The organism is Streptomyces sp. A1277 (assembly GCF_004795015.1).
Taxonomy (GTDB): Bacteria; Actinomycetota; Actinomycetes; order Streptomycetales; family Streptomycetaceae; genus Streptomyces.
In genome coordinates this window covers 115344-173014 of the sequence record NZ_SSBI01000002.1, presented here as the reverse complement: position 1 = coordinate 173014, position 57671 = coordinate 115344, and the positions used below count along the sequence as shown (strand labels likewise).

The window sequence follows — 57671 nt, the reverse complement described above, 5'->3', positions numbered from 1 at the left end:
GCCCCGGCCGCTGGGTCGGGGAGCCGAGCTGGCCGTCCCCGCACATCGATGAGGTGGTCCATCCGCTGCGGGACCACCGCATCGTGTGCGGCGCCGGCGAGCAGGCGGAAGCCGGGGGAGGGCAGGCGGCGGAACGCGTCCACACCGTCCAGTCGCCCCTGTCCGTCGGGCAGTTCGCCGGGAAGTGGGCGTCGTACAACGCCCCGCCGGACCTGCCCTACGACCAGCGGGAGGAGGACGGCGGTTCGCTCGTCTTCGAGACCGAGCCGCTCGCGGACCGCGTGGAGATCCTCGGCGCGCCCTCCGTGGACCTGCTGGTGTCCGCGTCCAGGGAGTCCGCCCAGGTCGCCGTGCGGCTGTCCGACGTGGCGCCCGACGGCCGCGCCACCCGGGTCACCTACGGGGTGCTCAACCTCGCCCACCGCTCGGGCACCGGCCGGCCCGAGCCGCTGGAGCCCGGCGAGAAGTACCGCGTCCGGGTCCCCCTCAACGGCGTCGCCCAGGTCTTCCCGGCGGGCCACCGCATCCGCCTGTCGCTCTCCACCTCGTACTGGCCGCTGGTCTGGCCGGTCGCCGCACCGGCCTGCTTGAGCGTCCACGAGAGCGGCAGCGGCCTCACGCTGCCGATCCGCCCGGCCGAGGCCCCCGACGAGATGCCGCGGGTGCCCTTCGGTGAGCCCGAGGGGTGCGAGCCCCCCGAGGTCACCCAGCTGACCGAACCCGAACAGGCGTGGACCGTGTCGAGGAACCTCGTCGACTACCACTCCGCGCTCGACATCGTGAAGGACCGGGGACTCCAGCGGTTCGAGGAGAACGGCATCGAGGTGGGGCTGCGCGCCTGCGAGAAGTACACGTCCGTCGCGGACGACTTCGGGTCGGTGCGCGGCGAGTCCGCCTGGACCATGCGGTTCCGGCGCCCGGACTGGGACGTACGCGTGGAGACCCGCACCATCCTGACCTCGGACGACACCGCCTTCCACGTGGACGCCACCCTGGACGGTTACGAGAACGGCCGCCGGGTCTTCTCCCGCACCTGGAACGAGAGCGTGCCGCGCTGCGGAGTCTGAGCGCTAACCGGCCGGGGGAGTCTGACGTCGTTCCAGCATCAGGATGGTGGCGTCGTCGCTCAGCCTGTCGTGCTGGGACTCCCGGATGGTGTGGATGAGCTGCCGGAGGGCTTCCGAGGCGGGCTCTCCGGCAGCGGTGGCCCGGATGACGGAGGCCGTGAAGCGGTTCGGCCCGAACTGGATGCCGTCCGCCATGCGGGCCTCGGTCACACCGTCCGTGTAGAGCAGGATGCGGTCGCCCGGCTGCAAGGGCACCTCGTGCACGACCCGCTCCGTCCGGGAGATCGTGCCGGGGGTGCCCATGGGGGGGTTCGCTGGGGCGGTCGAGGGCGTTGTCCAGTACGCGCTGGTCCCGGATCAGCAGGGGCGGCGGGTGGCCGCAGTTGACCCAGCTCAGGATTCCGCTGGACACGTCCAGTTGCAGCGCGATGCCGGTGCGGAACTGGTCGGGCAGCCACTCGGACAGGACGTCGTCGACGGTCTTGACGAGCTCCCGCAGCCCCGACCCGTTGCGGCGGGCACTGCGGCAGCCGGCCATGGCGATGGCGCTGGTCATCCCCGAGGCGAGATTGTGGCCCATCGCGTCGAGGATCACGGCGTGCAGCGTGGACTCCGTCAGCGAGTGGTCGAAGGCGTCCCCGCCGAGCTCGTAGGCCGGTTCCAGAACCGCCGTGGACAGCGCGCGGTCCTCGCCCGCCGCACGCGGCGGTAAGGGCCCGCAGCATTTCCGCGGGCAGCGTCATGGCCTCGGTGCGGGCCCGCTGCACGAAGCGGTCACTGAACGCGCGTTTCGACGTGATGGCCATCGCGAGGATGGACGCGAGACTGTTGCACCGCTCCAGCCGCGTCTTGTCCAGCGCTTCCATCTGGACACCGATGACGCCCAGCCGCTCCACCCCGTCCACGAGCGGAAGCCATGCGATGAGCGTGTCGGTGTCGGTGGTCTCGATGCGCAGTGCCGGGGAGCGGAGTCAGGCGTTGCTGCTGGAGGTCGACGAGGTAGACCACGACCCGCCGCAGCCCCAGCAGCGCGGCGTACCCGTTGACCAGCACGGGCAGATTGGTCGGCGCGGTGGCGTGCACCTGAGCCAGGAAGCCGTGCAGAAGCTGCTCGCCGTCACTGGTGGGGGAGCGCGTCGTGGGGCACCACCCGTCCGGCGGAGGTGTGCGCGCTGCGACAAGCCAACCGCCCGAGGGTCTGTCGGTGCCAGTTCGGGCCGCCATTCGGATGATCCGGCCTTGTGCGGTCGTGCGAGCGCGGGGAGTGCCCGCGCATGCCGGTGCGATTGCCGGGCAGACGGGGCGAGAAAAGTGTTCCGTCTTGTGAGGAGGACCGCCGTGCTGTTGGCTCATCCCGTAGTGCTGTGGGGGCTGGTCAGGGAATACGAGGCGCTGAAACTGCTGCACGGCGAGGACGGCAGCGCGGTGGCCCGCCGGCGGATGGACGACGTGGCGTACTCGCTGTGCCTCTCGACGGGCACCCAGGATGTCGACGCCGCACTCATAGCGGCCCGTTACCAGTTGCCGGGGGCACGCATCGAGGACGACTCCGTCCTGGCCGAGTGAACGCACGACACGTGAAAAGGAGGGGTCGGCCGGGAATTCCCGGCCGACCCCTCCTTTTCACGTGCGGGCTCTTGCGTACGAAATGATCAGACGCGGCGGTGGCCGTGGTAGTAGCCGCCGATCTGCTCGTGATATCCCGGGTCGTCGGTGTGCTTTTCCTTGTCGAATTCGGGCGAATTCTTGATCTGGTCCTTGGTGAGGTCGACGAAAATCTTGCGCTCGTCCGGGTCGACGCTGCGCACGGTGCCGGCCGGCAGCAGGACGTGCTTGCCGAAGATCCAGACACCGGTGTCCACCACCAGGTACGAGGAGTCGACTTCGTCCGAGTGCTTGTCGACCTTGCCGATGCTCCCGTCGGCGGCCTCGACCTTGAATCCGATCAGGTCGGCTCCCGCGGTGTGGCCTGCGGTCGGCTGGTAGCCCCAGATGTTGTCACTCATGAAACGGCTCCTTCGTCGAGACTTCGTTTTTCTCGTAACTCCGCGTGCCCGGCGTGCCGGGCGCTACACACAAAAGCGAGAAAATGAATGGGGCTGGGTCACGACGTGCACGTCGTGACCCAGCCCCAATTATGTGAAGCTGTGGAACTCAATTACCAGCGATACCAGCGGCCGCGCTTTCCGCCGCCGCTCGTCGGGCGTACGACGAAGCCGAGCAGCCACACCACGAGGACAGCAATGGCTATCCACCACAGAGCCTTCAGGGCAAAGCCGGCCCCGAAGAGAATGAGAGCGAGCAGAAGAACCAGAATGATGGGAACCATGGGTATCAACCTCCGAAGCTTCACATGCCCCGGCCTCCGGTCTGTATTCCCGGAGAGTTCATGACTTTCTTGCGGAAGGCCGGGAAGGTGATCTCACCGCCCTGTTGTGGCGGGCGGACAGCACGTGGAACACCCATAGTGGAAAAGGACCCCCACGCCGAAGGAGACCCACCATGACCCGAGCACTCGCGCTCGTCTGCACCCTCTCGCCGTCCCCGAAGCCGTCGAGCAGCCAGCTCCTGGCCGACCAGATCCTGGCCGAGCTCTCCGACCTGGGTGTGCGGGGGGAAACCGTGCGGATCGCCGACCACGACGTCCGGCCGGGCGTCGCCCCGGACATGGGGGACGGGGACGAGTGGCCCCAGCTGCGCGAGAAGGTGCTGGCGGCGGACATCCTGCTGATCGCCACCCCGATCTGGCTCGGGCATCCGTCGAGCCTGTGCCAGCGCGTACTGGAGCGGCTGGACGCCGACATCTCCGAAACCGATGACGGGGGACGCCAGTTGCCCTATGGCAAGGTCGGCATGGTCGCTGTCGTCGGCAACGAGGACGGGGCGCACAAGGTGAGCGCCGACGTCTTCCAGGGCCTCAACGACCTGGGCTTCACCCTGGCCCCCGGAGCGGTGAGCTACTGGGTCGGAGAGGCCCAGCACGGGACCGACTACCAGGACCTGGAGGAGACACCGGAGGCCGTCAGGTCCACCACCCACCAGATGGCCGTCAACGCCGCCCACCTCGCCCGGGTCCTCGGCGACGCGCCCTACCCGCCGCGCTGACAGGACCCCCCGTTTCCCCTCTCTCCCCGCCGCCGCTGCCGTGTCAGAGACCGGCGGCGGCACGGCATTTGTCCGCAGGGGGTGTGGAACGCATGGCTCCGGGTAGTCGCAGCTTCGCGCAGGCGAAGCAGGCGCTGTCCGACGGAAGGGGAATGATCGCGATGTCGATATCCGTATCTGTGCAGGTACCGGGGACCACAACAGGTGCGCCGGCGGAACTCCCGGAGATCGCTGATCCACTGAAGGTGGCGCCCAAGGACGCCCGCGCCCTCAGCAAACTGTTCTTCGACCGGCTGCAGATTCTCGAAGAAGGCACGGCGGAGTACCAGTACGCCCGCAACACCCTGATCGAGATGAACCTCACCCTGGTCCATTTCGCGGCCGCCCGGTACCGCAACCGCGGCAACGGCCAGATGGAAGACATCATCCAGGTGGGAACCATCGGGCTGATCAAGGCCATCGACCGCTTCGAGCTCACCCGGGAAGTCGAGTTCACCTCGTTCGCGATCCCCTACATCGTGGGGGAGATCAAGCGTTTCTTCCGGGACACGACATGGTCCGTCCACGTACCGAGGCGTCTCCAGGAACTGAGGGTCACCCTCGCCAAGGCCAAGGAGGAACTGGCCACCACACAGGGCCGGGAAGCCACCGTCGCCGAGCTCGCCGAACGGCTCGGCATCAGCGACGAGGAGGTCATCGAGGGCCTCGTCGCCTCCAACGGCTACACCGCGCACTCGCTGGACGTGCCCCTCGACGGAGCGGAGACCGACAGCCCCAGCGGGGTGAGCCGCACCCACGCGGACATCACCGGCGAGTGCGACCCGGGCATCGAACTGGTCGAAAACCTGCACGCCCTGGCGCCCCTGCTCGGGACACTGGACGACAGGGAGCGCGCCATCGTCGAGATGCGCTTCGGGCAGGAGATGACGCAGTCCCAGATAGGTGAACGGCTGGGCTTGTCCCAGATGCACGTCTCACGTCTCATCGCCCGCATACTCGGAAGGCTCCGCGAAGGCATTCTCACCGAGGACTAGGGCCTCGGGCCTGGTTCCAAGCCAGGCCCCGGCACCCACCCCACGGTCTCATCGGACGCGCGAGGTGCGTTCGGACGACCCGTCTTCGTCCTCGTCGTCGTCCGAACCGGGCACGTGGACGTCCGTGACGGTGATGTTGGTCTCGACGACTTCGAGACCGGTCATCGTCTCGACCGCGTCCGTGACGTGCGTACGGATGTTGCGGGCGACCTCCAGGATGGGGATGCCGTAGTCGACGACGATGTCGACATCGACGGCGGTCTGCTTCTCGCCGACCTCCACCTTGACGCCCCGCCCCGGGTCGTCGGAGCCGGAGACCTTGTCCTTGACGGCACCCAGTGCGCGCGAAGGGACCTTGCCGACGGAATGGACACCGTCCGTCTCCCTCACCGCGATGCCGGCGATGGTGGAGACCACGTTGTCCGCGATCGTGGTCGTCCCTCGGGCAGAAGTGCCGCTTTCCAGCCGGGAGCCGCTGACGCTTTCGCTGGTCGCCATGAGTTCCTCACACGGAGCTTGTCGGGGGGGGAGAGGGGAGAGAGGGGGCCTGTCCGGGCGGAACACCTTCCGCCCCGTTCCGCCCTCTCTCCCACTGTCCTCCGGCTCCCGGCCACCCGCCATTCGGGTGGCCGGCGCCAGGAGGGGCCCCGGCGGCTCCGCATCGCTCCGGCTGCGCGAGTCCACCCTCCCGCTGTTCGCGCACCTGGCCGAACTCGTCGGCCGCGACCGGGACGAGAACGCGGAACGCGGGACCGGCACCTCGTACGAGGCCGCTCCGCCACCGGCCGTCCCCGCGGAGGTGACGCGTTCGGTGCCGGTGATGGCGTCGATGGCGCTCCTGCTCGTCACCTGGGCAGGGATGTTCGGCGCGCTGTTCGTGGCCACGTTCTTCCTGCAGCGGCGGCTCGGCCCCGACCCGCTCACCACCGGTCTGCGCGTCCTCCCGCTGACCGCGCTCATGATCATCGGAGCGCCGGCCGCCGCGGCCGGGGTCCGCAGATTCGGGCCGCGCCGCACCGCCGTCGCGGGACAGGCGGGCGTCGTCCTCGCCGTCGTCGGCCTCTCCCGGCTGTCTCCGGCCAGTTCCTGGCCGGAGACCGGCGCGCTCTTCGCGGTGCTGGGCGCCGGTTTCGCCGCCGCGCTGGTCACCTCCACCGGCACCGTCGTCGGCGACGCGCCACGCGGGTACGCCGGTGTCATCGGCGGACTCAAACAGACGGCCATGAACGTGGGTCCGACCCTTGGGATCGCCGTCGTCGCCGGCCTGATGCCCCTTGCCTCCTCCGCCGGCGCGGCCCCGGCGGAAGCCGCCCGGGCCATGTCGGGCTCCGCCATGGGCCAGGCGCTGGCGGTGGCGGCCCTCGCCGCGCTCGGCCTGGTCCCGGCCTCGGCGCTGCCCCGCCGGTGACGTCGCCCGAACGCGCGGTGTCCGGGGCGGGGCCGCGGGCCCGCCGGGCCCGTACCCCGCCCGCGCGGGACCGGCATCGCGCGGACGGACCCGCCGCGCCCCGCGAAACGCTCGCGTCGTCGGCAGGGACGTGCGCCAGTACGCTGCCAGAAGATCGCGGCCCGTGGACGAGGAGCAGCCGATGGACCTCCGCTTGAGGACGATCAGCCGGGACGAACACACGGCGTTCATCGACGGCCTGCCGTCGGCGAGCCATATGCAGGTTCCGTCCTGGGGCGGGGTGAAACCCGACTGGCGGGCGGAGAGCCTCGGATGGGTCGACGGCGAGGACCGCGTCATCGGCGCGGCTCTGGTGCTGTACCGCCCGCTGCCGAAGCTCAGGCGCTACCTCGCCTACCTGCCCGAGGGCCCGGTCATCGACTGGTACGACGACGAGCTGGGCCGGTGGCTGAAACCGCTGCTGGGCCACCTCAAGGCGCAGGGCGTGTTCAGCGTCAGGATGGGGCCGCCCGTCGTCGCACGGCGCTGGGACGCGGCCACGGTGAAGGACGCGATCGCCGACCCCCGGGCCCACCGGCTGGGCGAGGTCGAACCCACCACCCAAAACCCCCGCGCCTTCGCCCTCGTGGACCGCTTGCGCTCCCTGGGCTGGCAGCAGTCCGGCGGCGACAGCGAGGACGGATTCGCCGCCGGACAGCCGCGCTACGTCTTCCAGCTCTCCCTCGCCGACCGCTCCCTGGACGACATCCAGCGCGGATTCAACCAGCTGTGGCGCCGCAACGTCAGGAAGGCCGAGAAGGCCGGCGTCAAGGTCGTCCAGGGCGACTACGCCGACCTCGACACCTTCTACGCGCTCTACACCGAGACCGCCGCCCGGGACCGGTTCACCCCCCGCCCGCCGGAGTACTTCCAGCGCATGTGGAAGGCCCTGACCGCCGAGAACCCCGACCGCATGCGGCTCTACCTCGCCGAGCACGACGGGGAGGTACTGGCCGCCGCCACCATGCTCACCGTCGGGCAGCACGTCTGGTACTCCTACGGCGCCTCCACCAGCCGAAAGCGCGAGGTCCAGCCCAACAACGCCATCCAGTGGCAGATGATCCGCGACGCCCACGCCATGGGCGCGCGCGTCTACGACTTCCGCGGCACGACCGACACGCTGGACGAGAGCAACCACCTGCTCGGTCTGCTCCGCTTCAAGGTCGGCACCGGCGGGGAGGCGGCCGAGTACGTGGGGGAGTGGGACTACCCGCTCAACAAGGTCCTGCACAAGGCGTTCAACCTCTACATGGCGCGGCGCTGAGACCTGGGGCCCCCGGGGCGCGGCGTCAGGAGCGCCGCTCCTGCTCGTCGTCCTCGACGGGGCCCATCGCCTCCAAGGGCCGGACCGCCGGGCCTTGGAGGACCGTGCCGTCGACGGCGAAGCGCGAGCCGTGGCACGGGCACTCCCACGCGGTCTCCGCCTCGTTGAAGGCCACCAGACAACCCAGGTGGGTGCAGCGCGCGGACACCGCCCGCACCGTGCCGTCCGGATCGCGGTAGACAGCGCAACGACGCCCCTTCACCCGCACCACCGCGCCCGTACCCGGCGGGACCTGGCCGACCGAGTCCAGGTGGGTCACGCGCAGCCGGTCGCCGACGAAGTGCTTCGCCACCTCCGCCTGCGCGCTCAGCAGCGACGGCGCCTCACGCAGCGCACTCGCCAGGCGCCGCGGGTCGTAGAGGCCGGCCCACGGCAGCGCGGGACCGGACTTCGTGATCAGCGAGGTCAGGAGGCGGCCGGCGAGGACGCCGGCGGTCATGCCCCAGCCGCCGAAGCCGGTGGCCACATAGGTGTGACGGGCGCCGGCGTGGAACGGCCCGATGAGAGGGACCGTGTCGCTGGGGTCGTTGTCCTGCGCCGCCCACCGGTAGGCGGTCGGGCCCACCGCGAACCGCTCGTGCATCCACGCATCCAGCCGCCGGAACCCCTCCCCGGCATCCCCGGTGCCCGGCGTGAAACTCTCCCCGGTCACGATCAGCAGCCGCCGACCGTCGTCGAGCGGAGTGGAGCGCACTGAACGCTTCCCCTCGTCCTCCGTGATGTACATGCCTTTCGGCGCCAGGTCCGACGGGATCGGCGCGGCGACGACCAGCTCCCGACGGGGCGAGAGCCGGGCGAACAGCATCGCGCGGTCGAAGACCGGGTAATGCGTGGCGACGACCACGTCCCGCGCCGTCACCGTCCGCCCGGCCTCGGTCGTCACCCGGCACGGCGTGCCCTCCGACAGACCGGTGACCCGGCTGCGCTCGAAGACGCGGCCACCTCGCGCCAGCAGGTCCCCGGCCAGCGCCAGCAGGTATTTGCGCGGGTGGAACTGCGCCTGGCCGGTCACCCGGACCGCCCCGCCGACCGCGAACGGCAGCTCCGTCTCCGTGACGTACGCGGCATCGAGTCCCGCCTCGGCGGCGGCGCGCGCCTCCGCCTCGACCGCGTGGCGCGACGACGCCCCGGCCGCGTAGGTGTAAGCGCTCACCCGCTCCAGGTCGCACGCGATCCGCAGCTCCTCGACGATCGCCGCCACCCTGTCCACCGCGTCCTGCTGCGACGCCGCGTACAGCCTGGCCGCCTCCGCACCCCTGGTCCCCCGCAGCCTGTCGTAGACCAGGGACTGGAGCGCGGACACCTTGGCCGTGGTGTAGCCGGTGACCCCGGAGGCGATGCGGTCGGCCTCCAGCACGGCGACGCTGCGCCCGGCCCGGGCCAGCTCCCACGCGGTGCTGAGGCCGGCGATGCCACCGCCGACCACGGCGACGTCCACCTCGATGTCCTCGGTCAACGGCGTGTGCTCCGGCGCGTCGGTGCTCTCCATCCAGAAGGACTCGTCCTGCCCGGGAAGGGGGCGCGGATCACTCATGATGTGCTCTCCCAGTCGTTCCGGGCCGATGGGCCCGCTGCTTCTTCGTGCTCCGGCCTTCGACGGCCGCGTGCCTTCCTGGCGGCACCCCATGACGCACACCACGGACCGAACGTGCCCTGCGTCATACGGGCACCGCGCGGCGGCGCAGTAGTCTGCACGGCGATCCAGCACCCGAGGGGACGCGCCGATGCCCGCAGACCTTGCCCCGCTCATCTCCGCCACCACCCAGTGGCTGACCCGCGCGTTCCCCGCGGGCGGCGGCGCGCTCACCGCGGCCCTGGCCGAGGCGCAGGCCCGCCAGGCCGTCACCGTCGCCACGTGGCTGCGCTACCCCACGGACCTGGACGCCGCCCTGGTGGCCCTGGTCGGCCCCGGTGGCTCGGCACGCCTCGACGCGCTCACAGGGGCCCGCGGCCACGTGGCGGCCGATCCGCAGGACCTGGCCTGGCGGAGCTGGGTGGACGAGGTCGTCGCCAGCTGGGCCGCCCACCTGCTCACCGCGCCCGACGCGGCCGAAGAGGCGGTCCGGGCTCTCGAAATGAGCGAGCACACCTGCGCCGGCCCCGCCGAGTTCCGCCGGCTGACCGAACCGAGCCCCCACGACCTGGCGGCCACGGCACTGCTGCGCCACCCCGACCTGCTGGAGCCGATAGCCCGCCTCCACCACGCCGGCCTGCTGGACCGGCTGCGCCTCGGCCCGGCCCGCGCCTGCTGACCGCCGTGTGCGGCCACGGGGAAGGTCAGCCCTTGCCGCGGCCGGTCAGAAGATCGCGGGCCCGGTCGACCAGCCCGGCACCGGGGCCGAGGATCTTGTTGCCGGGCGGGGTGTCGGGTGCGGAGGGGTGCGGACGGGTCGGGGCGGTCTTCTTCGCCGCACGGACCTTCTCCCCCAGCTCGTCCAGCGCCTCGGGAGAGCAGGCCGCCGCGAGCAGCGGGAACAGCCGGCCCTCCTCGTCGCGCACGTGCTCGCTGACCTCCAGCTTCAGCTTCGCCACCAGGTGGTCGAACTGTGGGTCGTCCGCTGGCAGACCCTCCAGGTCCTTGAGGTGCTGCTCCACCTGCGCGTGGTCGGCCAGCTCCTTGTCCGCCATGTCGTCGCCGTCGTCCACGAACCTGCGCACGGCCGGGTAGAGGTGCATCTCCTCCGCCACGGAATGGCGGACCAGCTCGATGGTCAGCTCGTCGGCCAGCTTCCTGCGCTGCTCGTCGCCGACCGGCTGCGCCTCGATCTTGGCGAACAGTTCGTCGACCTCGCGGTGGTCGGTGGTGAGCTCCGCGATCACGTTTCCGCCGTGTCCCATCGAAAGAATCCTCTCCGCTTGTGTGGTGTACATGTGTGGTGCGAGCCGAAGTCAGCTCACCGTTCCACAGGGGTACCCGCGAACCCCTCCAACACACGGAGCCACGCCTGACGCTGCGCAGCCTGGCGTAACCGCACCCGCGCCCGGGTCGCGTACGTGAGAAAACCGGCGCAACGGGTACACAGCACCCCATGGCTCACATCAAACCCCTGGCAGTGGTCACCGGCGCTTCGAGTGGCATCGGCTTCGAACTGGCCCGACAACTGGCCGAGCGCGGTTTCGACCTCGTCGTCAACGCCGAGGACCACGACCGCCTGCACGCCGCCGCCCAACAGCTGCGCGAGGCGGGCGCCGAGGTCGAAACCGTCCGGGCGGACCTGCGCGACCATGAGGAAGTCGAACGTTTCTACGCGGCGGTCGCGGCGACACGGCGGCCGGTCGCCGTGGCGGCGCTGAACGCGGGCGTCGGCCGGGGCGGGGCGTTCCTCGACACCGATCTGGCCGACGAACTGGAGATCGTGGACCTCAACGTGCGGGCCACCGTCCACCTGGCCAAACGGGTGCTGCGCGACATGGCCTCGCTCGACGCGGGCTACCTGCTCATCACCTCCTCCATCGCCTCGACGATGCCCGGTTCCTTCCAGGCCGTGTACAACGCGTCCAAGTCCTTTCTGCAGTCCTTCGCGCAGGCCCTGCAGAACGAGCTCAAGGACACCGGGATCTCGGTCACCGCACTGATGCCGGGCCCCACCGAGACGGACTTCTTCCACCGCGCGGACATGGACGACACGAAGATCGGCCGGGAGTCGAAGGACGACCCGGAGGAGGTGGCCAGGCAGGGCCTGGACGCCCTTTTCGCGGGCAAGGGCAAGGTCGTCGCCGGCTCGGTGAAGACGAAGCTCCAGGAGCTGGCCACCAAGGCCCTCCCGGACGCCGCCAAGGCCGAGGCCCACCGCAAGATGGCGGAACCGGGCTCCGTTGAGGACGGCCCCACCGGCTAGGGTCTGTCGTCGCGCGGCAGACGGGAATTCGACGACAGGGCCTAGGAACGCGGGGCGGCGCCTGTGCGGTGGATCAGTGCCGGGCTTCGGCGTCCGCAGCCATGGCCTGCCTCAGTTCCGTGGTGACGGTCCGGAGACAGGACGGGAAGTCGCTCCGCCCCCGGGCGTCGATCCACCGGCTGAACGCGCCCTGGAAGGCGACCGTGGCGATCTGGGCCACCAGTTCGGCCCTGCCGGGTTGTGCGCCGCGCCGGGCCAACGCGTCGCGGATCGCCGTGGTGACGGCGGCGAGCTTGGTGCGCTCGCGTTCCTGCAGCTCCGGACTGCCGTCGATCACGGCGCGGCGCTCCGCGGCCTGATCGACGTGGGCGACGAGCTGGGTGCCGACCCGGGAGAGGGCGCCGAGGGCCGCGGACAGCGGGGAGGCCCCCTCGTCGGCGTCGAGCAGCGCATCCGCTACCGCTACGGGCAGCTGTTCGGAGCCCGCGAACAGGACTTCACGCTTGTCGGGGAAGTAGCGAAAGTACGACCGCCGGGTGATCCCGGCGCGTTCGGCGATCTGGGTCACCGTCACGCCCTCATAACCGTGCTCCTGGAAAAGCTCCAGCGCGGCCTTCGTGAGGCGCTCCTGTGTGCCGGGGTCCCATCTCGCCATGGCCCGACCCTATCAAGTGATGTCTCGGTGTGTCATCGGTGCTAGCCTGGGTGATGACACAGTGAGACATCATTTGGTTCGGGGCACGTGTCGCCCGGACCGGCGTAAGGAGTACGCATGACACCGGACACGAGGACCGATGAGGTGTGGATTCTGGGAGCCACGGGCCGGATCGGCCGCGCGGTCGCCTCCCGACTGGCCGCCAGGGGCATCGATCCGGTCCTGGTCGGGCGGGACCGCGAGCGCCTGCGCGAAGCCGCGGCGGCACTCGGCCGGGACGGCGAGCCGAGGACCGTGCAGGCCGACACGGCGCAGCGCATCGCCGCCCGGATCAGCGAGGAGCGGCCCAAGGTGGTCGTCAACACCATCGGCGACTACGCCGCGACGGCCGCACCGATCGCCCGCGCCTGCATGCCGGGAGGCCACTACGTGGATCTGGCCGCCGACCTGGCTGCCGTCCCCCGGCTGCTCGGCCTGCACCAGGACGCGACGGCCGCCGGCAGCACACTGGTGACCGGTGCGGGTTTCGGCGTCCTGGCGACCGAGGCCGTGGTGGTGAAACTGTGCGAGGGCCGGCCCGCCCCGCGTGAGGTGAGGGTCGACGCGCTCGCCTCGGTCGCCATGGAAGCCGGAGTCGTCGGTGCGGCCTTCGCGGCCACCTCCGTCGACGTGCTGACCACCGGCGGACGCCGCTACCGCGACGGCCGGCTGGTGAGGACCCGGCTCGACGCGGGCCCGCTCACCCACACCCTCCCGGACGGGCAGACGGCGAGGTCGGCCGGCCTCCCCTCGGGCGAGCTGCTGGCCGCCCGACGGGCCAGCGGGGCGCCTTCCGTCAACGCGACCTCCGCCCTCGCCCCCACTGCGCCCGCCGTGCGGGCCGCGCTTCCCGTGCTCGGGGCCCTCCTGTCCGTCCCCGGCCTGCGGCGTCTCGCCGTCAGCCGGATGGCCGGAATGCGCATGAAGGCCGCCCCGATGCCCCGGCGGCACTCCTGGGGGCACGCCGTCATCACCTGGCCAGACGGCACCAGCCGCGAGGGCTGGCTGCGCGCCGGTGACGGCATGGACTACACGGCCGATGTCGCCACCGAGGCCGCCGTGCGGCTGGCGCGGGGGGAAGGCCGGCCCGGTGCGTACACGCCGGCCGCCGCGTTCGGCCCGGACCTCGCCACTGCTGCCGGCGGCGACCTCATTCTCGACTGAAACCTCAGCCGAAGGTGAAGCCGAGGTGGAGGATGAGGTGTGCTCGCGGCCGTCCGGCCGGCGGCGGGGCATGACCTGCGTGCCCCTGGACTCTTGTGTCAGCCACCCACGCCCCGCGCGCCGACGAGCGGCCATGCCTCTATGTCGCGGTAGCGGATCTGCCCCTGGCTGCGCCCCGCGTTGCTGCCCACCAGGTGCAGTCGCTCGGCGGGCCACGCACGGCCGCGGAATCCTTCGAGCCGCGCGGCGATCTCCGCGGCCGACGTGTGATCGCCCCGGCGGACACGGGCCAGGGTCAGGTGGGGGCGCAGCGGCCGGTCCTCCAGGAGGACGCCGCAGTCCTTGACCGCGGTCCTGACGTCGGCGGCGAGCAGATGCAGGGCGTCGAGGTCTCCGGCGATCCCGCTCCACGCCACCCGCTCGTCGAACGTTCCGCCGCCGTGCAGCGACAGGCGGGGAGAGCGGTGGACCGTCGCGAGGTCCGCGAGCGGCGGGCGGAGCAGGGGCACGGTCTGCGCCGGGAGTTCGCCGAGGAACGCCAGGGTGATGTGCCAGTCCTCGACGCGGTTCCACCGCACGTGGGGGTGCGTGTCGTAAACGGGGCGCAGCTCCTGCGCCAGCTCTTCCTTCGCCGTGTCGGGCGGGGCGAGGGCGATGAACACGCGAACGGTCGCGGGCGGGTTCTGTTCGTTCACCCGGCATTCGTATCGCATGCGGTCCCGGACGCCTCGGCCGGGCAGGCGTCACCGCCACGCGGGCCCTCACGCACGGTGACGGAAATGGCCATGGATTCAGGGCGGGGCGCGCGCCCGGCGCACGGGAGCGCGACGCGATCAGCGTGTGCCCGAGGGCGTGGGGGCGTACGCCGGCGGTTATCCGGATTTGCGCGGGTCGTATTTAGCGAAACCCGAACAATCGGGACATGGGGTGGCTGGATATTTCCGAAGGAACGGGCTTGGCATATGTCCCGGGCCGGCCTTCGTGCACGTGGCGACGGTGCGGGCCCATAAGTAATGGGCTGAATTTGTCTCTTTGGCTGTCGAGGGTCCTCTATGGTGATTGGCGTGAACGGGCGAAGCCGGGAGGCCCGGCTCGGCCATCGGCGTTCCGCCGGTAACCCGAGACGTAACGTATCTCCGCCCGCGTGGCCGAGAGCGTGACGGAAGGGGCGGGCGGATCGGCGGTGGGCTGCGGTAAATCCGTGCGGCGGGCCCGTATCTGTCTGAAGAACATGTCGTGGCATGCGTGAAACAAGTGGGGGACGGTCGTGGCCAATCCTTTCGATGACGAGTCGGGGCGGTTTGTGACGCTGGTGAATGGCGAGGGTCAGTACTCGCTGTGGCCCGCGCACATCGAGATCCCGGGCGGCTGGAGCGTCGGCGGTCCGGAGGGGTCGCGGCAGGAGTGTCTCGACGCGATCGAGGCCGCGTGGACCGACATGCGGCCCGCCGGGCTGGTGCGGGCGATGGAGGCCGACGCCGGGTAGGCGGGCTGAGGGGCTGTCGGGGGCCGGCGGACCGCCCGTCCAGGGCCGGTCTTGCTGCTCCCGTGTGATCCGATCGGTAGCGCTCCGATCTGAGCAAAAGTGATCAGGCGGGAGCGGAAATCGGTCGCGCACCTCGACCGAAAATGTTCATGTTGCCGTCATATGGCTTTCCTGAATCATTGATGGACTGCCCAGAGGTGTGTCCTCAGTACGCGAAGACAGCGGAGTTTCATCCCGCACACCGGAACCGGTAGGGACTCCGTCGGCACCCGCTGCCTGGGCGCCGATGCCTCTCTTCGCTTTCACCCGCCCGTTGTCGGCGAAGGACGCCACACCGGCATGTCCGGCTTCGTCCTGCCCGCTTCGTCCCCCCGAAAACTCTCCCCAAAGGTGTGTCCCGGCATGCGCGAAAACGACTCTGTCTCCTCGGAATCGGTTCCCGAAGAGTTCTTCGGGACGACCACCGCCCAACAGGGCGTCTGGTACGGGCAACTGGTCGACCCCGGCAGCCCCAAATACAACGTCGGTGAATGCTTCGAGATCCGGGGCGACCTCGACGAGACGTTATTCGCCGCAGCGGTCGACCGGGCCGCCGACCTGTGCGACAGCCTGAACGTCGAGTTCGTCACGGAGGGCGACACCGTCCGCCAGCGCGTCGTTCGCCGCCCCCGGGCCGGCGCCGGCCGGCTTCGTACCGTGGACCTGTCCAGCGCAGCCGACCCCGCCGCCGAGGTCGAGCGCTATCTCGCCGACGACATGGCGTCCGCCGACACACTCGACCGCCCGCAGCACCACTTCGCGCTGCTGCGCGCCGGCAGCCGGCTCCACTACTGGTACGTGCGCTTCCACCACATAGCCGTGGACGGCCTCGGCGGCGCCGTCTTCACCCGCACCGTGGCCGACCTCTACGGGCGCGCGGTCCGGGGCGAGGACCCCGCCGAAGCCGCCTTGCCCGCCGCACCCCTGCGTGAGCTCGTCGCCGACGAGACGGCCTACCGCGGCTCCGACCGCTACGAGGCCGACCGCGCCTACTGGACCGGCAAGTTCGCCGACCTGGCACCCGGCAGCGCCGCCGACACCGCCGAGGACGTGCACAGCGGCAGGACGCTCATCCGCCGCCGCACCGACGCCCCCACGACGGACGGGCGCGACGGAGCGGACGTACGGCTGCACACCGGCGAGTCACTGCCCGTCAGCGTCCTCGACGGGCTGCGCCGGCTCGCCTCCGCCCACCGCACCACCTGGAGCGCGGTCATGGTGAGCGCGGTCGCCGCCTACACCGCCAGGGTCACCGGAACCCGCGAGGTCACCGTGGGTCTGGCCTCCAACGGCCGGCACGGCGGACTGCGGCACATCGTCGGCATGACCTCCAACATCCTGCCGCTGCGCCTGACCCTCACCGCCGACATGACCGTCGGCGCCCTCGTCCGCGAGGTCGCCGCCGAGATGCGCGGCGCCCTGCGCCACCGCCGTTTCTCGCGCGAACAACTCGCCCGTGAACTGAACATGAGCGACGACGCGTCCCGCCTCACCGGCGTCGTCGTCAACATCATGGGCTACGACTACGACCTCGACTTCGCCGGTGTCCCGGCCCCCTCCCGGGTACTGTCCATCGGCCCGGTGGACGACGTGTCGCTCTTCGTCTCCGAACGGGCCGAGGGCAAGGGGCCGCTGATCGGCTTCGACGCCAACCCCGAGCTCTACCGCCCCGAGGACGTACAGCTGCACGAACGGGCCGTCGTCTCCTTCGTGTCGGCCCTGGCCGACGCCGACCCCGGCCTCCCCCTGCGTGACCTGCCCCTCCTGGACGAGCCCGCCGCCCGGGCCATGCTCGCGCAGGGACGCGGCACCGCCCTGCCCGCACAGACCCTGGACACGGCCCTGCCGGACGCGTTCCGCGCGCAGGTGCGCCGGACCCCGGACGCCCCGGCCGTGGTGGACGGCGCCCTCACCCTCACGTACCGGCAGCTGGACCGCGCCGCCGACGACCTCGCGGGCACCCTGACCGGCTGGGGCGTCGCGGCCGAGGACGGAGTCGGCATCCTCCTGGGACGCTCGGTCGCCGTGCTCACCGCCACCCTCGGCGCGGTCGCCGCCGGCGCGGCCTATGTGCCGATGGACGCCGACTGGCCCGCCGAACGGCTCGACCGCGTCGCGGAAGCAGCCCGCGTCCGCGCCCTGGTCGCCGACGAGTCGACCGCCCGCTCACCCTGGGTGCGCGAGGCGGCCGCCGCCGGCCTGCCGCTCGTCGTCGTGGACGCCCGCGGCCGGGTACTGAACGGGGCCCCGCCCCGGCCGGGGCCGCTGCCCCGGGCCGACAGACCCGACCGGCTCGCGTACGTCATGTTCACCTCGGGCTCCACCGGCCTGCCCAAGGGAGTCGGCGTCACCCACGCCGAGATCCTCGCACTGGCCGCCGACCGCACCTGGGCCGAAGGCGTGTGCGACGCGGTGCTGATGCACTCCGCATACGTCTTCGACGCGTCCACCTTCGAGATCTGGGCGCCCCTCCTGAACGGCGGCCGCGTGGTCGTCGCACCCGCCGGTGTCCTGGAGGCACGCGTCCTCCACACCATGGTGGACCGGCACGGCGTCACCGCGCTGTTCCTGACGACGGCCCTGTTCAACGTGCTGGCCGAGGCGGACCCGGCGGTGTTCTCCGGGCTGCGCCTGGTCGCCGCCGGCGGGGAGGCCGCGACCCCCGACCTGATGCAGCGGGCCGCCGCCGCCTCGCCCCGCACGGCCGTCCTCCATGTGTACGGGCCCACCGAGACCACCACCTTCGCCGCCCGCCACCCCGTCACCGCCGGCAGCACCGGTGTGCCGCCCATCGGCCGGGCGCTGGACGGCATGAGCCTGTACGTCCTGGACGACACCCTCGGCATGGTGCCGCCCGGCGTCGTGGGGGAGTTGTACGTGAGCGGCCACGGCGTCGCCCGCGGCTACCAGGGCCGGGCCGCGCTGACCGCCGGCCGCTTCGTCGCCGACCCGTACGGCCCGCCCGGCTCACGCATGTACCGCACCGGCGACCTGGTGCGCTGGAACGCCGGGGGCGACATCGAGTACGTGGGGCGGGCGGACGGCCAGATCAAGCTGCGCGGATTCCGCATCGAGCCCGCGGAGACCGAGCACGTCCTGCTCTGCGACCCGGACGTGCACGGCGCCTGTGTCGTCGTCCGCGAGGACACGCCCGGCGACCGCCGGCTCGTCGCCTATGTGGTGCCCGCGCCCGGCGCCCGCCCGGACACCGCCGCCCTGGCCCGCCGGGTCGGCCGCGCGCTGCCCGCGTACATGGTGCCCTCCGCGTTCGTGGCGCTCGACGCCCTGCCCCTGAACCCCAACGGCAAGGTCGACCGCCGCACCCTGCCCGCGCCCCGTACCGCCACCGGCGCCGGCCGGGCCCCGCGCACCGCGTACGAGGAGGTCCTGGCCGGGCTGTTCGCCGATGTCCTCGGGGTGCCCGCGGTCGGCGTCGACGACAGCTTCTTCGCCCTGGGCGGCCACTCGCTGCTCGCCACCCGCCTCACCGGCCGGATCCGCGCGGCCCTGGGCGTCGAACTCGCCCTCGGCACGCTCTTCGACCACCCCACCGTCGCCTCCCTCGCCGCCGTCCTGGACACCACCGGCCCGGCCCGGCCCGTCCTCGCACCGCAGCCGAGACCCGACGTGCTCCCGCTGTCCTTCGCGCAGCAGCGCCTCTGGTTCCTCAACCGGGCCGAGGGCCCCGGCGACACGTACAACGTGCCGCTCGTCCTCGAACTCGACGGCCCCCTGGACACCGACGCGTTGCGCGGCGCCCTGGCCGACGTGGTCGCCCGGCACGAGAGCCTGCGCACCGTCTTCGCCGAACACGACGGCGTCCCCCACCAGCACATCATCGACGCGGACGCCGCCGCCTCACTCGTCCCCCTCCCCGTCGAACACCCCCCGGCCGACGAGACCGCCGACGCCTGGACGAGGGAGGCGGTACGCCGCCTGAGCACCGCCCCCTTCGACCTCACCGAGGACGCCGCCCTCCGCGCCCACCTGCTCCGCCCGGGGCCCGACCACCACGTCCTGGTCCTCGTCCTGCACCACATCGTCGCCGACGGCTGGTCCCTCGCCCCGCTCAGCCGCGACCTCTGCGCCGCTTACCGGGCAAGGACCGAGGGCACGGGCACGCCCGACTGGGCGCCGCTGCGGGTGCAGTACGCCGACTACACCCTGTGGCAGCGCCGGCTGCTCGGCGAGGACGGGGATCCGGAAGGCCCGGCGGCCCGCCAACTCGCCTTCTGGAAGAAAGCGTTGGACGGCAGCCCCGACCTGCTCCAGCTGCCCCTGGACCGGCCCCGCCCGGCCGTGCCCAGCCACCGGGGCGCCTCCGCCCCCTTCGAACTGCCCGCCCCCGCGCACGCCGCGCTCGTCCGGCTCGCGCGCGACGCCGGCTGCACCCCGTTCATGGTGCTCCAGGCAGCCCTCGCCGTGACGCTCCACGCCCATGGCGCGGGCACCGACATCCCGCTCGGCACGGCGGTGGCCGGGCGCACCGACGAGGTCCTGGACGATCTCATCGGCTTCTTCGTCAACACCGTGGTCCTGCGCACCGACCTCTCCGGCGACCCGACGTTCCGCGAACTCCTCGACCGGATCAAGCAGTTCGACATCGAGGCCCTCGGACACAGCGACCTCCCGTTCGAGCGGGTCGTGGAGGCCGTCAACCCGGAGCGGTCCGGCGACCACCACCCGCTCTTCCAGACGATGCTGGTCCTCCAGAACCAGGAGCGGGCCGAACCGGCCCTGCCCGGCGTCACCGTCCGCGACCGGTCCCGGCACCGCGGAGGCAGCAAGTTCGACCTGACCTTCTCCCTGACCGAAACCGCAGAGGCCACGGGGAACACCGACGCCCCCGGCGCCGGAGGCATCGGCGGCTACCTGGAGTACGCCACCGACCTCTTCGACGCCGCCACCGCCCGCGCCCTGTGCGCCCGCTTCACCCGCATCCTCACCCTGGCTGTCGCCGAACCCGGCCGCGCCCTCAGCGGCCTGGACCCGCTCACCCCCGACGAGCGGGACGACCTCCTCGCCCGGGGACGCGGCGCTCGCGGGCCGCTGCCGGCGCCGACCGCCCCCGAAGCGGTCCGGGAACAGGCCCGGCGCACGCCCGACGCCGTCGCCGTGCGCGACGCGCACACCCACCTCAGCTACGCGGAACTCGACGCCCGGGCCGACGCCCTCGCCCACGTGCTGCGCGAGCGCGGCGCGGGCCGCGAGAGCAGGGTCGCCATCGCCGCGCCGCCCTCCGCGCACACCGTCGTCGCCATGCTGGCCGTGCTGCGGGCCGGCGCCGCCTACCTGCCCGTCGACCCGCGGTACCCGCACGCCCGCATCCGCCACATGCTGGACGACGCCCGTCCCGTCCTCCTCCTCACCACCGAGGAGGCGCACGCGGACCTGCCCGCCCACGACATCCCGTGGCTCGCCCTCGAAGGCCCGGCACCGCGGGCCGCGCACCCGGTCGCGCCGCTCCCGGCCGCACCCCGCCCGGCGGACCCCGCGTACGTCATCTACACCTCCGGCTCCACCGGCCGCCCCAAGGGCGTGGTCGTGCCGCACGCCGCCCTCGCCAACCACATGGCCTGGATGGCACGGCACCTGGCGATCACCCCGCAGGACCGCGTCCTCGCCCGCACCTCCACCAGCTTCGACGCGTCCGTGTGGGAGCTGTGGCTGCCCCTGATGAACGGCGCCGAAGTGTGCGTGCTGCCGCCCGGGGCCAACACGGAGCCCGGCACGCTGGTCTCCTGGATGAGCCGGTTCGGCGTGACCGTCGCCCAGTTCGTCCCCTCCCACCTGGGCCTCGTCCTGTCCGAGGCGGCCCACGCCGCGCCCCTGCCCGGGCTGCGCGCCGTCCTGTGCGGCGGCGAACCGTTGCCGCGCGCCCTGGCGGAGGAAACGGCCACGCTGTGGCGGGCTCAGGTGCACAACCTCTACGGCCCGACCGAGGCCACCATCGACGCGACCGCCCACCGCGTCCCCGCCACCGCAGACACCCCGTACGACACGGTGCCGATCGGCCGCCCCGTCGACATCATGCGCGCCTACGTCCTGGACGACCGGCTGCGGCCCGTACCGCCCGGGGTCACCGGTGAGCTCTACCTCTCGGGCCCCAACCTCGCCCGAGGCTACCTGGGCCGTCCCGCCCTGACCGCCGCGCGCTTCGTCGCCGATCCGTTCGACGGCACCGGCGCCCGTATGTACCGCACCGGCGACCTCGTCCGGTGGAACCGGGACGGCCTGCTCGACTACGTCTCCCGCGCCGACGACCAGGTCAAACTGCGAGGTTTCCGCATAGAGTTGGGCGAGATCGAGGCCGCCCTGCTGGCGCGGCCCGGGGTCACGGCCGCCTGCGCGCTGATCCGGGAGGACATACCCGGCGAGCGCCGCCTCGTCGCCTACGCCGTCACCACCGACCCCGGCCGCCGCCCCGCCGCCCTGCGCGACGCCCTCGCCGAGACGCTGCCGCACTACATGGTGCCCACCGCCGTCGTCGTCCTGGACGAACTGCCGCTCCTGCCCAACGGCAAGGCGGACCGGCGGGCCCTTCCCCCGCCCGAGGCGGACGTCGAGACCGCCGTCGACGCGGCGGGACAGCGGCACTCCCCGCGCGAGGACCTGCTCGCCGGAATCTTCGCCGATGTGCTGCGACGCCCGGGCGCCGGCCCGCACGACAGCTTCTTCGACCTCGGCGGGCACTCGCTCCTCGCCATGCGCGTCGTCAGCCGCGTCCGCGCGGTCCTCGGCGCCGACATCGCCGTACGCACCCTGTTCGAGCACCCCACCGTCGCCGGACTCGCCCGGGTCCTCGACACCCAGGGGCGCTCCCGCCCGCCGGTGCTGCCCGCCACCGACCGGCCCGACCCGCTGCCCCTGTCCTACGCACAGCAGCGGCTCTGGTTCCTGAACCGGCTCGAAGGCCCCAGCTCCTCCTACAACATCCCGCTCGTCCTGGACATCGACGGTCCCCTGGACACCGACGCCCTGCGCGCCGCGCTACGGGACGTCGTGGAGCGGCACGAGGCGCTGCGCACCGTCTTCCCCGAACGCGACGGCGTGCCGCACCAGTCGGTCCTGCCCGCCGAAGCCGTCACCCCCCGCCTGCCGGTGCTCAGCACGGCCCCCGCCGACCTGGAAGCGGTCGTCCTGGACGCCGTGAGCGAGCCGTTCGACGTGCTCACCGACCCGCCGCTGCGCGCCCTGCTCCTGCGCACCGCACCCGGCCGCCACGTCCTCGTGCTCGTCCTGCACCACATCGCGGGCGACGGCTGGTCCCTCGCCCCGCTCGCCCGTCACCTCGGCGACGCCTACCGGGCCCGGCTCTCCGGCCGCGAGCCCGAGGCCGGCGGCCCGCTCCAGTACGCCGACTACACCCTGTGGCAGCACACCGTCCTGGGCGACGCGGACGCCCCCGGAAGCGTGCTGCGCGAACAGCTCGACCACTGGCACACCGCGCTGGCCGGCCTGCCCGGGCTGATCGACCTGCCGCTGGACCGGCCGCGCCCCGTCACCACCGACCCCTCGGGTGCCGTCCACAGCTTCGACGTACCGCCCGAACTGCATGCTCAACTCCTGCGCGTGGCGAGGGAGTCGGGCAGCACGTTGTTCATGGTGCTCCAGGCGGCGGTGGCCACCCTGCTGCACCGGCACGGCGCGGGCGACGACATCCCGCTCGGCACCCCTGTCGCCGGCCGCACGGACGAGGCGCTGGAGGACCTGGTCGGCTTCTTCGTCAACACCCTGGTCCTGCGAACCGACCTCTCCGGCAACCCGGCCTTCGGTGAACTACTCGCCCGTGTAAGGGAGTTCGACCTCTCCGCCTACGCGCATCAGGACGTGCCGTTCGAGCGGCTGGTCGAGAGCGTGAACCCGGTCCGGGCGCGCAACCACCACCCCCTGTTCCAGACCATGCTGGTCCTGCAGAACCAGGAGGCGGTCCGCCCCGACCTGCCGGGCCTCACCGTCGAGGACCGGCTCGTCCACAACGGCCTGAGCAAGTTCGACCTGACCTTCGCGTTCGGCGAGGAGCGCGGCGGCGGCCTGACCGCCGGGATCGAGTACGCCACCGCGCTCTTCGACCGCGCCACCGTCGAAGCCCTCGCGGACCGCCTGCTCAGGCTCCTCGGCCAGGTGGCGGCCGACCCCGCCCTGCCGCTGACCGACTACGACCTGCTGACGCCGGACGAACACGCCCGTGTCACCCACTGGGGCACCGGCCGCGACCTGCCCGCCCCCGCCCCGCAGACCACCCTGCCCGCGCTCTTCGCCGCGCAGGCACACCGCACACCGGACGCCGTGGCCGTGGCGGACGGGGGCAGCTGCCTCACCTACACCGCACTCGACCGCGTCTCCGCCGCACTCGCGCAGGCCCTGGCCGGCCTGGGCGCCGGCCCCGAGACCGGCGTCGGTGTACTGCTCGCCCGGTCGCCGGCCGTCGTGGCGGTGTCCCTCGGCGCCGTCCGCGCGGCCGCCGCGTACGTCCCGATGGACGCGCGCTGGCCCCGGGAACGGCTCGGACAGGTCGCCGACGTGGCGGACGTGCGGGTCCTCGTCGTGGACGAGGCGGCCGCCGCGTCCGCCTGGGTGGAGGAGACCGGCCGCCGGATTCCGGTCGTGGTCGTGGACCGGGCCGGCCGCATCCTGCGCGGCGCGCCCCCGGCCCCCGGCCGCCCCGCCGCCGTGCCGGGGCCCGACAGCCTCGCGTACGTCATGTTCACCTCCGGCTCGACCGGCCTGCCCAAGGGCGTCGGCGTCACCCACGCCGACGTGGCGGCGCTGACGGAGGACTCCGCCTGGCGGGACGGCGCGGCCGACGCGGTCCTGCTGCACTCCGCGTACGTCTTCGACGCCTCCACCTTCGAGATGTGGGCCCCGCTCCTGCACGGCGGCAAGGTCGTCGTCGCACCGGACGGCGTCCTGGAGGCGCGGGCCCTGCGCGACACCGTCCGCGAGCACGCGGTGACCGCCGTCTTCCTGACGACGGCCCTGCTCAACGTGATCGCGGACACCGACCCCGGCGCGTTCGCCGGTCTCCGCCTCGTCTGTGCCGGCGGCGAACTGGCTTCACCGGACGCCATGCAGCGGGTCGCCGGCGCCGCGCCCGGCGTACGCGTCCTGCACGTGTACGGGCCCACCGAGACCACCACCTTCGCCACCCGCTACGACGTGGCCGCCGACCTGCCGTCGGGACCGCCGCCCATCGGGCGCCCCCTGGACGGCATGCGGCTGTACGTCCTCGACGACTCCCTGGGCCCGGTCCCCGCCGGGGTCACGGGCGAGCTGTACCTCGCGGGGCGCGGCGTCGCCCGCGGCTACACCGGCCTGCCGGCACTGACCGCCACCCGGTTCGTCGCCGACCCGTTCGACCCGGCGGGCGGGCGCATGTACCGCACCGGCGACCTCGTCCGGTGGACCCGCGACGGGCAGATCGCCTACGTCTCGCGCGCCGACAGCCAGGTGAAACTGCGCGGCTACCGCATCGAACCCGGCGAGATCGAAGCCGTGCTGGCCTGCTGCGAGGGCGTCGCCGATTCCTTCACCGTCGTCCGGGAGGACGTCCCGGGCGACCGGCGGCTCGTCGCCTACGTGGTGCCCGCCGACGCGGCACGCCCCGAGCCCGCCGACCTCGCCGAAGCCGTCGCCCGGTCCCTGCCCGCCTACATGGTGCCCTCCGCGTTCGTCCTGCTCGACGCCCTGCCGCTGACCGTCAACGGCAAGGTGGACCGGCGCGCCCTGCCCGCACCCGAGCACCGGGCCGCGCCGCGCGGGCGCGCCGCCCGCACCGCGCGCGAGGAGATCCTGTGCGGGCTCTTCGCCGATGTGCTCGGCATTCAGGAGGCGGGCGTCGAGGACGACTTCTTCGCGCTCGGCGGCCACTCCCTGCTCGCCACCCGGCTCGTCGCCCGCATCCGTACCGCGCTCGCCGTCGAGGTCCAGGTCAAGGCCGTCTTCGAGCACCCCACGCCCGCCGCGCTCGCCGCCACACTGAACGGAGCCGAAGCGGCCGGCAAGGCCCTGGAGCGCGCCCGGCACCGGCCCGATCCGCTGCCGCTGTCCTTCGCGCAGCAGCGGCTGTGGTTCCTCAACCGGTTCGAGGGGCCCAGCGCCACGTACAACGTGCCGCTGGTGCTGCGCCTGGACGGTCCGCTCGACGCGAAGGCCCTGGAGCGCGCCCTCGCGGACGTCGTGGAACGCCACGAGAGTCTGCGCACCGTCTTCCCCGAGACCGGCGGTGTGCCGCGCCAGCTCGTCCTCGGCTCCGACGGCGCCGACCTCGACCTGACCCCTCGGGACACCGACCCGGCCCGCCTGGACGAGGTGCTGACCGCCGAAGTGGCGCACGCCTTCGACGTGCGCACCGACCTGCCGGTACGGGCCCGGCTGCTCGGGCTCGGCGCCGAGTCCCACGTCCTCGTCCTCCTCGTCCACCACATAGCCGGAGACGGCTGGTCGCTCGCCCCACTGGCCCGCGACCTCGGTGACGCCTACCGCGCCCGCATGCGGGGCGAGGAGCCCGCCTGGCGAGAACTCCGCGTCCAGTACGCCGACTACACCCTGTGGCAGCGCGCCCTCCTCGGTGACGAGGACGACCCCGCCTCCCGGGCCGCCCGTCAGCTGGACTTCTGGCGGACCGCCCTGGCGGACGCCCCCGGCCTGCTCGCCCTGCCCCTGGACCGGCCGCGCCCCGCCGTCATGACGTACCGCGGGGACGCCTTCGCCTTCCCCGTCGACGCGGACACGCACCTGGCCCTCGCGGAGCTGGCCCGCGCCCGGGGATGCAGCCTCTTCATGGTGCTCCAGGCGGCCCTGTCGGTCCTGCTCTCCCGGCACGGGGCCGGCGAGGACATCCCGCTCGGCACCGCCGTCGCGGGGCGCACCGATGAGGCCCTGGACGATCTGGTGGGCTTCTTCGTCAACACGCTCGTCCTGCGCGCCGACCTGTCGGGCGATCCCACCTTCACCGAAGTGCTCGACCGTGTACGGGCGTTCGACCTGGCCGCCTACGCTCATCAGGACGTGCCGTTCGAACGGCTGGTGGACGTCCTCAGCCCGGCCCGGGCGCAGGACCATCACCCGCTCTTCCAGACCATGATCGTCCTCCAGAACCAGGCGGACACCACGCTCGGCCTGGACGGCCTCACCGCGACCGAGCAGCCCGTGCACACCGGCATCAGCAAGTTCGACCTCACCTTCACCTTCACCGAGACCCGCGACGAGGCGGGCCGGCCCGCCGGTCTCGACGGGGTCCTGGAGTTCTCCACCGAGCTCTTCACCCTCACCACCGCGCACGCGCTGGCCGCGCGCCTGACCCGCCTGCTCTCCTCGCTCGCCGCCGACCCCGACGGGCGCGTCCGCACCGCCGTGTTCCTGGACGCGGACGAACTGAGGGCTCTGGAGCAGGCCGCCCCGGGCCCGGTCCGGCCGGTGCACGCCCGCACGGCCCCCGAGGCGTTCTGCGCCCAGGCCGCCAGGACACCCGAGCGGATCGCCGTCCGGGCCGGGACGCGGCGGCTCACCTTCGGCGAGCTGGACGCCCTCTCCGACGACCTGGCCGGGTACCTGCACGAGCGGGGCATCGGCCGCGGCGACCTCGTCGCCCTCGCCGCCGAGGGCACCGCCGACCAGGTCGTCGCGACGCTGGCGGTCGCCAAGGCCGGGGCGGCCTGCCTGCCCATCGACCTGGACTACCCCGAGGCACGCGTCGCCCACATGCTGGACGACGCCCGCCCGGCGCTGTTCCTCGTCCACGGCATCGCCCGCGCCGCCCGGTTCACCACCGTGCCCCTCCTCGCGCTCGACGACCGCACGGCCTGGGCCACCGGGCGTTCCGCGCCACCCCTGGCCGCGCCGGAGCCGGACGACGCGGCGTACGTCATCTACACCTCGGGCTCCACCGGCCGGCCCAAGGGCGTCGTCGCCACCCACGCGTCACTGACCAACCACATGGCCTGGATGGCCGGCCACCTCGCCCTCACCGACGAGGACCGCATCCTCGCGCGCACCTCACCGAGCTTCGACGCCTCCGTCTGGGAGACCTGGCTGCCGCTGCTGCACGGCGGCGCGACCTGCCCCGTACCGCCCGCGCTCAACCACGACCCGGCCGGCCTGCTGGCCCGGATGCGCGAGGAGGGCGTGACCATCGCCCAGTTCGTGCCCTCGCACCTCTCCCTGCTGCTCACCGAGACCGGCCCCGACGACGCGCCCACCACCCTGCGGGCCGTCGCCTGCGGCGGCGAACCCCTGACCCGGGCCCTGGCCGCACGCGCCGGCCGGGCCTGGCGCGCCGGCGTGCACAACCTCTACGGGCCGACCGAGACCACCATCGACGCCACCGCCCACCAACTGTGCGCCGGGGAAGCGGACAGCGCGGCGGGGGAGGGCGGCGTCCCCCTCGGCCGCCCCGTCGACAACACCCGCGCCTACGTCCTGGACGCCGCGCTCCGGCCGGTCCCGCCGGGGGTCACCGGCGAACTCCACATCGCGGGCGACGGCCTCGCCCGCGGCTACCTGGGCCGCCCCGGCCTGACCGCGACCCGGTTCGTCGCCGACCCCTTCGGCCCGGCCGGCAGCCGCATGTACCGCACCGGCGACCTCGTCCGGCGGGACACCGAGGGACTGCTCCACTACGTCTCCCGCGCCGACGACCAGGTCAAGCTGCACGGCTTCCGCATCGAACTCGGCGAGATCGAGGCCGCCCTCACCGCCGTCGACGGCATCACCGCCGCCTGCGCGCTCGTCCGCGAGGACCGGCCCGGCGAGCGGCGCCTGGTCGCCTACACCGTGGGCGGCGCCGCGCTCACCGACGGCGAACTGCGCAGCCGGCTGACGGCGTCGCTGCCGCCCTACATGGTGCCCGCCGCCTTCGTGGCCCTGGACGCGCTGCCGCTCCTGCCGAACGGCAAGACGGACCGCGCGGCTCTGCCCGCCCCGGCACTCCCCGAGGCCGGCCGCCCCGGCAGGCAGCCGCGCACCGCACCGGAACGCGTCCTGTGCGACGCCTTCGCCTCCGTACTGCGCGCCCCCGCCGTCCGCGCCGACGACGACTTCTTCGCGCTCGGCGGCGACAGCATCCTCTCCATCCAGCTCGTCAGCCGTGTACGGGAAGCAGGGCTCGGCGTCACACCCCGCGACGTATTCGTCCACCGCACCCCCGAGGCCATCGCGGCCGTCGCCGCCCCGCTCGACGGCCACACCACCGAACCGGCCGGCCACGGCACCGGCGAGATGGAGCCGACACCCATCGCCGCCTGGCTCCTGGAACGCCCCGGCACCACGGACGGCTACAACCAGTCCGGCGTGCTCAGCACCCCCGCGGGAGCCGACGAGGACACCCTCGTCGCGGCCCTCCAACTCCTGGCAGACCACCACGACATGCTCCGTCTGCGGGTCACCCGCACCGCCGGCGGCGACCCGGTGCTCGAAACGCTGCCGCCCGGCACCGTGCCGGCCCGGCGCCGCCTCACCCGCGTCGACATCACCGGGCTCGACGCCGACGCCGTCCGCGCCGTCCTCACCGAGGCGGGCGAACGGGCCCGCAGGCGCCTGCGGCCCTCCGCCGGGTCCGTGTTCGAAGCCGTCTGGGGGGATGCCGGGCCCCGGGCACGCGGCCGGCTGCTCCTGGTCGTGCACCACCTGGCCGTCGACGCGGTCTCCTGGCGCATCCTCGCCGAGGACCTGGCCCACGCCTGGCAGGCGGCCACCCGGGCGACGGACGCCGGGACGGTACCCGATCCGGCCACCGCGCTGCCCGCCGCGACCACCTCCTACCGGCGCTGGGCGCAGCTTATCGCCGCCGAGGCGAACGGCACCGCCCGGCAGGCCGAACTCCCGCTCTGGGAGGAGGCCCTGAAGACGCCGGACCCGCAGCTCGGCTACCGGCCGCTCGACCCGTACCTGGACACCGCCGACGGGACGCGCACCCTCGTCGCCCATCTGCCCGCCACCTGGACGAAGCCCCTGCTCACCGCCGTCCCCGGCGCCTTCCACGCCGGAGTCGACGACATCCTGCTCACCGGACTCGCCCTCGCCGTCAGCGCCTGGCGGGCCCAGCGCCCCTCCGGTCCCCGGCCGGACACCGCCGTCCTGCTCGATCTGGAGAGCCACGGCCGCGAACAGATCGCCGACCACATCGACCTGTCCCGCACCGTCGGCTGGTTCACCAGCCTCCACCCGGTCCGGCTGGACCCGGGGCCGCTCGACGGGCGCGACCCGGCACGCTTCGGCGCCGCGCTCGTTGAACGTGCAGTGAAGCGTGTCAAGGAGCAGCTGCGCGGAGTCCCCGACCACGGCGTCGGCTACGGCATGCTGCGCCACCTCAACCCCGCGACCGGCCCCCGGCTGGCCGCCGCCGCGCCCCAGATCGGCTTCAACTACCTGGGCCGGTACGCCGCACCGGGGGAGGCGGCGGGCGACTGGGACGTTCTGCTCGACGCGGGCGGGCCGCGGAGCCAGGACCCGGACATGCCGGTCCACCACGTCCTCGACATCAACGCGCACACCGAGGACCTGCCGGACGGGCCCCGTCTGGTAGTCCGCTGGACCTGGCCCAGCGACCTCCTCAAGGAGGAGGACGTGGGCGCCCTGGCCGAAGCCTTCACGCGCGCCCTGCGCGCGATCGCCGAGCACGTCGAACGGCCCGGAGCAGGCGGCTACACGCCGTCCGACCTCCCCCTGGTCTCGCTCAACCAGAACCAGATCGACCGACTGCAGAACAAGTGGGGTGGACGCAAGTGAACGGGTTCCAATTGGAGGACGTACTCCCGCTGACGCCGCTGCAGGCCGGCATGTACTTCCACGCGCTCTACGACTCCCACGCCGTGGACGTCTACACCGCGCAGTTCGTCTTCGACATCGAGGGCCCGGTCGACGTCCCCGCCCTGCGCGCCGCCATCGGCGGCCTGCTGCGCCGCCACGCCAACCTGCGCGTCGGCTTCCTCCACGAGGACCTGGACGAGCCCGTGCAGGCGGTCGCGGCCGAGGTCCCCGTCCCTCTGGAGGAACTGGACCTGACCGGCCCGGACGACGCGGACCCGGACACCGACACCGCCTCGGAGGGACTGACCGCCTTCCTCGCCGAGGACCGCACCCGCCGCTTCGACCTGGCGACCCCGCCCCTGATGCGGTTCACCCTCGTACGCACCGCCCCGGCGCGCCACCGCCTGGTCATGACCAGCCACCACATCCTCTTCGACGGCTGGTCGCTGCCCCTGCTCGTACGGGAGCTGTTCGAGCTGTACGCGTCCCGCGGCGACGACAGCGCCCTGCCGCGCGTCACCCCCTACCGCGCCTATCTCGTATGGCTCTCCCAGCAGGACCGCGCCACCGCCCTCGAAGCCTGGTCCACCGCACTGGCCGGGATCGAGACGCCGACCCTCCTCGCCGGTCCGGGCGGCGCGGAAGGCCCCGGCTCCGCCGAACTGCCCGAAACGCTCGTCCTCGACCTGGACGCGGCCACGACGCACCGCCTGGCCGAAACGGCCCGCGCCCACCGCCTCACCCTCAACACCCTGGTCCAGGGCGCCTGGGGGCTGCTGCTCGGCCACCTCACCGGCCGGTCCGACGTGGTGTTCGGCGCCACCGTCTCCGGGCGCCCGCCGGAGATCCCCGGCATCGAGTCCATGGTCGGCCTCTTCATCAACACCGTGCCCGTCCGGCTGAGCCCCGCACCCGGCGAGACCCTGGCCGCGCTCCTGACCCGGCTCCAGGAGGAGCAGGGCCGGCTGCTGGGCAGCCAGCACGTCGGCCTGAGCGACATCCGGGGCGTCACCGACCTGGACGAACTCTTCGACACGCTGGTCGTGTTCGAGAACTACCCGATGGACGACGAGGCCCTGCGCACCGCCCAGCGCGGACTGCCCGGGCTCACCGTCACCGGATTCAGCGGCACGGACGCCGCCCACTACCCCCTCACCCTCACCGTCGCCCCCGGGGACACCCTGAGGATCACCTTCGGCTACCGGGCCGCCGTGCTCGACCGGCAGGAGGTGGCCCACACCGTCTCGCGCATGCGGCACCTGCTGACGGCGATGGCCCAGGGCCTCGACGGCCGCGCCGACACCGCGCCCCTCCTGCTCGACGGCGAACGCGAGCACCTGATCGCCCAGGGGACGGGCGCCGGCCTCCCCGGCGGCACGACAGCCGTGAGCATTCCGCGGGCCGTCGCCGAGCGCGCCCGGCGCCACCCGGACGCGGTGGCCGTCTCGGGGGCGGGCGAGCAGCTGACGTACGGGCAGCTCGACGGCCTCGCGGACGACCTCGCCGGCGCCCTGACCGGGCTCGGGACCGGTGCGGAGGACGGCGTCGGCATCCTCGTCGCCCGCTCGGCCGCCACGGTCACCGCCTCGCTCGCCGCCCTGCGCGCGGGCGCCGCCTACGTCCCGCTCGACCCGCGCTGGCCCACCGAGCGCCTCAACCGGGTCACCGAGGTCGTTCCCCTGCGCGTCCTCGTCGTCGACGAGACGACCGGCACCCTCCCCTGGGTCCGCCAACTCGGCCCGGAGACCGCCGTGCTGACCGTGGACGCGGCGGGCCGGGCCCTGGCCGGGGGACCGGCCGCACCGGGCGCGCTCCCGGAGGCCGCAGGCGGCCGCCGGCTCGCGTACGTGATGTTCACCTCCGGCTCCACCGGCCTGCCCAAGGGCGTCGGCGTCACACACGCCGACGTGAGCGCCCTGGCGGCCCACCGGGGCTGGGGCGACGGCGCCGCCGACGCCGTCCTGCTGCACTCCGCGTACGTCTTCGACGCCTCCACCTTCGAGATCTGGGCCCCGCTCCTCAACGGCGGCCGTGTCGTCGTGGCACCCGAAGGACCGCTCCAGCCCTTCGTGCTCCGGGACCTCGTCGCCCGGCACGGGGTCACCGCCGCCTTCCTGACGACGGCCCTGTTCAACGTCCTGGCCGACACCGACCCGGGCTGCCTCGGCCAACTGCGCCTCGTCGCCGCCGGAGGCGAGGCCGCCGCCCCCGGCGTCATGCAGCGCCTGGCCGCCGACCACCCCGAAACCACCGTCCTGCACGTCTACGGACCCACCGAGACCACCACCTTCGCCACCGCCCACCACGTACGCCCCGACGACGCCCCGGGCGCCGCCGCCCCCATCGGGCGCCCGCTCGACGGCATGCGCGCCTACGTCCTGGACGCCGCGCTGCGGCCCGTGCCCCCCGGAGCCGAGGGCGAGCTGTACCTCGCGGGCCCCGGGGTCGCGCGCGGCTACCTGGGCCGGCCAGGACTCACCGCCACCCGCTTCGTCGCCGACCCCTTCGACCGGGCGGGCGGCCGGATGTACCGCACCGGCGACCTGGTGCGGCGCGGCGACGACGGCAGCCTGCGGTACGTGGCGCGGGCCGACCAGCAGATCAAACTGCGCGGCCACCGCATCGAACCCGCCGAGATCGAGACGGTCCTACGCGACCACCCGGCCGTGCGCGCCGCCTGCGTCCTCGTACGCGAGGACCTGCCCGGCGACCGCACCCTCACCGCCTACGTCGTCCCCGCGGCCGGCGAGGCCCCCGACCCGGGACTGCTCGCCGCCCACGTCGGCCGCCTGCTGCCCGCCTACATGGTCCCGGCCGTCATCCAGCCCCTCGACGCGCTGCCCCTGACCCCCAACGGCAAGATCGACCGGGCCGCCCTGCCCGCCCCCACCGGGCCCCGCACGGCCGCCGGACGGGCGCCGCGCAGCGCCATGGAGGAGATCCTCGCCGGGCTGTTCGCCGACGTGCTCGGCGTGGACCGCGTCGGCACCGACGACAGCTTCTTCGCGCTCGGCGGCCACTCCCTGCTCGCCACCCGCCTCGTGGGCCGCATCCGCACCGCCCTGCACACCGAGACCGACATCCGCACCCTCTTCGAACACCCCACCGTCGCCGCGCTCGCCACCGCCCTGGAGGGCGCGGACGGCACCACCCGCCCCGCCCTCGTCCCGCAGCCGCGCCCCGCCACGCTCCCACTGTCGTACGCCCAGCAGCGCCTGTGGTTCCTGCACCGGCTCGACGGCCCCTCCGCCACGTACAACATCCCCCTCGCCGTACGCATCGACGGACCGCTCGACGCCGACGCGATGTGTCAGGCCGTCGCCGATATCATCGGCCGGCACGCCGCCCTGCGCACCGTCTTCCCCGAGGGCGACGACGGACCGCACCAGCAGATCACCGCACCCGCCGACGTCCTCGTCCCGTTCGCGATGGAGGCCGTCGACGAGGCCAAACTCCGCCACCGGGTCGCGGCCGCCACCGCCGAACCGATCGACATCGAGCGCAGCCTCCCCCTCCGGGCGACCCTGCTGCGGCTGGCCCCCGACGCCCACGTCCTGATCCTCGTGGTCCACCACATCGCCGCCGACGGCACCTCCCTGGCCCCCCTCGCCCACGACCTGGGCGCCGCCTACCGGGCCCGCATCCGCGGCGAGGAACCCGCATGGGCGCCGCTGCCCGTCGACTACGCCGACCACACACTGTGGCAGCGCGACCTGCTCGGTGACGAACAGGACGACGACAGCCTCGTCTGCCGTCAGCTCGCCCACTGGAAGCACGCGCTGGACGGGCTGCCGGAAGCGATCGAGCTGCCCTGGGACCGGCCGCGCCCGGCCACCTCCCGGCACACCGGAGCCACCCTCGGCTTCTCCGTCGACCTCGCCACCGCCCGCCAGGTCACGGAGCTGGCCCGCACCTGCGGATGCAGCGTCTTCATGGTGCTCCAGGCCGCCCTGGCGACCGTCCTGTGCCGGCACGGCGCCGGTGACGACATCCCCCTGGGCACCGCCGTCGCCGGGCGCACCGACGAAGCGGCCAACGGCCTCGTCGGCTTCTTCGTCAACACCCTCGTGCTGCGCACCGACCTCAGCGGCGACCCCACCTTCCGCGAACTCCTCGGCCGCGTCAGGGAATTCGACCTCGCCGCGTACGCACACCAGGATGTCCCCTTCGAGCGCCTCGTCGAACTCCTCAACCCCGCGCGCGCCCAGAGCCACCACCCGCTCTTCCAGACCATGCTGGTCCTCCAGAACCAGGCGTCCGCCGCCGTCGACCTGCCCGGTCTCACCGTCTCCGCGGTACCCGCCGAAGCCGAAGTCAGCAAGTTCGACCTGTCGTTCGCCTTCACCGAGACCTACGACGAGAGCGGCGCCCTCGACGGCATGCGGGCCACCGTCGACTACGCCACGGAACTCTTCGACGCGCCGACGGTCCACGGCCTCGCCGACCGGCTCGTCCTGCTGCTCGCCACCGTCACCGCCGACCCGGACCGCCCGGTGCACGCGTACGACCTGCTCACACCGGCCGAGCACCGCCGCCTGGCAGCGCTCGGCACCGGTCCCGCCGACGACCTGCCCGCCGCGACCGTCCCCGCGCTCTTCGAGGAGTGGGTCCGGCGCACCCCCGACGCCCCGGCCGTCCGCGACGCGCACACCACTCTCACCTACGGTGAACTCGACGCACGCGCCGACGTCCTCGCCCGGCACCTCGCCGACCGGGGCGTCGGCCCCGAGGACCGGGTCGCCGTCGCCCTGCCCCGCACCCACCACCTCGTCGTGGCCCTGCTCGCCGTCCTCAAGACCGGCGCCGCCTACGTGCCGCTGGACCCCGACTACCCGGCCAAGCGCCTGTCCTACATGCTCGACGACGCGAGCCCGCGCCTGCTCCTCACCACCCCCGGGATCCACGACCGCCTCCCCGCGAACGCGGTGCCGCACCTGTATACCGACGACCTCGCCACCGACGACCTCGCCACCGACGACCTCGCCACCGACGACCTCGCCACCGACGACCGCATCCCCAGGCGTGCCCCGGCCCCCGCTCACCCGGCCAACCCGGCGTACGTCATCTACACCTCCGGCTCCACCGGCCGCCCCAAGGGCGTCGTCGTCACCCACCGCGGCGTCCGGGCCATGGCCAGGACCCAGAGCGAGCGGCTGCGCGTCGGGCCCGGCAGCCGGGTGCTGCACATGGCGTCGGTCAGCTTCGACGCCGCGTTCTGGGAGCTGTGCATGGGCCTGCTCTCCGGGGCCTGCCTGGAGATCGCCGAACGCGACGCCCTGCTGCCCGGCCCCGCCCTGGCCGGCCTCGTAAGCGAACGGGGAGTCACCCACCTCACGATCCCGCCCGCCGCGCTCGCCGTGATGCCGCCGGGCTCCCTGCCCACCGGCCTCACCATGGTGCTCGCCGGCGAGGCGTGCCCGCCCGCCCTGGTCCACGCCTGGGCCGAGGACCGCTCCCTCGTCAACGCCTACGGTCCGACGGAGACCACCGTCTGCGCCACCATGAGCGCGTTCCAGCACGCGGACGGGCCGCTCGCCCCCGACCGCACCGTCCCCATCGGCGCCCCCGTCGACGGCACCCGCGTCCACGTCCTGGACGACCGGCTGGCCTCCGTACCGCCCGGCGTCGTCGGCGAGCTGTACGTCTCCGGCGAAGGAGTCGCCCGCGGCTACCTCGGCCGGGCCGGCCTGACCGCGTCCCGCTTCGTCGCCGACCCCTTCGACCGTGCGGGCGGCCGGATGTACCGCACCGGCGACCTGGTGCGGTGGACGACGGACGGCCGCCTCCTGTACGTCTCCCGCGTGGACGACCAGGTCAAGCTCCGCGGCTTCCGCATCGAACTCGGCGAGATCGAGGCGGCGCTCACCGCCCTGCCCGGCGTGGCCGCGGCATGCGTCACCGTCCGCGAGGACCGGCCCGGCGACCGCCGCCTCGTCGCGTACACCGTCGCCGACGAGGACACGTCCGACCCGGACTGGGCCGAGCTGCGCGCCCACCTCGCCGCCGTCCTGCCCGACCACATGGTCCCCGCCGCCCACGTCTGCCTCGACGCCCTGCCGGTGACGCCCAACGGCAAGACCGACCGGCGTGCGCTGCCCGCCCCCGGCAACCCGGTGGCGGCCGGCGGGCGGGCTCCGCGCACCGCCCGTGAACGCGACCTGTGCGAGGTGTTCGCCCAGACGCTGGGCCTGCCCGAAGTCGGCGTCACGGACGACTTCTTCGCCCTGGGCGGCCACTCCCTGCTCGCTGTGACCCTGGCCCGCCGGATCGGGGAGCGGTGCGGCCGGCGGCCCTCGCTGCGGGCCCTGTTCGCGACGCCCACCGTCGAGGGCGTCGACCGCCTGCTGGGCCGCGCGCCGGGGGAGGAGGAGCAGGAGGACGCGCCCGCCCCGGCCCTCGCCGCCGAGGTCGCGCTCGCCCCCGACATCACCGGTGCCGGCCGGAGCCTCGCCCAGCCGGATGCCCAGCGCCGGCCCGCACGCCCCTCCACCCGGCCCCTGCTCACCGGGGCCTCCGGCTTCCTCGGCGCGTTCCTCCTGCGCGACCTCATCGAGGCCACGGACGGCCCCGTCGACTGCCTCGTACGGGCCACGAGCCCCGACAGCGCGGCGCAGCGGCTGCGGGCCAACCTGGAGCACTACGGCCTGTGGCGCCCCCGGTACGCGGACCTGATCCACCCCGTCCCGGGCGACCTCGGAGCCCCCGGTCTCGGACTCGCACCGGACGAACGGACGGCCCTCGCCCGCCGCCTCGGGCCCATCCTGCACAACGGGGCGCGCGTCAACTTCGCCGCCCCGTACGGTGATCTGCGCGCCCCGAATGTGGCCGGCACCGAGGAGCTGCTGCGCCTCCTCGCCGACTCCGCCTCGCCCGGGATGCACTACGTCTCCACCACCGGTGTGTACGCCCCGACGCGCGGCACCGACCCCGCCCCCCTCACCGAGGCGTCCCCGACCGGCCCGGCGGCCGACCTGCCCGACGGGTACGCCCAGAGCAAGTGGGTCGCCGAACAACTCGTGGGCCTCGCCCGTGACCGGGGACTACCGGTGACCGTCCACCGCCCCGGCCGCATCAGCGGTGACACCGCCACCGGCGCCTGCCAGGACCGCGACCTGCTGTGGCAGCTCATCAAGGGCTGCCTCCAGGCGTGCGCGGTGCCCGACCTGCCCTACGGGACGACCGACTGGGTGCCCGTGGACTACGTCAGCGCCGCGGTCGTCGCGCTCAGCGCGTCCGGCGGGGCCGATGCGGAGACCTACCACTACACCAACCCGGACGCGCCGGCCCTGGACCGCGTCTTCCAGGTGGCGGCCGGCCTCGGCTACGAGCTGCGCACCGTGCCCCCCGCGGAGTGGCGGGCCCGCGTGGCGGAGCACCCCGACAACGCCGCGCAGCTGTTCCTCGGCGACGACGGACAGGCCGGGAACGACGAGGCGGACCACCGCCGCTTCAACTCCAGCCGCACGGCCGAGGCCGCCGAAGCGGCGGGCGTTCGCCAACAGCCCCTCACCGACGACGTCCTGAGCCGCTACCTGACGTACTTCCAGGTCTCGGGCTTTCTGCCGACCCCCGGAGCGCGGCCCACGTCCTAGCCGGGGGTGCGCCGACCGACACGAGGCGATGGGAGTACAACCATCCATGCCCCTCGGAGGTCACAACAAGTGGGAGCAAACCACTCCTGAACACGCAAGGGGGAAATATGCGAAGCATGCGTAATGTCGCATCCGCCGGGGCACTGACCACCCTGATGGTGGGAGCGACCGCCGCGTTCGGCACGACCGCCTCCGCGGCGCCCAACGTCACACCGCAGAGTGTCTGCGGGAACGCCTACAAGACCGTGAACTCGGCCGCCGTCGGCTCCCTCGGCACGATCTACCTGACGTACAACGCCTCGAACGGCAAGAACTGTGTGGTGACCATCCGGTCCAACCCGGGCACCGCTCAGGACATGTCCGCGTCCATCTACATCCCCGACACCGACGCCTGGGCGGACGACACAGGGAAGTTCACGTCGTACGCGGGCCCGGCCTACGCCTACGGCAAGGGCCACTGCGTGAGCTGGAGCGGCCACATCGCCAACGTGTACGTGTCGGTGGATAACTCCAACTGCGCCTCCCTCAAGGAGAATCGGGTCCTCGAAGTCCGCTGACCCGCACCCCACACCGGACCCGTGCCCGGCACCCCCCGGGCACGGGTCCGGCATGCACGGGACGGCCGGTTCGAGGACTGACCGGCGCCGGGGCTACGACAGTGCCTAGACAGGCGGGTTGAGCTTGCGGAAGTACGTCCAGCTGGTCTCGTTCGGCTCGCTCCACCGTTCCGGCGCGTGGGCGAATTCCGGGTGGTGGGCGGAGATGTAGGCGCGGGTGCGTTCGGGGACCTCGGCGTACGAGCCCAGCTTCCGGCCCCGGCAGTGGAAGGTGAGGCCGCCGGGCGCCTGGCCCCGGGCCATCCACGGCAGCCACGGGGACATCCGCGTCCACGACATGGTGGCAGGGACGCTGGGCGCCGATCCGGCCAGATCGGCACGGTCGGCGAAGAACTGGAAGAGCTCCAGGGCCTTGTACGTGTCCCCGGCCGAGTGGACGGGGTAATCGGCCACGGGCAGCGGCGAGGGGTAGGCCAGCGGGATTTCCAGGCTGAAGCACACCTGCGGGCCCAGGTCGGTCGTCGGGACCGGGAAGGGGCGCCACCTCTGGTTGGCGGGGTCGTTCCAGACATGCACCACCGGCAGGCCGTTCCAGGTCTCCAGGATCTTCCGGGTGCCGGGGTTCAGGTAGAAGGCCGCTTCGCGGGTGAGCAGCTGATAGGCGTCCGGACCCGCCTCGGCGTCCTGGACGAGGCGGGCGACGTTGAGCCCCTCGAAGCCCAAGACCCGCTCGTAGGGCTGGCCGGGAGCCCATGCGTACACATCACCCGACCACCAGTACGTGACCTCCTCGCCGTCGAGGGAGGCCCGGGTGCGGGCGAGGGAACGGAGCAGCTCAGAGGGTGTCGTCATGCCAAGCACTCTGCGCGAGCGCCGGTCCGGCCGGGCGCGAAACCCTGCCACCAGGACCGAAACGGCCGAAAACCACCGCTGCGCGGGCCGCCCGGACCGGGCATCCCCGTACTTCACGAAGGCCGGTGCGTGCCTGATCTACACGACCTGCCAGCAGATGTACCCGGGCTCCTCGTTCATCTCGCAGATCACCTCCGGCGACGAGACACCGGGGACACGAAGTACGCCACCTGGTACTCGGCGTGCGACGGCGTCATCCTCCCGTACACCAGCACCCGGCTGGACGGCGCCACGAACAACAACGTGGTCTGCCAGAACCACATCGGGTACTTGGCCGGCACGGTCGTGCTGGGCCAGGTCGCGCGCTTCATCGCCTCCTGACCCACCCCACCCGACACCGAAAGGCCCGGCCCCCGGCATGCGCCACGCCGGGGGCCGGACGCGTCAGGCGCTCTGGCGGGAATCGCGAACGCCCCGCCCCGCACGCGCGTGGGCCGATGCCAGCACCGCCATCGCCGAGGTGGCCGCGGCGGCGACGGCGAAGCCCCCGCGCGCCCCGTACACGTCCACCGCGTGCCTCGCCATCGCCGCCGCACCGGCCGACCCCGCGGCGCTCGCGGAGTTCAGCCTGATGAACGCCTGGGTCAGCGCGGCCGGGCCGACCGATGCCGTGGTGAGCACCGAGGAGAGGACCAGGATCGGCGGGACCGCCAGGCCGGTGGCGGCGAGTGCGAGACCCATCCCCGGAAGGGAGCTTGCGGTGAGCACCGGCAGGCAGCCCACCGCCAACCCGATGGCCGCGAAGGCCAGTTGCGTCTGCGGTGCACCGCGCCATCGGCGCAGACCGTAGAGCCAGCCGGCCAGCAGACCGGCGCAGTTCGACACCGCGTAGAGCGGCGCGGCTGCCTGCGCCGCCCCGTGCTCCACCGCGAAGCCCGTCACCGAGACCTGCATCGCACCGAAGTGCACTGCGGCCCGACCAGTGCCTCGGTGACGGCGAAGCAACCGGTCACGAGACCGGCCACGGTATAGGAGCCGGTGCGGTCGTGCACCAGCCAGACGATGCCGAGGCTCGTCATGGCGATGCCCGTGCGGCCCGCGATGGCGGTGAGGAAGAAGGCTGCGGCACCGGGGGTGCGGAGCAGCGCGCGATAGGTCGACGACGACACGGCGCGTCCCTTTCGCTGCCCGGCGGGGTGGACCACATGGGGTCGTCGGCGTCCTGATGTGCCGACCCGTGGTCATCGCCTGGAACCGTCCAGTGTCGGCGTGGAGCGGGGACGCGCACCCCACGCCGGTTCCGTCACCGAGCAGTGGTCTGCCGAAATGGTTCGGACAGGAGACCCGGAAAGAAGATCCGGATCTCGGATCCGGACCCGAGGTCCGGTGTGAGCTTCGGATCCGAGGTCCGGTGTGAGCTTCGGATCCGAGGTCCGGGTGTGAGCTTCGGAACTCGGATCCGGGCCTGAAAGCAGCCCGAGCCCAGGCTCTCCGGGCGGACCGCGTCCAGCCCCGCCGGCCCGTGCGCGGCAGCGGCGAGAACGGTCCGCCCCGGATTCCTACGACGGTGCGGGCGCCCCCGGGTGGCCTGGCCTCAGGCCCGGCCGCGCCGGCGCCGCACCGCGGTGAAGCCCAGCGCGCCCGCTCCCGTCGCGACGAGGCCCGCCGCGGCCACCGCGGCCACCGAGACGCCGCCGCTCCCGGTCCGGGCCAGTTGCGCGGTCATGCCGGACGGCGTCGCGGTGGCGGCCGCCCCGGCGGTCGTCGGAAGGGGAGAGGCCGAACCGGCGGACGTCGTCGAGGTGGCCGACGGAGTCGGCGTCGCGGTGCCGGTCGCCGACGCTGCCTTCACCGTGACCGACGCCGGCGGTCCGCAGCTGGTGGTACCCCTGAACGGGATGGATCCCTCGTTGACGATCGCGCAGGGGCTTACGGTGGTCTTTCCGACCGGTGCGTCCTTCCGGTAGGTCACGCGGACCTTGGCGGACGTGCTGCTGTGGGCCGCGAGGGAGGCGTCCTTGCCGATGACGTCGAAGCCGTAGACGTCCGGCTCGGCGCTGGAAGCGACCGGCTTGAGCGTCGTCCACTTCCCCGAGCGCTGTACCTGCACCGTGGTGTGGCGGTTGGTGAACAGCACGTCGGTGACGTTCTCGTACGCCGACGCCGTCGGGTTGGTGACCGTGGCCCGGAAGGTGACACCGGGCCCGCCCGCGACGGCGGTGGCAGGCACACCAAACAGCCGGGTGCTCAGTCCGTGGACCTGAACGGTGTCCACATCGGTGTCGTTGGCGGCGCCCGAGACACCGTAGGAGATCATGGTCGTCAGCTTCAGGCGGTTGGTGCCGCCGTTGCTGTCGCCGTCGTGGGGACTCCCCATGGGGAGACCGAGGCGCAGCTGTACCGTCCGCGACTTGCCGGCCGCCAGCGGGAACGTCTCGGGCAGTTCGCCGGAGAACTCCGCGTCGTCGTAGGTCAACGGCACCGTTTTCCACGCCGTTCCGTCCAGCCGGTACTGCAGGCTGAGGGCGTTCGGCGGGAGACCGCTGCCGCCGTCGATGCGGTAGATCAGCCGGGCGGCGGACGTGTCGTACGCTCCGGTGTTGGAAGCCGTGGTGGTGAAGCCGACCGGCAGGCCCCCCAGCCCGATCTCCGCCGGTGCGGCAGTGGACACGGAGAGCGCCGGCGGCATGGTGTCCGTCGGCACGGCCATGGCGGCAGGGGCCAGGACGGCTCCGGCGGCGGCCAGAAGGAGCCCGGCTCCCGTGGCCACGACGGACGAGCGCAGTGTGCGTGCAGTGGTGTTCAACGTTTCCCCCGTGAATGCTCGTGCGGCGCGGCCGATTGCCGCGTCCGATGACGGTGAGTGGTCGTGCCCGCCGCCTCACACAGTTGGACAGGCGGTCCGGCCTTCGAGTTGTGCCCTCCTTTGCGACGGTTCTGTGACGGAGTGGTCTTGGACGCGTACGGTCGGCAGCCGTCCTCGGCAACGGGGCCGCAGGCGGTTGCGCGGCCGCCTACTGCCGCTCTCTGTCGCCGCTCTCTGTCGCCGCTTTCCGCCGCCGCTTTCCGCCGCCGCGCGTCACCGCGTAGGCCGGCCGTTCCGCGTCAGAGGCGGTCCACGTCCACGACGGCCTGAGCGAAGGCGGCGGGCGCCTCTTGCGGCAGGTTGTGGCCGATGCCCGCCAGCGTTCGGTGGTCGTACGGGCCTGTGAACTGGTGACGGTACGAAGCCCCGTCATCCGTAGGGGCGAACGGATCCCGCTCCGCGTCGAGCGTGATGGTGGGGACGGCGATGGTCGGCATCGTGAACAGCACCCGCTCGTAGCGGTCGTAGCGGCGCTCGCCGTCCGCGAGGCCGAGCCGCCAGCGGTAGTTGTGGATCACGATGTCCGCGTAGTCGGGGTTCTCGAAGGCTGCGGCCGTGCGCGCGAAGGTGGCGTCGTCGAAGTCCCAGGTGGGGGACACGGTGTCCCAGACCAGCCGGCACAGCTCGGGCCGGGTCCTGTCGTCCTTCATGGCGCTGCGCCCCCGCTCGGTGGCGAAGTAGTACTGATACCACCACGTGTGCTCGGCCTCCGGGGCCAGAGGAGTCTTCTGGGCCTCGACGTTGGTGATGAGGTATCCGCTGACCGATACGAGCGCCTTGACGCGCTCGGGCCACAGCACCGCCATGATGTCGGCCGTGCGCGATCCCCAGTCGAAGCCGGCCAGCACGGCCTTCTCGATCTTCAGCGCGTCCATCAGGGCGATGATGTCGAGGGCGACCGCCGACTGCTGGGCGTTGCGGAAGGTGCGGGAGGACAGGAAACGCGTCGTGCCGTGACCGCGCAGGTAGGGGACGATCACCCGGTACCCCCGGGCGGCGAGCAGAGGCGCGACGTCGACGTAGCTGTGGATGTCATAGGGCCAGCCGTGCAGGCAGATGACCACGGGGCCGTGCGCCGGTCCGGCCTCGGCGTAGCCGACGTTCAGCAGACCGGCCCTGATGCGCTTCAGCTCGCCGAAGGAGGTGTGGCCCCCGGGAGCCGTCGCGGGCACCGTCGGCGCCGGTGCTCCGTCTCCCGTGCGAGGAGCGGCCGATGCGGTGGGCGCTGTGGAGAGCCCGGCGGCCACGGAAGCAGCGGCCGCGTCGGTGCCGAGACCGACGGCCTTGCCGAAGGTACGCCTGTTGATCAAGTGGAGCCTCCTGTGCGGGTGGACGGCCGCAACGCGTGTGCGTGGGCGCCGGGGTGGGTGGGGTACGGGGGAGGGGAGCCCCGGGCTCGGGCGCCCCGAAGGGTGCTGCCCGTCCGTCAGACCATGGGGCTGACGGGCCGCTCGTCGCCGACGAGGGCGCGGCCGTATATCTCCCGGGCCAGGCCGGGGTTGAGCGTGGGGTGCCGGGCCGAGGTCTCCGGGTCGCGCCAGTGGCGCTGGATGAGACTGGCCTGCGAGAAGCTGCTCGCACCGCTCACCGTGAGCAGCAACTGCACCGCCTGACGCAGGCAGGTGGAGGCATGCCCCACGTCCATGCGCACCCGGGCCCGGTCCAGCAGGGGGCGGCCTCGGACGATTCCGCCGCCGCGTCGACCGCGGAGGCGGAACGCATGAGGTGGAGGGAGGCGGAGTCGATCAGGATGCTCGCATCGGCGAGCGCGGCCTGGACGCTGGGGGAGTCGGCCAGGCGGCGGTGGAGGGACATGTCGATGGTCAGCGCACCGACCGGGATGAGGGCGAGTCCGGGCCCCGACAGGTCGCCGTCGGACCCAGGCGCTGGACGGGCAGGCCAGGGCCGTCTCGGCCAGGACGTCGACGCACGCGGTGAGGGGCAGCTCGTACCCGCCGAGGCTCCGCGGCACGTCGAGCCGGAACAAGCCTGCCTCGCGCAGCGCCCGCGCGGCCTCGGGCGTCAGCCTGCTCTCCCGCTCGGCGGCGTCGGCGTTCCGGCGCAGGACGGGGGCGATCGCGCGGGCGGATGCGACAAGCGGGTGGGCCGGGGCGCCGAACCGCGGGTCCTGCCGGGGAACTAACCGATTCATGATCGCTCCAGGAAGCTGAAACGGACCGAAAACATATTCGGACCCATGGGTCCACTTAGTGTTCAGAGCGTAAACGGACCCCGGCAGCGCGAAGTTCCCCGCCGCGCGAGAAATTCCGACCGGCTCGGCAACCGGCTCCGAATAGGCGGGGGCGAGGGCCGTTTCGGCGCCGGGTACGGGCACAATGGGCGGGTGAGTTCCGCAGAGACGAGTCCCGGCCCCGGCGCGTCGGCCACGCCCTTGCGCAGGGCCGACGCCCGCCGCAACCACGAGCGGGTCTTCGCGGCGGCGCTCGACGTCTTCCAGGAATCCGGCCTCCAGGGCACCGTTCCGCAGATCGCCGAACGGGCCGAGGTGGGCAAGGCGACCGTCTACCGCAGCTACCCCACCAAGGAAGACCTCGTGGCGGCTGCCGTCAACCACCGGCTGACGGAGCTGGAGCGGGCGACCGCCGTCGCGTTGCAAGAGGCCGACCCCTACCGGGCGTTCGCCGATTACGTGCTCCGCCTCTTCGAGGCTCTCGCCGGTGACCGGCTGCTGTCGGAGGTGCTCGCCGACGCCGGCGTCCGCAACGGCTCCGGCCTGCTGATCCAACTGTCGGAATTGATGGAAGCCGCCAAGGCCACCGGAAAGGTCCGGGCCGACGCCTCGGTGCTCGATCTGCGCATCGTGCTCTGCGGCCTCGCCGTCCAGCTGATCAGGATCGCCGACCGGGACCCCGCGCTCTGGCGCCGGTACGGCGAACTGACCCTCCAGGCACTGCGCCCCTGACCACATCGGGGCGGCGGCCGGACCGGCGGCCCCACCCGGCCGAGGACCGGCGTCAGTCCTTCAGGCCGTAGAAGCGCATGGCCGAATTCGGGACGAAGCCGATCCGCGGATACACCGGCGCGCCCGCGGCGGTCGCGTGCAGCGTGGCCCGGGTCAGGCCGGTGGCCCGGGCACCCTCGTACAGCGCCTTGCGCGTCACCGCCTCCCCGTACCCCCGGCGTTCCCACTCCGGATCGGTGGCGACGAGCACGACGAAGAGCCGCCCCTCAGCCTCCACCGTGGCGGCACACGTCACGGGCACGCCCTGGCGCAGCCCCAGGTAGGCGTGCACGCCGCTCTTCCAGAGTGAGGACCCCGCGATCCCGTCACGGCCCGCCTCCAGAGGAAACCCGTAGGCGCGCGAGTTGAGGTCCGCGTAGGCGAGCAGCTGCTCGTCACTGCTCACCCGGACGAACTCCAGCTCGGGGTGGGCCGGTTCGGGAAGCGGGAACAGGTTTCCGGCCATGCCCGTGCCGGGAAAGGCGTACGCGAGACCTGCCCGCTCGGCCGCCTCGTCCAGCGCCGTGCGTCCCTCCTCGTGGAGGAGCCCCTCGAAGACCCACAGGAAACCGGGCTGCCTCTTCGCCCGCATGATGTCCGCCGCCTGCCCCATACGCTGCCCGACGAGCTGGGCATCCGCCCCGACGTCGGTCAGGGTGACGCAGTTCCAGAAGGCGAAGCCGCAGTCGGCCCACCGGACAGCGATCCCGGGCAGGTCCCGTACATCCGCGTCCGCATCCCGGTCGAGCACCATGGCCCGCCAGGCCACGGCGAGTTGTTCCATCGATTCGACCGACTCCGCGAGAACCGTCACCACAACTCCCGAAATGTATTGAGCGCACGAAGAGCCGGCCGGATGCGGCCTGATGCCCGTTGTCGCTGGGATCATAGGTTCCGACCAGGGGGTCGCGGGGCGATTCTGTGGACGTGTGCACCTTTCGAGGGCATGCCGAGTGGCGCATGAGGAAGGACGAGACATGAGCGAGGCCGCCGGCCGGGGCATCGACGTGGACGAGGGTGTCGGGCGGACCGCCCTGATGGTGGCCGCGGCGCGCGCCATCGAGTCCGGCCGCCCCGACGCCCTGGCCCGTGACACCTATGCCGAACACTTCGTACGCGCGTCCGAGGTCAGTGCGGACTGGCCCGTTCACCCCGGTCAGGTGCCCGGGGGAGACGCCGACCCGTTGTGGGGCAGGCTGGGCCGCTTCTTCGCGCTGCGCACCCGGGTGTTCGACGACTTCCTGCTGGACCGGGCGGAGGCGGGAACCCGGCAGGCCGTCATCCTGGGCGCCGGGCTCGACGCCCGCGCCTTCCGGCTGGCGTGGCCGCCCGGCTGCACCGTCTTCGAGATCGACCGGGCGGAGGTCCTCGCCTTCAAACGGACCGTGCTGGACGCGTTGGGCGCCGTACCGTCGGCCGTACGGCACCCGCTCGCAGCGGATCTGCGCCACGGCTGGGTCGAGCGGCTGACCGCGGCCGGGTTCGATCCGCGGACGCCCACGAGCTGGGTGGCCGAAGGGCTGCTCCCGTACCTGCCGCCCGCCGCGGAACGCGCCCTGATCGACACCGTCGTCGCACACAGCGCGGCGGGGAGCGCCCTGGCCTACGAGGTGAAGCACGGTATGCAGCCGGCCGCGACCGCCGACTACCCCCTGCACACCCTCGTACGCGAACGGATCGGGGTCGACCTGTCCGCTCTGTTCAACCCCGAACCCCGACCCGACTCGACCGCCGCCCTCACCGCCCGGGGATGGGCCACGACCGTCCGCACACCGTTCGACTTCACCAGGCAGTACGGCCGCGGCCCTCTTCCACAGCCCACCAACGACACACTGGCCGCCAACCAGTGGGTCTTCGCATCCACACCGGCAGGACACTGATGCACGTCGACGAACCGGGCGCGCCACCCGTCAGGAACACCGTGCCGGCTGCCTGACTCCGCGCTCGTGCCCACGCCGCGTACCGGGCTACTCGCGAACCCGCGCGTCCACCGAGGGCTCCACGTGTTCCTCGGCGCTCTCCTTGTCCGCCCCCAGCCCGGCCAGCAGGCGCAGCCCGTCCTCGGCGGGGCTGCCGGCGGCCGCGGACAGCACCAGCATCTCGCGGCCCGGGGCGTCGGGAAGCACGAAATTCTCCTGGTGCAGCTCCAGCAGCCCGACCAGCGGGTGCCGATACACCTTGCGTCCATGCGTGCGGGCACGGACGTCAGCACGGGCCCACAGGCGGCGGAAGCGATCACTCCCCATGGCCAGCGCACCGATCAGCGAGGCCAGGCGCGTGTCCTCCGGATACTTGCCGGCGGCCAGCCGCAAATGCCCGACCGCGTCTAGCGTGCACTGCTCCCACTCCGCGTACAGACCGCGATCGGTCTCCTCGAGGAAGAGGTGCCGGGCGGTGTTCAGCCCCGGCATCGACCGGCCGTACAGCAGCCCGGCGAGACGGTTTCCGGCGAGTACGTCCATACGGTGGTCCATGATCATCGCGGGTGCGTCGGTCACCAGATCGAGGACCCGCAGCAACTCCGGCCGGACCCGGCCGCCGGGTGTCTTCGCACGCCGGCGGCGTTGCCGGGCCAGCCGGTAGAGGTGCTCCCGCTCGATCTCGTCAAGGCCGAGGACGCGGGCGAGTGCGTCGAGGACCTGCTCGGAGGGCTGGGTCGCCCGGCCCTGCTCCAGGCGTACGTAGTAGTCGACGCTGACCCCCGACAGGTGCGCGACCTCCTCGCGGCGCAGGCCGTCCACCCTTCGGCGGCTGTCGACGGCGATGCCGGCGGAGGCCGGTTCGACCCGGGAGCGCCGGGTCCGCAGGAAGCCCGCTAGATCGTCCATGCCCCCAAGTATGGCCTCGGCAGCGCCCCGGGAAGGTGGCCCTGCCGGTACCAGGAAGACCCGTCCTACGGAAGAAGCGTCCCTGAACGCCGCACGGAGCAGCCCCCAGGATCGGGAGCAGCCGATCCCGAGGAGTTCCCCATGAAGACGCTCATCGTCCACGCCCACCCCGAGCCGGAGTCGCTGAACGGTTCGCTGAAGGATCTCGCGGTGTCCACCCTGGAGGCAGCCGGGCACGAGGTGCGGGTGAGCGACCTGTACGCGATGGACTGGAAGGCGGTCGTCGACGCCACGGACTACGGCCCCGACGCCTCGAACCCACTGAAGGCGGCCCGCGACTCCGGCCGCGCCTTCGACGCCGGGACGCTCACCGCGGACGTACGCGGCGAGCAGGAGAAGCTGCTGTGGGCCGACACCGTCATCTTCCAGTTCCCCCTGTGGTGGTACGCGATGCCCGCGATCCTGAAGGGCTGGGTGGACCGGGTGTTCACCTACCGCTTCGCGTACGGCGTCGGCGAGCACAGCGACACCAAGTACGGCGAGCGCTACGGCGAAGGCACCCTCGCGGGCAGGAGGGCTCTGCTGTCGGTGACCATCGGCGGCCCGGAACCGCACTACTCCGCCCGCGGCATCAACGGCCCCATCGAGGACCTGCTGTTCCCGATCCAGCACGGCGTCCTCCACTACCCGGGCCTCGAAGTACTGCCGCCTTTCGTGCTGTACGGCGCCGACCGGATGACCGCCGAGGAGTACTCGGAGGCGGCCAAGGCGTGGGAACGGCGCCTCCTCACCGTGGAGACGACCGATCCGATCCCGTTCCGCCGGCAGAACTCCGGCGACTACGTCATCCCCTCCCTGCACCTCAAGGAGGGCGTGGAGCCGGCCGGCCGCACCGGCTTCGGGCTGCACGTGCGCGGATGACCGGCGGCGGGGGAGTGGGCGGCACTGGCATCGGCGTCCATGGTGCTGAGAGAGCCGTCGACGTCCCGAGTCCTGCTGGTGGACGATGACGATCGCCCGGCCCGCGACCTGCACGTGGAGACGTACAAGCACTGGAGAAGATCCTCGCCGACAGCCGCGCCCGTGCCATCGGCGTCTCCGATTTCCGGATCCCCCGCCTGCGGCGGCTCATGGAGCACACCGACGTCGTTCCGGCCGTCAACCAGGTCGAACTGCGCCCCGGCCTCCAGCAGGCGGAACTGCGTGCCTTCCACGCCGAACACCGCATCGCCACCGAGGCGTGGAGCCACGCTGGCCCAGGGCGCGGTGCTCGGGGACGAGGCGGTCACCGCCATCGCTCAGGCCAACGGCGTAACCCCGGCACAGGTCGTGCCGCGGGGGCACCTGCAGACGGGCAACATCGTGATCCAGCAGACCCGGCCAGAACTCCTCGCCCGGCACCTCGCCGGTGGCGACCAGGGTGCCCTGTGCGTTGGGGATGCGCACGTACTCGGCCTGGCAGGTGCTCATGAACTCGCGGTTCCGGCAGTGCGACTGGAAGCCGTTGCGGCAATGCGCACACGTGTTGTCCGAGGTCGCGAACGAGCCGACCACGAACTGCCCGGGCCGCACCGCGGTCACCTCCGATCCGACCTCCTCCACGAAGCCGACGTACTCGTGCTCGTGCCCCATCGGATGCGGGCCGTCGATCGGCTCCGCACCGCGATACGGCCACAGGTCCGAACCGCACACACAGGTCACGGCCGTCCGGACGACCGCGTCGGTCGGCTTGATGATTGATCTTGGCTTCTGCCGCGTTCTCCAGGCGCACATCGCCGGGAGCGTGGATCACTGCTCCGCGCATGAGAGAAATTCCTTACCTACGGTGGCGGCCGGTGACACAGATGCCGTGTCATCGACGGCCGCGGAATGCGGTTACGGGCCCGGTACGGGCGGCAGGAGCGCGCCGCGCCCCGGGCCGGCGCTCCGACCACCCCGAAGGAGCAGCCGCGGTGCGCCACGTCATCCAGGAAACCGCTCCGCCACCACCGGAGCGAGTTACGGACAAAGGGTGTACTGGCAGTACATCGCTCAGCGGCCGCACGCGCCGTACGGTCGAAACATGGACAACCGTGATGAGGTCCGCGAATTCCTGACCTCGCGGCGCGCCAGGGTCAGCCCCGAACAGGCCGGACTGCCCGATGGACGCTGGACGCGACCACCGCGGGCCCGGTCGTTCGTACGCAACGGCCGCATGGACATCGTGGCCGTGAACCCGCTCGGCCGCGCCTTCCACCGCGAGGTCTACGCGACCCCCGCCAACCAGGAGAACCTCGCACGATTCCCATTCCTCGACCCCGCCTCGCGGCGCTTCTACCCCGACTGGGACCTGTTCGCCGACGTGGCCGTCGCCATCCTGCGGACCGAGGCCGGCCGCAACCCGTACGACAAGGACCTGCACGACCTCGTCGGTGAGCTGTCCACCCGCAGCGAGGAGTTGCGCACCCGGTGGGGCGCCCACAACGTCCGCCGCCACGGCACCGGCAGGAAGCGCTTCCACCACGACGTCGTCGGGGATCTCACGCTCGCCTTCGAGGGCCTTGAGATGGCCGCCGAACCCGGACTGACCATGACCATCTACGCCGCCGAGCCCGGTTCGGCCTCCGAGGAGTCGCTGCGCCTGCTCGCCTCCTGGGCGGCGACCCACGAAGGCCCGTCGCCCGCCCAGCAGTCCACGACGGGCTGACTCGGCCGAAGGTGCCCGTCGTTACCACCCGTAACAGGGCACCCGCGGCGCCCCAGGCCCGTGCGGCACAGTAGGGGCATGCCCACGTACGAGTCGATGCCCTTCCACCTCCTGACCGAGCGGCTGGTACTGCGGCCGTGGGACGAGGCGGACGCCGCCGAGTTCAGCGCCCTGCTTTCCGAACGCGGCAAGGGGACGCCCACGGTCGAGCACATCCGGACGTCCATCACGGAACTGCTCACCGCGACCGAGAAGACCGGAATCGCCCTGCTGCCCATCCAGCGCCGCGACGAGGGCGACTTCATCGGCTACTGCGGGCTGATCATCGGCCGCTCCACCCTGGAGGAGCCCGAAATCGCCTACGAGCTGTTCCAGCGCGTGCACGGGCGCGGCTACGCCACCGAGGCGGCCGCCGCAGTGCTCGAAGCCGCTGCCGCGACCGGGCGCACACGCCTCTGGTCGACCGTCGGCACCTGGAACACACCCTCGCTCCGCGTCCTGGAGAAGCTAGGCTTCGAACGGGACCGCGTGTCCACCGAGGACAGCGGCGAAGTCGCCTGGCTCACACGGTCATTGCCCTGACACGGAGGTGCGGAGCCCACCGAAGGCAGGCTCCGCACCTCCGCGCGCGTCAGAGGGGGGTCATTGCCGGCGCTTGTGCGCGAACACCCACCGGTTCCCCTCCAGCGCGTCGTTCGGCTCGGGGAGCGGGCCGCGTCCGTGCTCGCGGGTGAAGTCGAACGGGGCGCGCATCGAGGTGGACCACCCCCTGGCCGTGAGGTCGCCCGCCGAGTCGGGCCGTGGTCCCTTGTCGAAGAGGTGGAGCAGGTCGATGCCGATCTCCTCCCGCGTCGCCGTGTAGATCGCACTGTCCCGGTACGCCAGCAGATCCGTCTCCAGCTTGGCCTCGAAGGCCAGTGCGCTGCCCTCTGCGGTCAACCGGTCCACGGCGTCGATGAGATACGTCTCGACAGGGCTCGGCAGGTAGAAGAGCAGTCCCTCGGCCAGCCAGACGCTCGGCGCGGCCGGATCGAAGCCCGCCGACGTCAGCGCGGTGACCCAGTCGGCCCGCAGATCCACCGGAACGGGCACCCGCTTCACCTTCGGGGCGGCCGACAGGCCCGTGAGCACCCGGTGCTTGAAGTCGAGCACACCCGCCCGGTCGATCTCGAAGACCGCGCAGTCGGACGCCCAGTCCAGCCGGAAGGCGCGCGTGTCCAACCCCGCGCCCAGCAGGACCACTTGGCGGGCGCCCGCACCGACGGCCCCGAGGAGGAAGTCGTCCAGGACCCTGGTGCGCAGGCCGAAGTAGCGGGCGAACCGCCCCCACAACGCGTTGCGGTCCCCGTCCGGCACCTGCTCGATGCGCACCGGCCAGTCCGCGCACGCCGGCGCCGCGCGCACGAAGTGCTCCGCGTAGACATCCTGAGCCAGGCTGTCGTTCCGGCCGGTCTCGATCGCCCGTGCCGCGGCCACCAGGAGCGCGGTCAGACCAACGCCCTCGTCCACGCCTCCCGCATCCGGGTTCCGCGGCGCCGAGCCGCCGGCCACGTCCGCGCCCTCGTCGCCGCTCGGGTGCGGCGAGTCCGTGGTGCTGATTGCGTCGTTCATCGGCTTCTTCCCTCCGGGAGCAGGACGGGTTTGACCACGCGGCCCGCGTCGCAGTCGCGTTCGGCCTCGTTGATGTCGGCCAGTGGGTACGTACGGATCAGCTGGTCGAAGGGGAAGCGGCCGGCCCGCCACAACCCGGTCAGCACGGGTATCAGCAGCCCGGGGACGGCGTCCCCTTCGCAGATGTGGCGGATGCTGCGGCCCCGGTCCAGCGTGCCCGGTTCGAGCGGCAGCGGGGTGTGCAGCCGTGCCACCAGACCGAGGCTGCCGGTTGGGCGCAGGGCTCGGAGCGCGTCGTTGATGAGCGGGGGCGACGCCGTCGTGTCCAGCGCGTACTGCGCGCCGCCGTCGGTCAGCCGCCGGATCCGCTCGGGCAGCCCTGCCGCGTCGGCGTGCAGCGCGACCGCGCCGAACCGTTCGGCCAGCGCGAGCCGTTGCGGGTGCCGGTCCACGGCCACGGCCGACGCACCGCAGGCACCGGCCGCCATCACGGCGGCCAGCCCCACCGCCCCCGCGCCGAGGACCACCAACGAGTCACCGGGTCCGGCACCGAAGGTGTTCAGCACGGCCCCCGCCCCGGTGAGGAAGCCGCAGCCGAGCGGCCCGAGCAGTTCGACGGGCAGCGCGGGGTCGACCCGGACGGCGTTGCGGGCCGGGACGAGCGCGTACTCGGCGAACGAGGACTGGCCGAACCACCGCGGGGCCAGCGCCTGGCCGGTCGCGTCGGTCAGCCGGGGCGCGTCCTCCTTGCGGCCCCCGAAGAGGTTGAGCGAGGCGAAGGAGTCGCAGTACGCGGGGGCAGCGCCCCGGCAGTTGCGGCAGTGCCCGCAGGAGTCGAAGCTCAGCACGACGTGGTCGCCGACGCCGACCGACGTGTCCGGGCCGCCGCCCGTCCGCACCACGACCCCGGCCCCCTCGTGACCGAGCACCGCGGGCAACGGGCTCCGGCCGGCCGATCGCCGGACCGCCAGGTCGGTCCGGCACATCCCGCAGCCCGCGACCTCGACCAGGATCTCGCCAACTGCGGGTTCCGTGTTCAGGGCCACCTCCTCGACCGCGAAGGGGTCCTCGTACGAGCGCAGCACGGCCGCCCGGAAACGCGTCGTCATGCTTCCTCCGGGCGGTGGACGACGAACGGCCGCAGGTTGCCGTACAGCCCCCACGGTCCGCCCGCGACGCCGACACCGCTGTTCCTGACGCCGGCGAACGGCTGGGCGAGGGACAGCTCGGCATGATGGTTGATCCAGGCCGTACCGCACTCGAGCCGGTCGGCGACCGCCTCGGCCCGGTCGGGATCGGTGCCCCACACGGAGCCGCCCAGCCCGAACCCGGTGCCGTTGGCCGCCTCCACGGCTTCGTCGAGGCTCCGGTACGGCAGCACGGGCAGGACAGGACCGAACTGCTCACCGGTCACCACCGCACTGCCGGGGGAGACGTCGGTGAGGATCGTGGGAGCGAAGAAGTGGCCCGGGCCGTCCAGCCGGTGGCCGCCGGCCGCCGCCCGGGCACCGTCCGCCACGGCCTGCCGCGTGACCTGCTCGACCCGGGCCAGCTGGGGCGCGTTGCTGACCGGGCCCAGCCGGGTGTCCGGGTCCAGCCCGTTCCCCACGACCACCGCCTTCGCCCGCTGGGCGAGCGCTTCGACCACGTCGGTGTGGAGCCGGGCGGGGACGTACACCCGCTTGACCGCCATGCAGACCTGCCCGCAGTTGCGGAAGGCGGCCCAGAACAACCGGTCCGCGATCCGCTCCACATCGACGTCGTCCAGCAGGACGGCGGCGTCGTTGCCGCCGAGCTCCAGGGTGACCCGGGCGAGCGACGCGGCCGCCCCTGCGGCGACGGCCCGTCCGGTGGGCACCGAGCCGGTGAAGGTGACGTGCCGGATGCCCGGGTGGGACACGAGACCGGCACCGAGCGGTTCACGGCCGGTGACGACGGTCAGCACGTCCTCGGGCAGGGCGGTGGCGAGGACGGAACCCAGCAGCCGGGTGGCGAGAGGGGTGAACGGGGACGGTTTGAGTACGACGGTGTTGCCCGCAGCGAGGGCGGGAGCGAACTTCGCCGCCGCGAGCTGGAGGGGAAAGTTCCACGGCACGATCGCGGCGACCGGACCGAGCGGACGCCAGCGGATCTCGCTGCGCACGGGCCGGCCGTCGCTGATCCGCCGTGTCCTTGGGACCAGGGCCGCGAAGTAGCGCAGCCGGGCTGCCGTACGCGCGATCTCCGCGTACGACTCGGCCAGCGGCTTGCCCTGTTCCCGGGTGAGCAGCCGGGCGAGGTCGTCGCCCGCCGCCTCCACGGCCTCGGCCGCCCGGAGCAGCGCACCGGTCCGCGCGGCGGCGTCGGCGCGCCAGCCGTGCCAGGCCCGGTGGGCCCGGTCGACCACGGCGTCCAGCTCCTGCGGCCGCTGGTCGGGGGCCTCGTCGACGGTCTCCCCGGTGGCCGGGTCGAGGACGGGAAAGTGCGCGGTCCCGCGTCCGGGTGCGCGGCCCGGACCAGCCGGATGGGATGTCGGCATGCCGGCGGTCAGCCGACGACGGGGAGGCCGGCCGAGTGCTCCCGGGCCTGCCGGTCCATCTCCGCCCGGAAGGCGGCCACCAGATGGGGCTGAATCCTTCCTGCGTTGCGGTCGCCGCCCTCGCAGACCGCTCCGCGTACGCCCACGATGTCCGTGCCGATCCGGGTCAGCGGAGCGAGGTCGGCCTGTTTGACACTGCCCGCGAGGGCGGCGAGCAGACCGGACCCGTGGGCCAGCCGCACGAACTCGGCACAGACGTCCGGCGGAACATGGTCGAACAGTCGCGTCCCGTCCTTGATGGCGGTGTCGAGCATGGCCGCGTCGGCACCGGACCGGGCGGCGATGTCGGGGAGGGCGAGCGGGTTGACGCAGCCGATGCGGTGGGCGTCGGCATATCCCGACGCGACGACGAGCGCTTCGGGCCGGTGGTCCTTCACCGCCCGGACGACCGCGCGCATGACCTCGATGCCCTGGTCGGGCGTGGTGCACCCGTAGAGGCCGACCTTGATGTACGTGGCTCCGGAGACGACCGCGCCGAGCGCCGCCTGGGCCACCGTGCCGGGCTTGTACGGGACATCGCCCACGGTCGCGGACACCGGCTTGTCGGCCGGGACCGCGTCACGGATCTCTCTGATGACCCAGGGAAAGTTGGCGCCGAGCGATCCCTCGTCGGGCTTCTTCACGTCGACGATGTCGAGATACTCCGCCGCCTTCGCGCAGTCGAGGGCTTCTTCGACGCTGTCCGGAGAGATGAGAAGCAACACCTTGAGCTCCTTCCGCCGCAGGTCCGCCTGACCGAAGGGCAGGGGTGCGGATCACCTGATTCACGTGCGGTGCGCTCATCATTTCCACTGCCCATGGGCGCCGGTAGGGCGTGCGAAGCCCCTGTGGAGCACTTGCCCCCCAGGCAATGCGCCGCGCGCCCCGGCGCGAACGGGCCCACCGATCAAAGACGGGCCCCCTTTGGGAGAGGCGTCTCCCCGCGCCCCGCGTGGGATCATCCGTCCATGAGCGGCGACCTGGAAGTAAGCGCGTTGGCGGTCAACATCACGATCCCGGAGGCGCTCCGGTGGACGGACACCCGACGCGGCGCGACCTTTCAGCTGACCACCCTCAACGTCCGGCTCCTCCCCGACGGTCACCTCGCCGCGAAGGCATACGGCCGGCCGGTGGAAGGCGGCCGGGGCGCGTACGTCTCGTTCCCGGTGCCGGACCGGCCCGAACTGGCGGCCCTGGTTGCCGCAGCCGCCGGCCGCGCCGGTGAGATGTGGGCCGGCCACCGGGGTCTCGGCTGACCGCCACGGCCCTTTCGCACCGCGCTCGCGCGGTACGAAAGGGCCGGCGGTGTCAGCGCTCCAGTGAGAACGTCTGAGCCGGCGAACCGTCGCACTGCTGCTGCGACAGCCGGGCCCCGTTGGCGGTGGAAGCGCCCTCCACGGACAGGCACTTGCCGCTGTTGCGGGCGATGAAGCGGTACCGGCCCGTCGCGCCGGAGGGCTCCGCCCGCCACTGCTGGTTGGAGCCGCCCACGTACGACCACAGGTGTACCCGGATGCCCGCGGCGGTGGCGCCGGGGCCGCCGTCGACGTCCCAGACCTTGCCGTTGTGCCGGTTGACGACCTGGTAGGTGCCGTCCCCGGCCGGCCGGAACTGCCAGCTCTGGTTGGCCCCGTCGCCGCAGCTCCACTGCTGCAGCGCGGTCCCGTCGGCGGTTCCCCAGTCGGCGGCGTCGAGGCAGGCGCCGCTGTTGCCGTTCTTGACCCGGTACCAGGCGGCCGAGTCGATGGAACCGTCACCGGGCGGCTCCGTGGTCCCGCCGTCGGTGCCGTTCCACACGAAGGTGGCGACCGCGCCGGCGGGCAGGGTGTAGACGAGCGACCTTCCGTTGTCGGTCAGCGAGAACCGCTGGGCGCCGGACGCCGTGTTGACGACGTACGCGGCACGGGTGCCGTCGGGGTTCTGGAAGGCGACGTTCTCCACACCACCGTTGCCCTGGCTGGTGGAGCCGACGCGGGTGGCGCCGGGCTTGACGAACTTGCTGACGTGGCCGAGCACGTAGTACTCGGCGTTGCGCGTGACGTTGCCGTTCGCGATCTCCACGACTCCGTTGCAGCGGTCCGCGCAACCACCCTGGTGGGGGCCGCCGTTCTGGTCGAGGGCGAGATTCCAGTCGACGACGGTCTCGCCGCCGTTGCGCATGTTCTGTACGACGAGGTTCTCGGCGTGCCACTTGAGGGTGTCGGCGAACGTGGCGGACCGGTTGTCGCTCTCGGTGCCGGAGCACTCGGTGAAGAAGACCCGCTTCCCGGCGTTGACGACCTGCTGCTGGGCCGAGGGGGCGCCGCCGTAGCAGTGGAAGGCCGCGCCGATCACCCGGCTGATGCCCGGTGTCCCGTTGAAGACGTCGAGCGGGTAGTCGGGGTGGTCCCAGTTGTGGTCGAAGGCCAGGAGGTTCGTGGGCAGGCCCGCCGCGGTCAGGGTGCGGTCGAGCACCTTGAAGAAGTCGGCCTGCTGGGACGCCGTCATGGTCATCGACGGGTAACTCGCGGCGAACTCGGGTTCGTTCTGGACGGTGAGGTCGGTCAGGGTGATGCCCTGCTGTCCGTACGCCCTGATCGCCTTGACCAGGTAGTCGGCGTACGCCTGATAGCTCTCGGTCTTGAGGCTGCCGCCGTTGAGGGCGTTGTTGGTCTTCATCCAGGCGGGCGGCGTCCAGGGGGTGCCCATGAAGCGGATGGCGGAGTTGACCGAGGTGGCCTGCTTCAGGACCGGGATGATCTCGGTCTTGTCCCGGTCGATGGAGAAGGAGCCGGGGGTGTCCTCGTAGGTGTAGAGGCTGTTGTCGGCGTTGAAGTCGCTGCTGCCGAGCGGCTGGCGCAGATAGCTGAGGCCGATGCCGTCGCCGGCGGTGGAGAACAGCGAGTTCATCAGGGCGTTGCGCTTGTCCTGCGCGAGGCCCTGGATGAGGCGGGCCGAGGCGCCGGTGACGGAGGCGCCCGCCCCGGTGAACCGCTGGCCCTTGTCGTTGCCGTCGATCCGGATGTCGACGCTCTGCGGTGAGCCCGTGAAGGCGACGGCGCCCTCGGCGGAGAGCTTCTTCGCGCCATCGGGCGTGGTGACCCATACCTGTGCCGTGGGGTCGGCGGCCTGAGCGGCCGTGCCGCTGCCGGCCAGGCCGACGGCCGCGACGGCCATCGCCAGGGCGGCGCCTGCGGCGCGCGCCCGTGGGCGCGGGGGACTGTCGTGGGACAT

The 57671-nt window shown here is 72.6% G+C and carries 40 protein-coding genes and 5 pseudogenes (1 of these 45 only partly in view); 21 read left to right on the top strand and 24 right to left on the bottom strand.

Annotated elements, in window-relative coordinates; all coding sequences use genetic code 11:
* Positions 1 to 1067 carry the 3' portion of a CocE/NonD family hydrolase gene (locus E6R18_RS02175; RefSeq protein WP_136315089.1) on the top strand. Its footprint begins 982 nt before the window's first position, so only the last 1067 of its 2049 coding nucleotides appear in the window; its start codon lies beyond the left edge, outside the window; it ends in the stop codon at positions 1065 to 1067.
* 3 nt (positions 1068 to 1070) lie between these two features.
* Here E6R18_RS02175 and E6R18_RS35215 read toward each other — a convergent pair.
* Positions 1071 to 1379: pseudogene (locus tag E6R18_RS35215) on the bottom strand (PP2C family protein-serine/threonine phosphatase); the annotation flags it as partial.
* 73 nt (positions 1380 to 1452) lie between these two features.
* A pseudogene (locus E6R18_RS35210) lies at positions 1453 to 1623 on the bottom strand (serine/threonine protein phosphatase); the annotation flags it as partial.
* Positions 1624 to 2405: 782 nt separating this feature from the next.
* Between E6R18_RS35210 and E6R18_RS02165 the strand changes: the two are divergent.
* Positions 2406 to 2633: a DUF5133 domain-containing protein gene (locus E6R18_RS02165; protein WP_136315088.1), complete on the top strand. Its 228-nt coding sequence runs from the start codon at positions 2406 to 2408 to the stop codon at positions 2631 to 2633.
* An 86-nt stretch (positions 2634 to 2719) separates the two neighbouring features.
* On the opposite strand, the gene E6R18_RS02160 is transcribed toward E6R18_RS02165, so the two are convergent.
* Positions 2720 to 3073: a PRC-barrel domain-containing protein gene (locus tag E6R18_RS02160; protein WP_136315087.1), complete on the bottom strand. Its 354-nt coding sequence runs from the start codon at positions 3071 to 3073 to the stop codon at positions 2720 to 2722.
* 152 nt (positions 3074 to 3225) lie between these two features.
* Complete coding sequence (locus tag E6R18_RS02155; RefSeq protein ID WP_136315086.1) at positions 3226 to 3396, bottom strand: hydrophobic protein; 171 nt, start codon at positions 3394 to 3396, stop codon at positions 3226 to 3228.
* Positions 3397 to 3569: 173 nt separating this feature from the next.
* Between E6R18_RS02155 and E6R18_RS02150 the strand changes: the two genes are divergently transcribed.
* Both E6R18_RS02150 and E6R18_RS02145 read left to right on the top strand, forming a co-directional pair.
* The gene (locus E6R18_RS02150; RefSeq protein WP_136315085.1) at positions 3570 to 4172 is read left to right on the top strand and encodes an NAD(P)H-dependent oxidoreductase; all 603 of its coding nucleotides are present in this window, start codon (positions 3570 to 3572) and stop codon (positions 4170 to 4172) included.
* 152 nt (positions 4173 to 4324) lie between these two features.
* On the top strand, positions 4325 to 5206 hold the full coding sequence (locus tag E6R18_RS02145) for an RNA polymerase sigma factor SigF (RefSeq protein ID WP_136315203.1): 882 nt from the start codon (positions 4325 to 4327) through the stop codon (positions 5204 to 5206).
* A 48-nt stretch (positions 5207 to 5254) separates the two neighbouring features.
* Here the strand turns inward: E6R18_RS02145 and E6R18_RS02140 are convergent, their stop codons facing one another.
* Positions 5255 to 5704, bottom strand: a complete 450-nt coding sequence (locus tag E6R18_RS02140; protein WP_136315084.1) for an Asp23/Gls24 family envelope stress response protein — start codon at positions 5702 to 5704, stop codon at positions 5255 to 5257.
* A gap of 127 nt (positions 5705 to 5831) precedes the next feature.
* Here E6R18_RS02140 and E6R18_RS02135 point away from each other — a divergent pair, with 127 nt between their 5' ends.
* Both E6R18_RS02135 and E6R18_RS02130 read left to right on the top strand, forming a co-directional pair.
* Positions 5832 to 6614 carry an MFS transporter gene (locus tag E6R18_RS02135; protein WP_240799569.1) on the top strand — a complete coding sequence of 261 codons (783 nt, stop codon included), beginning with the start codon at positions 5832 to 5834 and terminating at the stop codon, positions 6612 to 6614.
* Positions 6615 to 6795: 181 nt separating this feature from the next.
* The gene (locus E6R18_RS02130; protein ID WP_136315083.1) at positions 6796 to 7917 is read left to right on the top strand and encodes a peptidoglycan bridge formation glycyltransferase FemA/FemB family protein; all 1122 of its coding nucleotides are present in this window, start codon (positions 6796 to 6798) and stop codon (positions 7915 to 7917) included.
* A 25-nt stretch (positions 7918 to 7942) separates the two neighbouring features.
* Here the strand turns inward: E6R18_RS02130 and E6R18_RS02125 are convergent, their stop codons facing one another.
* Positions 7943 to 9511 (bottom strand): FAD-dependent oxidoreductase, encoded by a 1569-nt coding sequence (locus E6R18_RS02125; protein ID WP_136315082.1) that lies wholly within the window; start codon positions 9509 to 9511, stop codon positions 7943 to 7945.
* 190 nt (positions 9512 to 9701) lie between these two features.
* Here E6R18_RS02125 and E6R18_RS02120 point away from each other — a divergent pair, with 190 nt between their 5' ends.
* Positions 9702 to 10229 (top strand): hypothetical protein, encoded by a 528-nt coding sequence (locus tag E6R18_RS02120; RefSeq protein ID WP_136315081.1) that lies wholly within the window; start codon positions 9702 to 9704, stop codon positions 10227 to 10229.
* A gap of 25 nt (positions 10230 to 10254) precedes the next feature.
* Here E6R18_RS02120 and E6R18_RS02115 read toward each other — a convergent pair whose 3' ends face one another.
* The gene (locus E6R18_RS02115) at positions 10255 to 10815 is read right to left on the bottom strand and encodes a hemerythrin domain-containing protein (RefSeq protein WP_136315080.1); all 561 of its coding nucleotides are present in this window, start codon (positions 10813 to 10815) and stop codon (positions 10255 to 10257) included.
* A 191-nt stretch (positions 10816 to 11006) separates the two neighbouring features.
* Here E6R18_RS02115 and E6R18_RS02110 point away from each other — a divergent pair, with 191 nt between their 5' ends.
* Positions 11007 to 11816 carry an SDR family NAD(P)-dependent oxidoreductase gene (locus E6R18_RS02110; RefSeq protein ID WP_136315079.1) on the top strand — a complete coding sequence of 270 codons (810 nt, stop codon included), beginning with the start codon at positions 11007 to 11009 and terminating at the stop codon, positions 11814 to 11816.
* Between the two features lie 73 nt (positions 11817 to 11889).
* Here E6R18_RS02110 and E6R18_RS02105 read toward each other — a convergent pair whose 3' ends face one another.
* Complete coding sequence (locus tag E6R18_RS02105; protein WP_136315078.1) at positions 11890 to 12471, bottom strand: TetR/AcrR family transcriptional regulator; 582 nt, start codon at positions 12469 to 12471, stop codon at positions 11890 to 11892.
* Positions 12472 to 12588: 117 nt separating this feature from the next.
* Here E6R18_RS02105 and E6R18_RS02100 point away from each other — a divergent pair, with 117 nt between their 5' ends.
* Positions 12589 to 13674 carry an NAD-dependent epimerase/dehydratase family protein gene (locus E6R18_RS02100; protein WP_136315077.1) on the top strand — a complete coding sequence of 362 codons (1086 nt, stop codon included), beginning with the start codon at positions 12589 to 12591 and terminating at the stop codon, positions 13672 to 13674.
* Between the two features lie 98 nt (positions 13675 to 13772).
* Here the strand turns inward: E6R18_RS02100 and thpR are convergent, their stop codons facing one another.
* Positions 13773 to 14387 (bottom strand): RNA 2',3'-cyclic phosphodiesterase, encoded by a 615-nt coding sequence (gene thpR / locus E6R18_RS02095; protein ID WP_136315076.1) that lies wholly within the window; start codon positions 14385 to 14387, stop codon positions 13773 to 13775.
* 554 nt (positions 14388 to 14941) lie between these two features.
* Here thpR and E6R18_RS02090 point away from each other — a divergent pair.
* The 4 genes from E6R18_RS02090 to E6R18_RS02075 all read left to right on the top strand — a co-directional run bounded on the left by E6R18_RS02090 (position 14942) and on the right by E6R18_RS02075 (position 38096).
* Complete coding sequence (locus E6R18_RS02090) at positions 14942 to 15160, top strand: MbtH family NRPS accessory protein (RefSeq protein WP_026249445.1); 219 nt, start codon at positions 14942 to 14944, stop codon at positions 15158 to 15160.
* Positions 15161 to 15562: 402 nt separating this feature from the next.
* The gene (locus E6R18_RS02085) at positions 15563 to 29926 is read left to right on the top strand and encodes a non-ribosomal peptide synthetase (protein WP_136315075.1); all 14364 of its coding nucleotides are present in this window, start codon (positions 15563 to 15565) and stop codon (positions 29924 to 29926) included.
* Positions 29923 to 37539 carry a non-ribosomal peptide synthetase gene (locus E6R18_RS02080; RefSeq protein ID WP_136315074.1) on the top strand — a complete coding sequence of 2539 codons (7617 nt, stop codon included), beginning with the start codon at positions 29923 to 29925 and terminating at the stop codon, positions 37537 to 37539. Before E6R18_RS02085 ends, E6R18_RS02080 begins: the two co-directional genes overlap by 4 nt.
* 107 nt (positions 37540 to 37646) lie before the next feature.
* Positions 37647 to 38096, top strand: a complete 450-nt coding sequence (locus tag E6R18_RS02075) for a spore-associated protein (protein ID WP_136315073.1) — start codon at positions 37647 to 37649, stop codon at positions 38094 to 38096.
* 105 nt (positions 38097 to 38201) lie between these two features.
* Here the strand turns inward: E6R18_RS02075 and E6R18_RS02070 are convergent, their stop codons facing one another.
* A complete protein-coding gene (locus tag E6R18_RS02070; RefSeq protein ID WP_136315072.1) occupies positions 38202 to 38948 on the bottom strand; it encodes a DUF1838 family protein in 747 nt (248 codons plus the stop codon).
* A 121-nt stretch (positions 38949 to 39069) separates the two neighbouring features.
* Here E6R18_RS02070 and E6R18_RS02065 point away from each other — a divergent pair.
* Positions 39070 to 39329, top strand: a pseudogene (locus E6R18_RS02065) (lipase); the annotation flags it as partial.
* 63 nt (positions 39330 to 39392) lie between these two features.
* On the opposite strand, the gene E6R18_RS02060 reads toward E6R18_RS02065, so the two are convergent.
* The 6 genes from E6R18_RS02060 to E6R18_RS35200 form a co-directional block, all read right to left on the bottom strand.
* Positions 39393 to 39902: a hypothetical protein gene (locus E6R18_RS02060; protein WP_240799568.1), complete on the bottom strand. Its 510-nt coding sequence runs from the start codon at positions 39900 to 39902 to the stop codon at positions 39393 to 39395.
* On the bottom strand, positions 39887 to 40117 hold the full coding sequence (locus E6R18_RS34630; RefSeq protein WP_240799567.1) for a hypothetical protein: 231 nt from the start codon (positions 40115 to 40117) through the stop codon (positions 39887 to 39889). Before E6R18_RS34630 ends, E6R18_RS02060 begins: the two co-directional genes overlap by 16 nt.
* 425 nt (positions 40118 to 40542) lie before the next feature.
* Positions 40543 to 41754 (bottom strand): hypothetical protein, encoded by a 1212-nt coding sequence (locus tag E6R18_RS02055; RefSeq protein WP_136315071.1) that lies wholly within the window; start codon positions 41752 to 41754, stop codon positions 40543 to 40545.
* Between the two features lie 299 nt (positions 41755 to 42053).
* The gene (locus E6R18_RS02050) at positions 42054 to 43124 is read right to left on the bottom strand and encodes an alpha/beta hydrolase (protein WP_136315070.1); all 1071 of its coding nucleotides are present in this window, start codon (positions 43122 to 43124) and stop codon (positions 42054 to 42056) included.
* A 116-nt stretch (positions 43125 to 43240) separates the two neighbouring features.
* Positions 43241 to 43480, bottom strand: a complete 240-nt coding sequence (locus tag E6R18_RS35205) for a hypothetical protein (protein WP_276607252.1) — start codon at positions 43478 to 43480, stop codon at positions 43241 to 43243.
* A complete protein-coding gene (locus E6R18_RS35200; RefSeq protein WP_276607248.1) occupies positions 43399 to 43629 on the bottom strand; it encodes a hypothetical protein in 231 nt (76 codons plus the stop codon). The genes E6R18_RS35205 and E6R18_RS35200 overlap by 82 nt, the downstream gene beginning before the upstream one ends.
* Before the next feature lie 529 nt (positions 43630 to 44158).
* On the opposite strand from E6R18_RS35200, the gene E6R18_RS02040 reads away from it, so the two are divergent.
* On the top strand, positions 44159 to 44737 hold the full coding sequence (locus tag E6R18_RS02040) for a TetR/AcrR family transcriptional regulator (RefSeq protein ID WP_240799566.1): 579 nt from the start codon (positions 44159 to 44161) through the stop codon (positions 44735 to 44737).
* Between the two features lie 52 nt (positions 44738 to 44789).
* Here E6R18_RS02040 and E6R18_RS02035 read toward each other — a convergent pair whose 3' ends face one another.
* The gene (locus E6R18_RS02035) at positions 44790 to 45590 is read right to left on the bottom strand and encodes a GNAT family N-acetyltransferase (RefSeq protein ID WP_136315069.1); all 801 of its coding nucleotides are present in this window, start codon (positions 45588 to 45590) and stop codon (positions 44790 to 44792) included.
* Positions 45591 to 45753: 163 nt separating this feature from the next.
* On the opposite strand from E6R18_RS02035, the gene E6R18_RS02030 reads away from it, so the two are divergent.
* Positions 45754 to 46656: an SAM-dependent methyltransferase gene (locus E6R18_RS02030; RefSeq protein ID WP_136315068.1), complete on the top strand. Its 903-nt coding sequence runs from the start codon at positions 45754 to 45756 to the stop codon at positions 46654 to 46656.
* Positions 46657 to 46743: 87 nt separating this feature from the next.
* Here the strand turns inward: E6R18_RS02030 and E6R18_RS02025 are convergent, their stop codons facing one another.
* Positions 46744 to 47604, bottom strand: coding sequence for a helix-turn-helix transcriptional regulator (locus tag E6R18_RS02025; protein ID WP_136315201.1), 861 nt, complete (start codon positions 47602 to 47604; stop codon positions 46744 to 46746).
* Positions 47605 to 47745: 141 nt separating this feature from the next.
* On the opposite strand from E6R18_RS02025, the gene E6R18_RS02020 reads away from it, so the two are divergent.
* Together E6R18_RS02020 and E6R18_RS34620 are read left to right on the top strand one after the other, a co-directional pair.
* Positions 47746 to 48525 carry an NAD(P)H-dependent oxidoreductase gene (locus E6R18_RS02020; protein WP_136315067.1) on the top strand — a complete coding sequence of 260 codons (780 nt, stop codon included), beginning with the start codon at positions 47746 to 47748 and terminating at the stop codon, positions 48523 to 48525.
* 96 nt (positions 48526 to 48621) lie between these two features.
* Positions 48622 to 48972, top strand: a pseudogene (locus tag E6R18_RS34620) (aldo/keto reductase); the annotation flags it as partial.
* Here E6R18_RS34620 and E6R18_RS02010 read toward each other — a convergent pair.
* Positions 48973 to 49408: pseudogene (locus E6R18_RS02010) on the bottom strand (alcohol dehydrogenase catalytic domain-containing protein); the annotation flags it as partial.
* Positions 49409 to 49666: 258 nt separating this feature from the next.
* Between E6R18_RS02010 and E6R18_RS02005 the strand changes: the two are divergent.
* On the top strand, positions 49667 to 50290 hold the full coding sequence (locus E6R18_RS02005) for a hypothetical protein (RefSeq protein ID WP_136315066.1): 624 nt from the start codon (positions 49667 to 49669) through the stop codon (positions 50288 to 50290).
* Positions 50291 to 50368: 78 nt separating this feature from the next.
* Positions 50369 to 50872, top strand: coding sequence for a GNAT family N-acetyltransferase (locus E6R18_RS02000; protein ID WP_136315065.1), 504 nt, complete (start codon positions 50369 to 50371; stop codon positions 50870 to 50872).
* 60 nt (positions 50873 to 50932) lie between these two features.
* Here E6R18_RS02000 and E6R18_RS01995 read toward each other — a convergent pair whose 3' ends face one another.
* Genes E6R18_RS01995 through E6R18_RS01980 form a run of 4 tightly spaced genes read right to left on the bottom strand, consistent with a single transcriptional unit; the run spans position 50933 to position 55183 of the window.
* Positions 50933 to 51901 (bottom strand): SAM-dependent methyltransferase, encoded by a 969-nt coding sequence (locus E6R18_RS01995; RefSeq protein ID WP_136315064.1) that lies wholly within the window; start codon positions 51899 to 51901, stop codon positions 50933 to 50935.
* Entirely contained in the window at positions 51898 to 53010 is a 1113-nt protein-coding gene (locus E6R18_RS01990; RefSeq protein ID WP_136315063.1) for an NAD(P)-dependent alcohol dehydrogenase, read from the bottom strand. Before E6R18_RS01990 ends, E6R18_RS01995 begins: the two co-directional genes overlap by 4 nt.
* The gene (locus tag E6R18_RS01985) at positions 53007 to 54419 is read right to left on the bottom strand and encodes an aldehyde dehydrogenase family protein (RefSeq protein WP_136315062.1); all 1413 of its coding nucleotides are present in this window, start codon (positions 54417 to 54419) and stop codon (positions 53007 to 53009) included. Before E6R18_RS01985 ends, E6R18_RS01990 begins: the two co-directional genes overlap by 4 nt.
* A gap of 8 nt (positions 54420 to 54427) precedes the next feature.
* Positions 54428 to 55183: a (5-formylfuran-3-yl)methyl phosphate synthase gene (locus E6R18_RS01980; protein ID WP_136315061.1), complete on the bottom strand. Its 756-nt coding sequence runs from the start codon at positions 55181 to 55183 to the stop codon at positions 54428 to 54430.
* 243 nt (positions 55184 to 55426) lie between these two features.
* Between E6R18_RS01980 and E6R18_RS01975 the strand changes: the two genes are divergently transcribed.
* A complete protein-coding gene (locus E6R18_RS01975; protein WP_136315060.1) occupies positions 55427 to 55714 on the top strand; it encodes a hypothetical protein in 288 nt (95 codons plus the stop codon).
* 52 nt (positions 55715 to 55766) lie between these two features.
* On the opposite strand, the gene E6R18_RS01970 is transcribed toward E6R18_RS01975, so the two are convergent.
* Positions 55767 to 57671: an RICIN domain-containing protein gene (locus E6R18_RS01970; protein WP_136315059.1), complete on the bottom strand. Its 1905-nt coding sequence runs from the start codon at positions 57669 to 57671 to the stop codon at positions 55767 to 55769.

Excerpts from the sequence above, each read along its gene's own strand:
- E6R18_RS02160 (WP_136315087.1), bottom strand. The coding sequence starts at position 3,073 with ATGAGTGACAACATCTGGGGCTACCAGCCGACCGCAGGCCACACCGCG.
- E6R18_RS02155 (WP_136315086.1), bottom strand. The coding sequence starts at position 3,396 with ATGGTTCCCATCATTCTGGTTCTTCTGCTCGCTCTCATTCTCTTCGGG.
- E6R18_RS02150 (WP_136315085.1), top strand. The coding sequence starts at position 3,570 with ATGACCCGAGCACTCGCGCTCGTCTGCACCCTCTCGCCGTCCCCGAAG.
- E6R18_RS02145 (WP_136315203.1), top strand. The coding sequence starts at position 4,325 with ATGATCGCGATGTCGATATCCGTATCTGTGCAGGTACCGGGGACCACA.
- E6R18_RS02140 (WP_136315084.1), bottom strand. The coding sequence starts at position 5,704 with ATGGCGACCAGCGAAAGCGTCAGCGGCTCCCGGCTGGAAAGCGGCACT.
- E6R18_RS02130 (WP_136315083.1), top strand. The coding sequence starts at position 6,796 with ATGGACCTCCGCTTGAGGACGATCAGCCGGGACGAACACACGGCGTTC.
- E6R18_RS02125 (WP_136315082.1), bottom strand. The coding sequence starts at position 9,511 with ATGAGTGATCCGCGCCCCCTTCCCGGGCAGGACGAGTCCTTCTGGATG.
- E6R18_RS02120 (WP_136315081.1), top strand. The coding sequence starts at position 9,702 with ATGCCCGCAGACCTTGCCCCGCTCATCTCCGCCACCACCCAGTGGCTG.
- E6R18_RS02115 (WP_136315080.1), bottom strand. The coding sequence starts at position 10,815 with ATGGGACACGGCGGAAACGTGATCGCGGAGCTCACCACCGACCACCGC.
- E6R18_RS02110 (WP_136315079.1), top strand. The coding sequence starts at position 11,007 with ATGGCTCACATCAAACCCCTGGCAGTGGTCACCGGCGCTTCGAGTGGC.
- E6R18_RS02105 (WP_136315078.1), bottom strand. The coding sequence starts at position 12,471 with ATGGCGAGATGGGACCCCGGCACACAGGAGCGCCTCACGAAGGCCGCG.
- E6R18_RS02100 (WP_136315077.1), top strand. The coding sequence starts at position 12,589 with ATGACACCGGACACGAGGACCGATGAGGTGTGGATTCTGGGAGCCACG.
- thpR (WP_136315076.1), bottom strand. The coding sequence starts at position 14,387 with ATGCGATACGAATGCCGGGTGAACGAACAGAACCCGCCCGCGACCGTT.
- E6R18_RS02085 (WP_136315075.1), top strand. The coding sequence starts at position 15,563 with ATGCGCGAAAACGACTCTGTCTCCTCGGAATCGGTTCCCGAAGAGTTC.
- E6R18_RS02075 (WP_136315073.1), top strand. The coding sequence starts at position 37,647 with ATGCGAAGCATGCGTAATGTCGCATCCGCCGGGGCACTGACCACCCTG.
- E6R18_RS02070 (WP_136315072.1), bottom strand. The coding sequence starts at position 38,948 with ATGACGACACCCTCTGAGCTGCTCCGTTCCCTCGCCCGCACCCGGGCC.
- E6R18_RS02060 (WP_240799568.1), bottom strand. The coding sequence starts at position 39,902 with ATGCAGGTCTCGGTGACGGGCTTCGCGGTGGAGCACGGGGCGGCGCAG.
- E6R18_RS35200 (WP_276607248.1), bottom strand. The coding sequence starts at position 43,629 with ATGTCCCTCCACCGCCGCCTGGCCGACTCCCCCAGCGTCCAGGCCGCG.
- E6R18_RS02030 (WP_136315068.1), top strand. The coding sequence starts at position 45,754 with ATGAGCGAGGCCGCCGGCCGGGGCATCGACGTGGACGAGGGTGTCGGG.
- E6R18_RS02025 (WP_136315201.1), bottom strand. The coding sequence starts at position 47,604 with ATGGACGATCTAGCGGGCTTCCTGCGGACCCGGCGCTCCCGGGTCGAA.
- E6R18_RS02020 (WP_136315067.1), top strand. The coding sequence starts at position 47,746 with ATGAAGACGCTCATCGTCCACGCCCACCCCGAGCCGGAGTCGCTGAAC.
- E6R18_RS02005 (WP_136315066.1), top strand. The coding sequence starts at position 49,667 with ATGGACAACCGTGATGAGGTCCGCGAATTCCTGACCTCGCGGCGCGCC.
- E6R18_RS02000 (WP_136315065.1), top strand. The coding sequence starts at position 50,369 with ATGCCCACGTACGAGTCGATGCCCTTCCACCTCCTGACCGAGCGGCTG.
- E6R18_RS01995 (WP_136315064.1), bottom strand. The coding sequence starts at position 51,901 with ATGAACGACGCAATCAGCACCACGGACTCGCCGCACCCGAGCGGCGAC.
- E6R18_RS01990 (WP_136315063.1), bottom strand. The coding sequence starts at position 53,010 with ATGACGACGCGTTTCCGGGCGGCCGTGCTGCGCTCGTACGAGGACCCC.
- E6R18_RS01985 (WP_136315062.1), bottom strand. The coding sequence starts at position 54,419 with ATGCCGACATCCCATCCGGCTGGTCCGGGCCGCGCACCCGGACGCGGG.
- E6R18_RS01975 (WP_136315060.1), top strand. The coding sequence starts at position 55,427 with ATGAGCGGCGACCTGGAAGTAAGCGCGTTGGCGGTCAACATCACGATC.
- E6R18_RS01970 (WP_136315059.1), bottom strand. The coding sequence starts at position 57,671 with ATGTCCCACGACAGTCCCCCGCGCCCACGGGCGCGCGCCGCAGGCGCC.